The organism is Leisingera daeponensis (assembly GCF_019801465.1).
In the GTDB taxonomy this organism is placed as follows: Bacteria; Pseudomonadota; Alphaproteobacteria; order Rhodobacterales; family Rhodobacteraceae; genus Leisingera; species Leisingera daeponensis_A.
In genome coordinates this window covers 1-53,410 of record NZ_JAHVJA010000007.1, presented here as the reverse complement: position 1 = coordinate 53,410, position 53,410 = coordinate 1, and the positions used below count along the sequence as shown (strand labels likewise).

Genomic DNA, 53,410 nt, shown 5'->3' with positions numbered 1-53,410 from the left:
CATCTTGTATTGATGAGACTCAATTCTAACAGAAAAAGCCGCAAATCCGGAGCATCGGATCTGCGGCTTTTTAATGATCTTCCTATTGCCTGCCGAACAGGCAAGCCGGGACGGGAGCTTCCGGATCAGAAGCGGCTGTCCTCGTCGTCATCCTCGTCCTCACCGCCCGCAGGCAGGTTGAAGAAGCTGTCGGCGTCCAGGACGTCCTCTTCCTTCTTCTCGTCCTCGTCGTTCAGGCCGCCGCCCAGGGTGAAGGTCTCCAGGCCCTCGATGGCGGTCGGGATCTTCGGCTCGGCTTCCATCTCCAGCGACTGCTCGGTGGAGACCAGCTTGCGGCGCTCGTCGTCGCTCATCACGCCGCCTTCGGCTGCCTTCTTGGCCGCGGCCTTCTGCACCGCCGCGTCCAGCTCGGACTGTTTGCAAAGGCCCAGTGCCACCGGATCGATCGGCTGCATGTTGGCGATGTTCCAGTGGGTGCGCTCACGGATCGACTGGATGGTCGGCTTGGTGGTGCCCACCAGCTTGGCGATCTGGCCGTCGCTGAGTTCCGGGTGGAACTTGACCAGCCACAGGATCGAGTTGGGGCGGTCCTGGCGCTTGGACAGCGGGGTGTAGCGCGGGCCGCGGCGCTTTTCCTCGCCGGCCGCAGCCGGATTGAACTTGAGCTTCAGCTTGTGCAGCGGGTTGCTCTGCGCCTTGTCGATCTCGTCCTGGGTCAGCTGGTTGTTGGCCACCGGGTCAAAGCCCTTGACGCCTACCGCCACTTCGCCGTCCGCGATGCCCTGGATTTCCAGCTCGTGCATGCCCACGAAATCCGCGATCTGCTTGAAGCTGATCGTGGTATTGTCCACCAGCCACACGGCGGTTGCCTTGGCCATCAACGGTTTTGCCATGTGCTCATCTCCTTAAAACACCTTTGATCCCCGGATACATCTCTCCCGCCGCCTGAAATGGCGTCCCCGGCGATCCGGGGCAGGTTTCCGTTGTCGGGGAACTTCAGCCCTATATAGTCGGCTTGATTTCATAAGGAAAGAGGCCAATGCGCAAGTTATTGCTGGGCCTGGCGGCTGTTTTGACCGGATTTGCCACGCTTGCGGCTGCTGAGGGCGAGCCGGCCGGAGAGTTCGACTACTATGTTCTGGCGCTCAGCTGGTCGCCGAACTGGTGCGCGCTGGAGGGAGACGCCCGCAATGCAGACCAGTGCGATGCCCGGCATGACTACGGCTGGACCCTGCACGGGCTCTGGCCGCAATACCACCGCGGCTGGCCCAGCTACTGCCGCAGCGCCGAGGCGCCGCCAAGCCGGGCGATGAGCCGCCAGATGGCGGACATCATGGGCAGCGCAGGCCTCGCCTGGCACCAGTGGAAGAAACACGGCACCTGCTCCGGTCTCAGCGCCCGCCAGTACTACACCCTGATGCGCGAGGCCTTCACAGGCGTCACCCGCCCCGCCATCTTCCGCAAGCTGGACAAACCCGTCACCCTGCCCGCGTCGGTGGTGGAGGAGGCGTTTCTCAAGGAAAACCCGGCACTATCACGCGACAGCCTGACCATCACCTGCCGCGAAGGCGCCATCCAGGAGGCCCGCATCTGCCTGTCCAAGTCACTGAACCCGGTGCCCTGCGGACGCGATGTGATCAAGGACTGCACATTGAATGACGCCCGCTTCGCGCCGGTGCGCTGACCCTGCGCGGCGGCCGGACAGGGGCGCTGCCCCTCTTGGCCTCACGGCCAATTCACCCCGGAGTATTTCGGGAAAGATGACGCTACTGCCACACACTATCCAGGCGACGCGGCCGAAGCCGCCGCCTCTTCATCTTTCTGCAAGTACTCCCACCGGAGGCCGGCGCCGCCAGGCGCCGTTCTCTTCAAGCGGCAATAAACGGCCTGTGTAGCAGACTTTGCCCTGTTTCGTGCTACACTTACTTCTGTGCCGCGCCCGGCCCTGCCTGAACGGCACTTCCGTTTTGGTCAGCGAGAAGGAGGAAGCGCATGGCAAAAACAATCGGTAACCCGCTCAGCTGGCTTCTGCAGGGTGCAGAAACCACCGGGCACCATATCAGCGAAACCGTCGGCGAAATGGGCAGCGAGGGTGTCAAGGAGCTGCCCAAGGCGCGCACGCTCAGCATGGATGACATTATTCACTCCCTGGCCGCGGGGCTGGAGGATTTTGCTGCCTGCCGCAGCGACGCGATGTTCCTGGTGCTGTTCTATCCGCTGATCGGCATCGCGCTGATCGTGATGAGCCTGTCGATGAACCTGCTGCCGCTGATCGTGCCGATGATCATGGGCTTTGCGATCCTCGGGCCGGTCGCGGCAGTCGGACTGTATGAGATGTCCAAGCGCCGCGAAGCCGGCTTCGAGCCGCGCTGGGTGGATGCCTTCGGCGTCATCCGCTCGCCCGCCTTTGGCGCCATTCTGGTGCTGGGGCTGTATCTGGCGGCATTGTTCATTGTCTGGCTGGTGGCGGCCGACATGATCTACAGCCGCACCCTGGGGCCGGAGCCGCCGGAATCAATCGCCATCTTTGCCGCCGCCGTGGTCACCACCCGCGAAGGCTGGATCATGGCCATTACCGGCGGCATCGTGGGCGCGGGTTTTGCCTTTGCCGCGCTGGCGATGAGCCTGGTGTCCTTTCCGCTGCTGCTGGACCGCCACGTGGGCCTGCCGGTCGCGGTGGCCACCTCGATCAAGGTGCTGCGCAAGAACCCGGTCATCTGCATGACCTGGGGCGTGATCGTCGGCGTTGCTCTGGTGGTCGGTTCAATCCCCTTCCTGGCCGGGCTGATCATCGTGGTTCCGGTGCTGGGGCATGCGACCTGGCATCTGTACCGGCGCGCAGTGGCGTAACCCCGGGCCGCAACGGAAAAGGGCCGGCGCATCCGCCGGCCCTTTGATTTGAATGCCCCGGAGACGTCAGCCCACCTTCAAGACGATCTTGCCGATATGGCCGGAGCTTTCCATCCGGGCGTGCGCAGCTGCCGCATCCGCCAGCGCAAATTCGCTGTCCATCACCGGCGCCACCCTGCCCGCCTCCAACAGGGGCCAGACCGCCTCGCGCAGATCCCGGGCAATCTGCGCCTTGGCCAGATCGCTTTGCGGGCGCAGGGTCGAACCGGTCAGCGTCAGCCGCTTCACCATCATCAGGGCAAAATTCAGCTCCACCTTCGGGCCTTGCAGAAAGGCGATCTGCACCAGCCGCCCGTCCTCGGCCATCGCCTTGACGTTGCGGGGAATGTAGTCGCCGCCGACCATGTCCAGCACCAGGTCGGCGCCGCCTTCGTCCCGCATCACCTTGACGAAATCCTCGTCACGGTAGTTGATCGCCCGCTCCGCGCCCAGATCCAGACAGGCCTGGCATTTCTCCTTCGACCCGGCGGTCGCGAACACCCGCGCGCCGAACGCCTTGGCCAGCTGGATCGCAGTGGTGCCAATGCCGGATGAGCCGCCATGCACCAGGAACCGCTCCCCGGCCTTCAGGCCGCCGCGGGCGAAGACATTGGACCAGACGGTAAAGAAGGTCTCAGGCAGGCAGGCGGCCTGTTTCAGGTCCAGCCCTGCCGGCACGGGCAGGCAATGCGCCGCCGGGGTGGCGACAAACTCCGCATAGCCGCCGCCGGGCAGCAGCGCACAGACCTGGTCGCCCGCCGCGATGCCGCTGACCCCCGCGCCCACGGCCACCACCTCCCCCGAGGCTTCCAGCCCCGGCAGGTCGCTGGCACCTTTGGGCGGATCATAGGCACCGGCCCGCTGCAGCGCATCGGGGCGGTTCACGCCGGCATAGGCCACCTTGATCACCACCTCGCCATGGCCCGGCTGCGGCACCGGGCGCTGGCACAGCTGCAGCACCTCCGGCCCGCCGGGTTTGCTGATCTCCACGGCACGCATCATCTCTGTCATCGGAATATGTCCTCCTGATCCTTGCCACCTGCCTAGCATCCGGCAAGGGGGGCGCAAACAGCAAAGGCGCCGCAAGTGGGATGGTTTGCGGAGCGGGCGTTCAGCCCGCAAGGCGAAACCGCCCTCAGGGAAACGGACTGGCTGCATTGAACTGCTTTGCATGCTGGCCTACCCTCACCCGGGCAGCTCCTCGCAGTTGCCGGGCAAACGGAGAAAACACACAGCCATGATTGCGTATGTCACAGTCGGCGCGGATGACATCGCGCGTGCCAAACGCTTCTATTCCGCGCTTCTGCCGGCCCTCGGCTACAAACTGGAAGAGGGGCCCGCTGGACTAAGTTACACACTGGCCGCCAAGCCCGGTCAGCCTGCCGTCCTGCCTGATTTCTACGTTAAACCAGCCTTCGATGGGCACCCTGCCTCGGCCGGCAACGGCTCCATGGTGGCATTCGAGGCACGCAATCAGAAGCAGGTTCGCAACCTTCATGCCGCGGCGCTTGCCGCAGGCGGTTCCGACGAGGGCCAGCCGGGCTTTCGCGCCTCCTACGGCCCCGGTTTCTATGTTGGCTACCTGCGCGACCCGCAGGGCAATAAGATTGCCTTGTTTTCAAGCAATCCGAACGAACCGGGTCGCGACGGATAGCGCAGACCGCACGGGCGCCATCCGCCCTTCGCCTCTCCCTCAGGAGGGGGCACTGCCTGTTGCGCGGCCCTACCGCCGCGGGTTCAGCGACCCCGGCAGGTCATCGCGCGCCTTCGGCGGCTTGATCTGCTCGGCCAGCCAGTTCGGCCCCACCAGAAGCGGCTTCAAGAGCGGGTTCTTCTGCAGGCCGGCTTTGAGCTTCTCAAAATCCATCACATTATCAATGCGCCGCTCCAGGAAATCCCAGGTTGCCTGATGCCCCAGGCTGTCGTCGCCCAGCCAGTACAGAACGGTGGCGGAATAGACGCCGGCCAGCGACGCGCGCTTGGTGTACCAGTTCAGATCGTCCGAACCGTCACCCAAGGCGTCCCAGATCAGGTCGCAGGTGTTCCAGATCGCCTTGACGCCATCGCCGGCATACTGCGGCAGCGCCAGCAGCGTGGTGCCGCGGCGCACCGCCTCCTTGTCCTCGACCGCTTCCAGGCGGAACCGCACCGCTGCCGCCACCTTGTCGCGGAACCGCATCCCCGACAGGTCCTCCGCTTGCAGCCGCTCCAGCATCCGCGAATCGCCGCGGGCGTGAAAGGCCAGCGCCAGGTCGACGCCGCCGCGCGGGCAGACCGCATGCGCCAGCACCTCCGGCACCTCCGCGTCGTGGCAGGCGGCGCGGAAGGTGATCTCCGACCAGCCGTCAAACGGCACGTGCATCAGCGCCGCATCCAGCAGCCTGTCTTTGATGTCGTCCTGTGCGTGATCGTGGTCTTTGGTCATTTCACCCTCCCGCTTTCAGCGTTCTGACACCCTACTAGACAAAATATGCACGCTTTGCTATACGGCCACTTCCTGCAATTTCCTTGCAACTCAAAACTTAGAAAGGTGGTGAATACCACATGCAGGTTAGTGTTCGCGACAACAACGTCGATCAGGCGCTCCGCGCTCTGAAGAAAAAGCTGCAGCGTGAAGGCGTCTTCCGCGAAATGAAGCTCAAGCAACATTTCGAAAAGCCGTCCGAGAAGAAAGCGCGCGAGAAAGCTGAAGCGATCCGCCGTGCCCGTAAACTGGCACGCAAGAAAGCCCAGCGCGAAGGTCTGCTGTAAGCATACCTCGCTCTCCAGCTTTGGACAGCACTACGGCCGGTCTCCGGACCGCCGGAACAAACGATCAGACGACCCCCGCGGCCTCGCCCGGGGGTTTGTCATTTGGAGCACTCCGTTCGGCTGAGGCCAGCCCCGCCTGCGACCGGCAGGGCACACTCAAAGATCGCGAATTGATTAGAATTACATCTTTAGGGTGTATTTCCCTGCATTACTCTGCTATACAGTGTCTGCGGCAGGGCAAAACAGTTGCGTTTCCCTAACCATTGCCCCGCCGGCCGGGCTTGGAACACCCGGTTTCCTGAAACCCTGGGCAGGCGGCGCTCCCCCCCCTTTTACCGGCGCCGGTCTTGGTCCCTGCAAACAAGGCTTGCCAACGCGGGTTTCCTGCATTTCCGGACGCTGCCAGCTTCCCCCCGGCAGCGTCCGGACCCTTTTCCCCTGTACTTTCCCCTGTACCCTCACCGCGGTGCCCTTTCGGCGGGCAGCACCGAATCCAGCGGCCGGCACCAGGCGCAGCCGGGGCGGCGGAGATTTGCCGCCGCTGCTCCCGGCCGGGCGCAACCGCCCCAAATCGGCAGAACGCGCGAAAATCCGCGTACCACCCGGCACCCAACGGGCAGAGCTTCGCCGCAAAACCGCATTTTCGGGCTCCCCGCCTTCCGGCCCAACGGAATTCCTTTAACCGGATGGCGCACCGCCGGAGGTCCGGCACACTCATGGAGCAGTTAACGATGTCACAGGCAAGTGTACTCGAGCGGCAGATGCTCGAGCTGATCAACGCCGAGCGCACTTCGCGCGGTCTCAATCCGGTACAGCTGGAATTGCGGCTCAACGATTCTTCTGAAAACCACAGCGAATGGATGCTGCAGCAGGATGTGTTCTCGCACACCGGCGTCGGCGGCTCCAGCGCCGGCGACCGGATGGCGGATGCGGGCTTTGTCTTTTCCGGCAGCTGGACTTGGGCGGAAAACATTGCCTGGCAGAGCGAGCGCGGCGCCCCCGGCCTCGCCGATGACGTGATCGATCTGCACAATTCGCTGATGAACAGCCCCGGCCACCGCGCCAACATCCTGAGCCCCAATGTCGAAGTGATCGGCATCGGCATCGAGCAGGGCAACTTCAAAGGCTGGGATGCCGTGATGGTCACTCAGAACTTCGCCAAGACCGGCGCGGCGCTGCAGCTGGACACTGGGTCCGGGGGCGGCGGATCGGGCGGTTCCGGCGGCGGAACGAGCCAGCCTACCATGGGTGACGATGTCCTGACCCTCGGCAGCGCCGGCACCCTGAACGGCCTGGATGGCGACGATTCGCTGACCGGCAGCAGTGGCACCGACAACCTGATGGGCAACGCTGGCCATGACACCATTTACGGCCAGGGCGGCAACGACAATCTGCGCGGCGGCATCCATGGCGACCGGTTGCACGGCGGCAGTGGCCAGGATTCTATGTACGGCGATGCTGGCTATGACAGGCTCTGGGGTGGCTCCAGCAGCGACCTTCTGGGCGGCGGCGCTGGCAACGACACTCTTTGGGGCGGCGACGGAAACGACGCCCTGCGCGGCGGCGACGGAAACGACAGGCTGTGGGGCGGCTCCGGCGCTGACGATATGTGGGGCGGCCGCGGCAACGATACTCTGGGCGGAGGCGGCGGCGACGACATGCTGACCGGGCGCAACGGCGGCGATCTCTTCGTATTCAGTGACGGAAACGACACAGTTTCCGATTTCAACCCGAACGCTATCGGCGAACGTATCGGCCTGGGTAATGCCACTGGCATCACCAGCTACAGCGATCTGATGAGCAACCACGTCAGTCAGACCGCAAACGGCCTGCTGATCACCGACACCGACGGCGACAGCATGCTGCTGGCCGGCATTACAGAACAGCAGCTGAACTCCGGCGACTTCCTGTTCTGATACTCCCACCGGGCAAACAAGAAAGGGGTGTGCCGCGGCACGCCCCTTTCTGCATTTCCGTCAGCCCTCAATAGATCTTCGGCACATACAGCTCATCCGGAAGCACCTGGCGCTCGTAGTCCGGATTGTACTTGCGGTCCGGCAGCTCGACCTTCTCGTGCTGCACCTCTTCATAAGGGATCTTGGTCAGCAGGTGCTCGATGCAGTTCAGCCGCTCGCGCTTCTTGTCGTTGCCCTCGACGATGTACCAGGGCGCCTCGGGGATGTTGGTGCGCTTGAACATCGCCTCCTTGGCCTTAGTGTACTGCTCCCAGCGGATCCGGCTCTCCAGGTCCATCGGCGACAGTTTCCACTGCTTCATCGGATCATGAATGCGCATCAGGAATCGCAGCTGCTGCTCCTCGTCGGTGATCGAGAACCAGTATTTCAGCAGGATGATGCCTGAACGCACCAGCATCCGTTCGAATTCGGGAACGTCCTGAAAGAACTGTTCGACCTGATCCTCGGTGGCAAAACCCATCACCCGCTCCACTCCGGCCCGGTTGTACCAGGACCGGTCGAACAGCACGATTTCCCCGCCCGCAGGCAGATGCGGCACATAGCGCTGGAAATACCATTGGCTCTGCTCGCGGCGGTTCGGCGCCGGCAGCGCCACCACCCGCGCCACCCGCGGGTCAAGCCGCTGGGTGATCCGCTTGATCACCCCGCCCTTGCCGGCGCTGTCGCGGCCTTCCATCAGGATACACACCTTGGCCCCGGTGTGCTGCACCCAGTCCTGCACCTTGATAAGCTCTGCCTGCAGCCGCAGGAGATTGCGGAAATAGACCTGACGGTCGAGCATCTCCGGGTGCTGCTCGCGGTAGACCTTGCGGATCTCCTGACTCAGCATCGGCTCGGAAAACTCGATCTCGATATCTTCGTCCAGCGTGTCCTGCAGCTCCGCTTCCAGCCAGTCGAGGGAGGCGGTCTCAAATTCGCGGGTCACGGGCGGGTTCCTTCCTTGTCAGGTGGCGCAAAGGCTGGCTTGTAAGGGCGGCATGTAACGGCTTGATGTCACCCGCCCGCTTGCAGCTTCCTTTAAGGCAAACGGAAATCCCGGGCAGGTTCAAGCGCAAAAGCCGCAAAGCCCCTGCGCAACCGGCTGGAAAAGAGGCGGATGAGCGGATTATGTGCAAGCCATGAGCTTTGTTCTGTCCACTCTGCCCCAGACCTGGCCCTGGCTGATCCTGATGGCCGCGCTTGCTGCCGGCTGGAGCGCGCAGCGCGGACTGGCCTTCGCCTTGCTTGCTGCCTTCGGCGGCGTTGCTTTGGCGCTCGGGTTTCTGAAGCCGCTGGCCTTGGCGGCGCTGACCGCCGGCCTGCTGTTTGCCGCTGTCCTCCCCCGCACCCGCGGCTCCGCCCGGCTGCCCGGCCACGCGGCTCTGATCCTGTGGGCGCTGGCGCTTGGCGCGCATCTGCTGCCGGGGGTGCACAATCTGCTGATCCTAGATCAGGTGCAGGCCGGGCCCGCCAGCGCGCCCTATTCGCTGCACCTGAACCTCGACAAGCCGCTGGTGTTCTTCACCCTGCTGCTCGCCTGGCCCGCGCTGCTGCAGCGCAATGCCCCGGCGGGACGCCCTGCCTGGCTGGCAGGCCTGCTGCTCCTCGCTGCCCTGCTGCCCCTGGCCCTGCTGACCGGCGCGCTGCGGCTGGAACCCGGCTTGCCGGACTGGACCCTCCTGTGGATGGCCTCGAACCTGCTGCTCACCTGCTTGGCGGAAGAGGCCTTCTTCCGCGGATACCTGCAGCAGGGCCTCAGCCGCCGCTACGGGCCTGCCGCCGGCCTCGCCGCAGCCAGCCTGCTGTTCGGCCTGGCCCACATCGGCGCCGGTCCTGCGGTGGCGGGTTTCGCAGCCCTCCTCGGGCTGGCCTGCGGGCTGGGGTATTGGGGAACAGGCCGGTTCCAAGTGCCGGTGCTGATGCACTTTGCCTTCAACCTGACCCACCTGCTGCTGTTCACCTATCCGGGTCCGGCCTGATTATCCGCCGCGCCGCTGCTAGGGGGCGTGTGCATGCACCCCCTGGAGAACCGCCTCAGACCGGCAGCGCCGTGGTCTTGAACACGGTGCGCAAGGCAAAGCTCGACTGCATCTGCGCCACCCCCGGCAGCCGCGCCAGATGCTGGCGGTGAATGCGCGCGAAATCTTCTGTGTTCTCGGCCACCACCTTGAGGATGTAATCCGCCGTCCCCGCCATCAGGTGGCATTCCAGCACATCCGGAATCCGCGACACCGCCTTCTCAAACGCGTCCAGAACCTCATCTGCCTGGCCCGACAGGGTGATCTCCACAAACACCGTCGACGGCACGTTCATCTTGCGTGCGTCCAGCAGCGCGACATAATCCCTGATATACCCCTCTGCCTCCAGCCGCTGCACGCGGCGGTGGCAGGCCGAGGCGGACAGGTTCACCCGCTCCGACAGATCGGCGTTGGAGATGCGTCCCTGCTTTTGCAGCACCGAAAGAATGCGACGATCTGTTTCGTCCAGCGACATTTTGCGAAGATCCTTGCTTTATTTACCTATTATACGCGAAGATTCTTCGAAAGGCATGTTTTTATTATGCTCAAATAAGCAGCACATTTTACGCCGCCTGCGGCAAAATGCCTCCAGAGAATTTGGAGGAGATACTCACATGAAAATCGGCTGCCCCACCGAAATCAAACCGCAGGAATTCCGCGTCGGCATGACCCCGGACGCCGCCCGCGAGGCCGTCCTGCGCGGCCACGAGGTTGTCATTCAGCAAGGCGCCGGCATGGGCGCCGGCTTCACCGACGAGGATTATGCCGCCGCCGGGGCCGTTATCCTGGACACCGCCGAGGAAATCTTTGCCACCGCCGACATGATCGTCAAAGTGAAGGAGCCGCAGGCGGTTGAGCGCAAGATGCTGCGCGAAAACCAGCTGCTGTTCACCTACCTGCACCTGGCACCCGATCCGGAGCAGACCAAGGACCTGCTGGACAGCGGCTGCACCGCGATTGCTTACGAGACCGTCACCGATGACCGCGGCGGCCTGCCGCTGCTGGCGCCGATGTCGGAAGTGGCCGGCCGCCTGGCGCCGCAGGTTGGCGCTTACACCCTGCAGAAGGCCAACGGCGGCCGCGGCGTGCTGATGGGCGGCGTCCCCGGCGTGGCCCCGGCCAAGGTGGTGGTGATCGGCGGCGGCGTCGTCGGCACCCACGCCGCCAAGGTTGCGGCCGGCATGGGCGCTGATGTCACCATCCTCGACCGCTCGCTGACCCGCCTGAAATACCTGGACGACGTCTTCGGCCGCTCGTTCAAAAACCAGTACTCCACCGCCGGCGCCACCGCCGAGCTGGTGCGCGAGGCCGACATGGTGATCGGCGCGGTGCTGGTCCCCGGTGCAGCAGCGCCGAAACTGGTGTCCCGCGCACAGCTCTCCGAGATGAAGCCGGGCGCGGTGCTGGTGGACGTGGCCATCGACCAGGGCGGCTGCTTCGAGACCTCCAAGGCGACCACCCACGCCGACCCGATCTATGAAGTCGACGGTATCATGCACTACTGCGTGGCCAACATGCCGGGCGCCGTGGCGCGCACCTCGACCCAGGCCCTGGGCAACGCCACCCTGCCCTTCATGCTGAACCTGGCCAACAAGGGCTGGCGCCAGGCCTGCGAGGACGACCCGCACCTGCTGAACGGCCTGAACGTGCACGCAGGCCAGCTGACCTACTATGCGGTCGGCGAAGCCCTGGGCATCGACGTGCTGTCGCCGAAGCTGGCGCTGAAGCAGTAACTCCGGCAACCGCGGACAGTGAACAAACAACAAAGCCCCGCCTGCCCGGCGGGGCTTTTTCCTTTGCTGCCGGATCCAGCGCGCTGCCGGCGGCCGGCTTCGCCGGACCGTCAGGCGTTCCCTGATCGGCAACAATCCGCACCTACTGTTCCCGCGCAGGTGGTTTTTAGCTCTCTGCAATTTTGTTAAAAATAAGGCGATTTTGTGAAATGCGGATTGCCTGACTGCGCTGGCCGGCGGGGCAAACCCGCGCAACCCTTTCCGGTCACGAGTGAAAGCGAACCCAATGCCTGAGAGTTCCAAGATCTTTACTTACGCGGTGGACGGCCTCGCCTATACCGTCACCGTCTACGAGGAAAACGGCGCATTCTTCGCCGATATCACTGTCGATGAAGGCGCCATGGACGTGAATGCCGTCTACTTCGGAGATGATGACTTCTCCGGCTCCAGCGAGTCCCTGAGAGGCCCACTGAACATGAACGGCGCCAGCCTGGACGGCGAAAAGGTGCAGTGGGACGCAGCCACCGAGCTGAGCCGCCCCGGCCTGGGACCCGAGGGCGAGGACAAGGAAACCTACCTGCAGACCGGCGACACGATGACGGTCTCTCTGGATATCGAAAGCCTCGATGAAATCGATATTTTCGGCATCCGCGCCACCTCCACCACCAATGACGCCGGCTCGATCAAAGGCGTGAGCGGCGACCCTGAAGAACCCGAAGAGCCTGAGGACCCGGAGGAGCCCACCTACGAAAAGGTATTCTTCGGAGAGGTGTTCTCGGACTCCGGCGATCCGTTGGGCGGCACATTTATTCTGGATGAGGCGCCGGACCCGAACCCCTACAGCATCCCGGCGCTTCCTGAAGGCACCGAGCCGACATTTGGAAATTACCTGTCGCACTTCCTCTCCGAGGAAATCGGCGGTGATCTTTCGGCTGTTGAATCCGTCGTGTTCTATGGCAGCGGCGAGGACGGTTCCCAGGCGGAACTGTTCCGCATCGAGGCGCCGGAGGGCGGGTTTGAGACGCCGGAAGACCTTCTGGCGGCCTATGATGAAGCCATCGAAGGCACAGAAGACTTGGCCGGACAAGACCTGATGGCGGCACTGAGCCTGGATGATTACGCGGCAGCGGCGCCGGAAACCGGTGAGGAAATCGGGTTGGAGATGGAAGACTTCGACCTGATCTGAAGCCCCGCGGGGCGGCCTGATGGCCGCCCCTCCACCCTGCGGCCCCGCCGGCATGCCGTTACAGACCGCATATTCCCCGTTTACAGGTTGAAACGCCGCTCCTAGCCTGCTGCGCATAACAATGCGACAGGGATGGAAAGGAAACGGATATGCTGGACGAGTTCAAGGCCTTCATTGCCAAGGGCAATGTGATGGACATGGCGGTGGGGATCATCATCGGCGCCGCCTTTACGGCCATTGTGAAATCCATGGTCGATGACCTGATCAACCCGATCATCGGCCTGTTCACCGGCGGAGTGGATTTCACCAACAACTTTGTTGTTCTGGGCGGCGACGGCACCAGCTACAGCTCACTGGAAGCTGCACGCGAGGCCGGGGCCTCCGTCTTTGCCTACGGCTCCTTCCTGATGGCCGTGATCAATTTCCTGATCATTGCCTGGGTGGTGTTCCTGCTGGTGAAATCCGTGAACCGCGCCCGCGACGCGATGCAGCGCAAGGAGGACACCCCGGCAGAAGAAGCGCCCGCGGGCCCGACCGAGCTTGACGTGCTGCTTGAAATCCGCGACTCGCTGAAAAAATAACGCCGGACCTGCGGCGTCACATGATTGCAGAGGGGCGGGCTTCCGCTCCTTTGCGCATTTTGAAGGGACAGAATGTTTATGGAACACCTGATTGAACAGGCCGGTGCGCTGTGGCCGCTGCTGGTTGCGGGCGTGAAAGCGCTTGTGGTTCTGATCCTCGGCTGGATCGCCACCGGCTGGATCAGCACCGCGGTGCGCAACCGCATCAACAAGACCCCGCAGATCGACCCGACGCTCGGCAATTTCGCCGCCAGCATGATCCGCTGGGCGCTGCTGGCTGTGGTGCTGGTCGCGGTCCTCAATATCTTCGGAATCGAAGCCACAAGCCTGGTCGCCATGCTGGGCGCGGCCACCCTGGCCATCGGCCTGGCGCTGCAGGGCACCCTCAGCGATCTGGCGGCCGGCTTCATGCTGATCCTTTTCCGGCCCTACAAGATCGGCCAGTACGTGGACATCGGCGGCACCAAGGGCACGGTGAAGGACGTGAACCTGTTCGTAACGGAACTGGCCACGGCCGACAACGTGCAGATCATCGTGCCCAACGGCCAGGCCTGGGGCTCTGTCATCACCAACTTCTCGCACCATGCCACCCGCCGCGTCGACATGGTGTTCGGGATCGACTACGGCGACAGCGCCGAAACCGCCAAGGCGATCATCATTGCGCAGGCCAATGCCGACCCGCGGGTTCTGCAGGACCCCGAACCCTGGGTGCGTGTTACCAATCTGGGCGCCAGTTCGGTCGATCTGACCACGCGCGTCTGGTGCAAGGCGGAGGATTACTGGGAGCTGAAATTCGCCCTGACCCAAAGCGTGAAGGAGGCCTTTGACGCCAATGGCATCTCCATCCCTTATCCGCATTCCGTGGAAATCCAGAAAGCGGGCTGACCACCGCCTGCCCGGTCCCGCGCTCTTCCTGCAGCGCATCCCGCCGGGCCTGGCGCCCCGCCTCAGGCGGGGCGGTTTTCATGCATCCGGGGACTGGCGGGCTGCCTGTGCCGCCTTGGCGGCCACCTGCCGGGCCCGCGCTTCGCGGGCGCGGTCCTGCACCCGGTCTTCCGGTTCGACCGGCGGCCAGCCAGCCAGCACGGTATACCCCTCAAGGTCGGTAAAGGCCCATTGCGCCGCGATCAGCTGATAGCTCTTGACCTCCCAGCCGGAGGCATCGGGCTCGAACCGCAGGCGCCAGGCACCGCGCACCTGCACCGGCAATCGCAGCTGGCGGATCTGCATCATCGCCTCATGGCCGTTCAGGGCCGCACGCGCGCCCTGCGCCCGCAGGTTCTTCATGCGCTCGACCAGGCCCGCAGCCTCCCGCAGGCGGCGGCCGGCAAACACCACTTCGATCTCGGCGCCAGGGCTGACGATGCCCTTCACCACCAGATCGCCGCGGTTGTTGCGGCTGAATACCGGCACCAGTTCCACCGGCACATCCCGCACCTCGCGTTTGAACAGCCCCTCATCCTCGATCAGCGGGGTCACTTGCACTGAAGGCCGGCGGCGGTTCTTCATAAGGTAGTTCCAAACACCGCCCTCGCTGGAGAGCGGTGCCCATATTGTTTTCCTGTATCACGGTAGTGTTACACTGCCCCCGTTAAGGAACCGTTGAACGGCGCCAGCAGCGGCGCGGGCTCCGCCCGCAGGCGCCTGACCCCAAGCCGTTGAACCTGCGGGGAATTTCAGATTGCCCTGTCTAGCGGCCCGGCTTCATCGCCGGGCTATGGGCCGTTTCATCACCAGCGTCGGATTTTCCTTGTAAAGCGCCTCGACGGCGGGCGCATAGCCAAGCTTGCGCGCCACATGGTGCGAGGCCGTATGGGCCGGGTCGAAAATGCAGGCGGTTTCCGCCCAGTCCGTCGCTTCTTCCGCCCATTGATGGATGCGCCCAACAGCTTCGGTGGCAATCCCCTGCCCGTGCACCTCCGGTGCCAGCACCCAGCCCGCTTCCGGCACGCCCGCCAGCGGCGGCTCCATGCCGCGCTGGTAGTCGGCGAAGCCCACCTCGCCGATGAAACGGCCGCTTTCGCGCAGTGTCACCGCCCAATAGCCATAGCCCAGCGCCTGCCAGTGGCCGATATAGCGCAGCAGCCGGGTCCAGCTTTCTTCCGGCGAAGCCGGCGCACCGGAGATGAACCGCACCACCTCCGGCTCCGCCCAGAGCGCCGCCACGGCCTGGCAATCCTGCACCCCATGCGGGCGCAGGATCAGCCGCCCGGTCGCGAGCGTTGGGGGTGTCATGCAGGCAGCTTGCCGGTCAGCACGTAGGTGAGGATCTCGACCACCTGGCGCGGCTCCTCTGCCACGGCGAGGGCGGCGGCATGCACCTCTTTCAGCGCATGCTGATGTTCCGGCGGGCTGAGCACGATGATCGACTTGCCCAATGCCGCGGCATAACCCGCGTCAAACGCCGCGTTCCACTGCTTGTATTTATCGCCGAAGCGCACCACCACCACATCGGCATCCGCAATCCCCTTGCGCGTGCGGATCGCGTTGACCATCGCGCCCTTGTGGTCGTGCCAGTACTTGTTTTCCTCGGCGCCCAGCACCGCCACGCCGCAATCGTCGCTGGCGTCATGGTCGGTGACCGGAGCGCTGAAGCTCACTTCCAGCCCCTTTGCGCCCTCAACGATCTGCTCCCGCCAGTCGGTATGGATCTCGCCCGAGAGATAAACATTCAATGCCACGTCTTGTCCTTTCCTGCGCCAGCTTCCGGGGCCGCGGCCAGCGCGGCCATGACCTCGTCATCGCTGGTTTGCATAAAATCCCTGTAATGCGCGCCGACCGCCCAGAATTCCCTGGGGCTCAGCAGGCAGACCACAGTATCTACCAAGGGGCGCAATTCGTCCACCGCTTCCGGCGGCGCAACCGGCACCGCCAGGATCACCTGGGCTGGCTTGCGTTCCTTGAGCCAGAAATGCGCTGCCATGAAGGTGGCGCCAGTGGCAATTCCGTCATCCACAACGATGGCAGTGCGCCCATTCAGACCGGCCTGAGGACGCCCTTTCAAATACCGGGCGCGGCGGGCGGCATTCTCCTCCCGCGCCTGGGCGACCTGAGGGGCAAAATCCTCCGGCTTCATGCCGGCGGCCTGCAGCAGTGCGCCGTTGAAAATGGGATTGCTGCCTTCGGCCAAGGCACCTGCGGCCAGCTCCGGGTTGGAGGGCATGCCGATCTTGCGGATCAGGATCAGGTCCAGCGGGGCCTGCAATTTCTGCGCGACGGGCAGAGCCACAGGCACTCCGCCCCGCGGCAGCGCCAGCACCACGGGATCCGTCATCGGCAGTTCAGCCAGTTTCTCGGCCAGCTGAAGCCCGGCGGAAATCCGGTCCTCAAACATGTCAGCCTCCACCCCGTAACCTAGCGCCAGCGGGGAAAAGGCAAAGCTCAGCGCCGCCGCGCCACCAGGTAACGCCCGGGCGTGTCCGCCGGGTAATTGCCGGTCTCGATGATCTCGAACCCCGCCTTCTGCACTGCCGCCTCCAGCCTGCGGATGTCGATGAAGTCCACATAGCTGGGCGCCTTGCCTGCCAGCCGCATCAGCGGAATGGCGGCCGAAAACACCCAGTATTTCCAGCTGCCCCGAATCTCACCCAAACAAGGGGTCTTGGAGATGAACAGCCCGCCGGGCTTCAACCGTGCCGCGACGCCGTCCAGAACCTCCTCCAGATCCGGCAGCAGATGCAACAGGTTATGCGCCAGGACCGCATCAAACGGCCCCTCCGGCGCCTGCCCGGCACTGCAGCAATGAAACTCGACGTTACCGGCGCCAGCATCCCAGGCCCGCTCGCGGCCGACCTCCAGCATGGCCTTCGACAGATCCGTTGCGACGATTTTGGAAACACCGCGCGCCAGCTCAATGGCGGTGGAGCCGGTGCCGCAGCCCAGTTCCAGCACGTTATCCTCCGCGTTGAGATAGGACCGGGTCCGCCCCAGCGCATAGCGGTAGGCGTCTTCGTCGCGGATCTTGGACTTGGCGTATTTCGGGGCGATCTTGTTCCAAAAGCGGGCGTCGGCGGTCATCGCAGGTCTCCTTGGCTGGCCAAACCTTACCTATGCAAGAACCAAGGATAAATTGCCGAAATCCGCAGGGCTGATATACATAATTGCATGCTCAGCCCCGACTGGAACCATATCCGCGCCTTTCTCGCCACCGCTGAAACCGGCTCCCTGTCAGCAGCGGCACGCAAGCTTGGCCTCACCCAGCCAACGCTCTCGCGCCAGGTTGCAGCGCTGGAGGCGGAGCTGGGTGTGCTGCTGTTCGAACGGCTGGGCCGGTCGCTGGCCCTGACCGAAGCGGGGCGGGAGCTGCTGGCCCACAGCCGCAGGATGGGCGAGGCGGCCGACGGGCTGGCGCTTGCCGCGACAGGCCAGGCGCAGACCATCGAGGGGCTGGTGCGCATCACCGCCAGCGACGGCATCTCAGCCCATATCCTGCCCGGGGTTCTGGAGCGGCTGCGCCAGCAGGCACCGCGGCTGCGGATTGAGATTGTTGCGGCGGACGACATCCGCGATCTGCAGCGGCGCGAGGCAGATATTGCGGTCCGCCACGTCCGCCCGGAACAGCCGGAACTGATTGCCCGCAAGATGCAGGACACCACTGCCCGCTTCTATGCCGCCCGCAGCTATTTGGAGCGCCGCGGCACCCCTCGCAGCCGCGCCGACCTCAGTGCCCATGATTTCGTGTCCTTCGGCGATATTCCCCAGTTCCTGGGCTACATGAAACCGCTTGGCATCCGTCTGAGCGATGAGAATTTCCCCGTCGGCTCCACCAGCGGCCTGGCGGCCTGGGAACTGGTGCGGCAGGGGTTCGGCATCGTGCCGATGCTGGACGCCATCGCCCGCAAAAGCCCGGATGTGGAGCCGCTGGATCTCGACGACCTGCCCCCGCTGGAGTTTCCGCTGTGGCTGGCTACGCACCGCGAACTGCACACCAGTCGCCGCATCCGCCTGGTGTTCGACGTTCTGGCCGACTACCTGACCGGGCTGAAAATGCGGTTCTGATCTGCCGCCGCAAGGAAAAGGGCGGCCCCGGAACCGGGGGCCGCCCAAAAGTTTTCCTCAAAACTTTTGCCAAGGCTTTTCAGTAAAGCCTTGGACCAAACTCTACCCGCGCAGGGTGCCGCCAGTCGCCTTGGTCACCTTGGCGATGATCTTCTCGCTCACCGCCTCGATGTCCTTTTCCTTCAGCGTCTTGTCGCTGGGCTGCAGCCGCACGGTGATCGCCAGCGACTTCTTGCCCTCCCCCAGGGAGCCGCCGATGAACTCATCAAAGACGCGCACATCCTCGATCAGTGCCTTGTCGGCACCGGCCGCCGCGTTGACCAAAGTCAGCGCCTCAACGCTGTCGTCGACGACAAAGGCAAAGTCCCGCTCCACCGCCTGCAGATCGCTGATCGCCAGCGCCGGGCGAGTGGCGCCGGATTTGCGCGGCAGCGGCACCTCATCCGGGAAAATGGTGAAGGCCACGGCAGCCCCCTTGATGCCCATCGCTTTCAGCACCTTCGGGTGCAGCTCGCCGAAGACGCCCAAGGTCTTCTTCGGGCCCAAGCAGATGCGGCCATGACGGCCCGGGTGCCACCAGGCGGCGCCTTCGCGCAGGATCTGCACCTTGGCGGGCGCGCCGATGGCCGCCAGCACCGCCTCAACGTCGGCCTTGGCATCATAAAGGTCCACCACGCGCGCGGCGCCATGCACGTCTTTCGGCCCGGTGCGGCCCACCAAGAGGCCCGCGATCTGATTGACCTGCTCGCCCGGCTCGCCGCCGGTGAAGGCCGGGCCGGCCTCGAACAGCGCCAGATCCATGTAGCCGCGCGCCTGGTTGCGGGCGGCAGCCTGCAGCAGACCCGCCAGCAGATCGGGGCGCATGTGAGACATTTCCGACGAGATCGGGTTGGCCAGCATGGTGGCATCGTCACCGCCGCCGAACAGCGCCGCAGAGGCCTTGTCGATGAAGCTGTAGCTGACGACCTCATTATAGCCGAGGCTGGCGCAGGTGCGGCGCGCCATCTGCTGGCGGCGCTGCTGAGGGGTCATCACCGGCTTCGGGATGCCGTCGGTCAGCCGCGGCAGCGGCTTGCCCACCAGCTTGGTCAGCGAGGCAATCCGCGCGACTTCTTCCACCAGGTCGGCCTCGCCCTGCACATCCGGGCGCCAGCTGGGGACATGCGCCATATTGCCTTCCAGGCGGAAGCCCAGCCGGGTCAGGGTCTGGCGCTGGTCGCTTTCCGGGATCTCCATCCCGACCAGCGACTGCACCCGGTCGGCGTCCAGCTTGTAGGCACGGGAATGATCCGGCACATCGCCCGCGATCACCACCTCCGACGGCTCGCCGCCACAGAGATCCAGGATCATCTGGGTCGCGCGGTGCAGGCCCTCGATGGTGTATTCCGGGTCGACGCCGCGCTCGAACCGGTAGCGTGCGTCCGAGTTGATCTTCAGCGCGCGGCCCGCCGTGGCGATCTGCACGTGATCCCAGAACGCGCTCTCCAGGAACACATCCACGGTTTCCTCAGTGCAGCCGGTCGCCTCGCCGCCCATGATGCCGCCGATGCTCTCGGGGCCGTTGGCGTCGGAAATCACCATCTGGCCCGCGCCGAAGGTGTATTCCTTCTCGTCGAGCGCCTTCAGCACCTCGCCGCCAGCCGCGCGGTGAACGCGCAGATCGCCGGACACCTTGGCCGCGTCAAACACATGCAGCGGGCGGTTCTGGTCGAAGGTGAAGAAGTTGGTGATGTCCACCAGCGCCGAGATCGGACGCAGGCCGATCGCCTTCAGCCGGTCCTGCAGCCACTGCGGCGAGGGGCCGTTCTTCACGCCCTTAATCACCCGGCCCGCAAACAGCGGGCAGCCATCCAGCGTGTCCTCGTCGATGGAGACCTTGATGGGGCTGGCGAAATCGCCGGGGATCGCCTCAAACGCGCGGGTTTTCAGGGTGCCGAGACCGCGTGCCGCCAGGTCGCGGGCAATGCCGTAGACACCCAGCGCATCGGGGCGGTTCGGGGTGATCGCGATCTCGATGACCGGGTCGACCTTGGCCGGATCGTTCTCCGCCAGCCAGTCCACGAACTTGTCGCCGACCGCGCCCGAGGGCAGCTCGATGATGCCGTCATGCTCTTCCGACAGCTCCAGCTCGCGCTCGGAGGCCATCATGCCGAAGCTTTCGATACCGCGGATCTTGCCGACGCCGATTGTGATGTCGAGGCCGGGGATATACATGCCCGGCTTGCAGACCACCACGGTGATGCCTTCGCGCGCGTTCGGGGCGCCGCAGATGATCTGCATTTCGCCCTCGTCGGTGTCCACCTTGCAGACCCGCAGCTTGTCGGCGTCGGGGTGCTTCTCGGCGTGTTTCACATAGCCGAGGGTAAAGTCCTTCAGCGCATCGGCCGGATTGACGACCCCTTCAACCTCAAGGCCCAGATCGGTCAGGGCTTCGGTGATCTCCTCCACCGAAGCATCGGTGTCGAGGTGGTCTTTCAGCCAGGAAAGCGTGAATTTCATTGGTCGGGGACCCCTTGGCAGACATGCGTGTTGGCCACAGGCAATGGCAAAGATTGCGCCAAGGTTCAAGGGTCCGGGCGCCCTGCCCTCAAGGATAGCTGGGAGTGAGGTTCAAAAGCTCATCCAATTGCCGCCCGATCCAGCCGTGCGGGATGAAATGGCCGCCGGGAAGGGTGTCCAGCACCACCTGTCCGCCGGTACAGCCCGGCCAGACCGTGCGCTCAAGCTTCAGGAAGTCCACAACCTGCCACTGCCCCAATGCGCGCGCCGCGCCGCAGCCCAGCCGCGCCCGCCACAGCGCCACCGGATAGGTCCGCTCGCCGCCGGGGCCATAGGGGAAGTCCATCACCGTGTCCTTCAGCCCATGCACATGGCGCACCTCGCGCGGGGCTTCGGGGCAATTCTCACTCTGCTGGAGGGTGCCGGCCACCGCCAAGAGCGCCGCCACGTCATTGCCGCTGTGGCAGACATAGCGCCACGCCATGGCCGATCCATAGGAATAGCCCGAGACGTAAATCCGTTCTGCATCAACGGGATAGTGTTTGGCGACGTCCCTCAGCACCGCGTCGGCGAAGGCCACGTCCTGCGTCTCCGCCGACCAGAAATCCCAGGTCTTGCGGCGTCCGTTCGGCGTCAACAGCAGCACGCCCCGGCGCTTGACCGAGGCCCCGACCCGATCGCTTCTCTGCGCATGGCGCCCGGTGCGGGACCAGCCGTGGAAATGCAGCAGCACCGGCAGGGGCGAAACCCCGTCCCAGCCCTCCGGCTCCATCACATGATAGGAGCGGTCCCCCAGCACACAGGGCGTCTCGCCATGGCAACCAGCGGGTTTCGAAGGCCCCACGGCGGCAGCGGCAGAGGCCCACATAAGGGCGGCGGAGAGGGAAAGGACTGCTCGGATCATTCACCCTAGGGTAGCCGCAACGTAGCAGCTGTCACGTCACAAGTTTGTGGGGCTGGGTACCAGGCCGCGCCATCGCCTGACCGCGGGCTGGCGATCCAACGAGGGTGTTAGGCAGTTTTTGCCGGCCGAGTCCGTACGACGTCCAGCCGGTGCGCTTGCGGCACCAGATCGTCCGCCCTTGCGGGCGGTCAGGCGATGACGCGGCGGCCTCTCGGCCTTGTTCCGCGCTAAGTCATTTCAAAAACTGAACCGCACCTTGGCGCAGTCGTTTCCGCAAAGCACAGAGCATTGCCCCCTTCACCTGGGCGGCGGCAGCCACGCACTGTTTTTTCCTCTCCGATGGCAGCGCACGTCCCGGCGGGGTGGGAAGCGAAGCGCCCGCCCCGTGGGGGACGGGCCGGGCGCTGCCCGGCCTGCCGGCCGGGCGGAAGGTCTTCAAGTTGAGGCGTTTACCTGCTCAAACCGCCATGCAGCGCCGGCATGTCCAGGCTCTGGAAGCCATAGTGGCGCAGCCAGCGAAGGTCGCTGTCGAAGAAGGCGCGCAGGTCCGGGATGCCGTATTTCAGCATCGCAATCCGGTCGATCCCCATGCCGAAGGCAAAGCCCTGGTAGACCTCGGGGTCGATGCCGCCGGCCGCGATCACCTTGGGGTGCACCATGCCGGAGCCGAGGATCTCCATCCAGTCGTCGCCCTCGCCGATCTTCAGCGTGCCGTCCTGCCAGGAGCAGCGGATGTCGACCTCGGCCGACGGCTCGGTGAAGGGGAAGTGCGAGGCGCGGAAGCGCAGCTCGACATCGTCCACCTCGAAGAAGGATTTGACGAATTCCTCCAGCACCCACTTGAGGTTCGCCATCGAGATGTCCTTGTCGAGCGCGAGGCCCTCGACCTGGTGGAACATCGGCGTGTGGGTCTGGTCGTAATCGGCGCGGTAGACGCCGCCCGGGCAGATGATGCGCAGGGGCGCGCCCATCTTCTCCATCGCGCGGATCTGCACCGGCGAGGTGTGGGTGCGCAGCACATGCGGCGGGCGGTTGTCGCCCTCGGCGCGGTGCATGTAGAACGTGTCCATCTCGGCCCGCGCGGGGTGGTGGCCGGGAATGTTCAGCGCGTCGAAGTTGTACCAGTCTGTGTCGATCCGCGGCCCTTCGGCAACGGAAAAGCCCATTTCGGCAAAGATCGCGGTGATCTCTTCCTGCACCTGGCTGATCGGATGCAGGCTGCCCTGACGGGTAGGGCGCGACGGCAGCGTCACGTCCAGCCATTCGGTGCGCAGCCGCTCATCCAGAGCGGCATCTTCCAGACCGGCCTTCTTGGCCGCCAGGGCCGAGTTGATCTCATCCTTCAGCGCGTTCAGCGCCGGGCCCGCCACCTGGCGCTCCTCCGGAGTCATCTTGCCCAGCTCGCGCATCTTCAGCGCCACTTCGCCCTTCTTGCCGACGGCGGCAAGGCGGATCGCCTCCAGCGCCGACTCGTCGGCGGCCTCTGCAATCTGACCCAGGTATTTGGCTTTAAGATCGTCCATCACGGCCCCTCGAATTCTGCTTGTGCCCTGCTACCACAAGGGCCGCTGAAAGCAAGAGGGCCGGGGCCAATGCCCCGCCTGTGTGTCACCACGGCGCCCCGCGGCGGGCGGGAGCCGGCAGCGCTCAGCACCGCCACGCCTCCTGCGGCAGCTTCAAGAGATGCTGCTGCAGCCATTGCCCCGCCTGCCCCAGCACCCGCTGCGACGTCCAGACCACGTCCACCCCCGCCAGCGCGTCGCTCTGCTGGAAGCCGTAACGCAGCCGCACCAGCGCACCGCTGTCCAGATGCGGCTGCACCGCGGGCAGCGGCAGCTCGGCCCAGCCCAGCCCCTGGCGCAGCAGATCGACGATCACGCCCGGGTTCTCCGCATACCAGACCGCGGCGCTGTGCGACTCGCCGATCCGCCACTCCGCATCCTGCATCCGGCTGCGCAGCACCAGTTGCCGGTGCGCCCGCAGGTCGCGGTGGGCCAGCGGGCCAAGCGCGGCCAGCGGGTGATCCCGACCGCAAACCGCCGCCAGCACCGTGTGGCCGACGCCGCGGAACTGAAAGCCCTCGGGATAATACTCCTGCTCGGTCATCAGCCCCAAATCGGCGCGGCCCTCCTTCAGCAGCGCCGCAGTATCATTGGGGCCGGCCGACAGGATTTCCAGCGCCACATGCGGATAGATCTCCGCAAAGCCGCGCAAGGCGTCCAGCAGCGGCGCCTTGTTCAGCCCCTGCTCGACCGCCAGGCACAGGCTGTCCTCCACCCCTTCCGCCATCGACGCCGCCTTGGCGGCAAACTCCCGCTGGCCCAGGAGGATGCCGCGCGCATGCGGCAGCATCTGCTGCCCTGCCCTTGTCAGCACCGGCGAGCGGCCGCTGCGGTCGAACAGCTGCAGCCCGCAGTCGATCTCCAGGTTGGCGATCGCGGTGGAGACCGCCGACTGCGCCTTGCCCATCCTGCGCGCCGCAGCCGAGAACGACCCTAGGTCAGCCGCCAGAACAAAGGCCTGCAGGGTTTCAGGGGACATCATCGCACATCCATCAGAAAAGCAGATATATACTGACTGGATCTAACAGGAATTCACGATAGAAAAAAGCGAAACGCCCGGATTCGCATGAATGGAGGACCAAAATGGCAGGCAAAGTTGCAATGCGCTCGGCTAAGGACCGGCTGCGCTACACCATCAGTTTCGAGATCCTGCTGATGGCGGTGCTGGTACCGGTCGGCGCCGCCTTCTTTGACAAGCCGCTGAGCGACATCGGCCTGCTGGGCGCCTTTCTGGCTGTCAAGGCGATGCTGCTGAACCTCCTGTACAACTGGATCTTCGACAGGGCCGACGCCAGGGCGGGCCGCGTCTCCAGCGACCGCTCGCCGCTGGGCCGCCTGCTGCACGCCGGCGGGTTCGAGGCGACGCTGCTGATCACCTCGCTGCCGGTCTACATCTGGTGGCTGAACCTCGGCCTCCTGCAGGCTCTGGCCACCGACCTTTCGGTGACCTCTTTCGTGGTGGTCTACACCTACGGCTTCACCCTCGCCTATGACCGCCTGTTCCCTGTCGCCGCGGCAGAACCCGGCAGACCCTGACCCGCGCCGTCCGCACATGCTCCGGTTTTCTGCTATACTTGCGGGGCGCGGCACAGCGCATCCCATTCAGCAGAGAACCGGAGGACAGCCATGGCACATGTGGATTGGTATATCGAAGGCCCCAGCTTCGGGAACTGCAACTGCAATTACGGCTGCCCCTGCCAGTTCGAGGATCTGCCCACCCACGGCAACTGCACCGGCTTCGAAGTGATCCAAGTCAGCAAGGGCCATTTCGGCAAAACCGACCTGACCGGCACCCGGGCCGCGCTGCTCTACGCCTGGCCCGGCCCGATTTTCGAGGGCAAGGGCGCCTTGCAGGCGATCATCGACGACCGCGCCACCGGCGCTCAGCGCGAAGCGCTTGAAACCGTTCTCCTGGGCGGCGAGACCGATGAGGAGGCCACCCATTGGTGGGTGTTCCGTGCCATGTGCGACACCGTGCATGAGACGCTTTTCAAGCGGATCGACTACGAGGCCGACATCGAGAACCGCACAGCCAGCCTGGATATCGACGGGCTGGTAACCTCCTCCGGCCGCCCGATCCAGGCGCCGCATGGCGGCGGCGAGCACCGGGTCCGCATCGACATCCCCGGCGGCATCGAGTTCACCCTGGCCGAGATCGGCAGCGCCTCCACCAAATCCGATGCGGCGATCAAACTGGACCTGGATGACAGCTACGGCCAATGGGCCATCATCCGCCACGGGCCGCACGGGATTGCCGCCTGAACCGGGCCGCACCGGGCCGCCCCCCGGAGTGAGCCGTACCGCCCCTCCCTCACCGCCCGCCCCGCTGTCCGCGCTGGTGCTGCAGGGCGGCGGCGCGCGCGGCGCCTACCAGACGGGCGCCATCCGGGCGATTGCGGAGATCACCGGCAGCCGCCGCTCCCCGTTCGGTATCGTCTGCGGCGCGTCTGTCGGTGCCATAAACGCCGCTTCGCTGGCCGCCGCGTCGCAGGATTTCCAGGCCGGCGCGCGGCATCTGGAATCGCTGTGGCAGTCGCTGCGCAGCAGTTCGGTCTATGACACCCGCACCCTGCCGCTGCTGGCGACCGGTCTCCGATGGGCGCTGAGCCCGGTGCTTCGCTACCTCGGCGTTCCGGCACCGGGCGGCTTCCTGGACCACGCGCCCCTCGGCCGGCTGCTGGAACGCGAATACAAGCCCGCCCACCTCAGGCGCGCCATCCGCAGCGGCGCGCTGCACGCCTTCTGCATCACCGCCTCCAGCTACAGCGAAGGCACTTCGGTCACCTATTTCGAAGGCAGCCGGAGCATCCGCAACTGGCAGCGCGTGCGCCGCCGTGGCGAACGGGCGCTGATCGGGCCGCAGCATCTGCTGGCCTCCGCCGCGCTGCCGCTGGCCTTTGCGCCGGTGGCGCTGAGCAACGGATACTTCGGTGACGGCTCGCTGCGGCTGGGCTCGCCGCTGTCCCCTGCCATCCACTGCGGCGCGCGCCGCATCCTGGTGATCTCCACCCGCGACCGCACCCCCGACGCCCCCGGCCGCAGCCGCCCCGGCCACGGCCCCGGCATCGGCGAAGTGGCGGGCCACGTGCTGGACATCCTGTTCAACGACAACCTGGAGGCCGACTACGAACGGCTGACCCGCATCAACCGCACCGTGTCGCTGCTCGGCTCCGAGGCCCGGAAACAGACGCCGCTGCGGGAAATCGAGGCGCTGCTGCTGCAGCCCTCGCAGGATCTGCGCACCGTGGCCCGCGCGCATGCCGCGCGGCTGCCGCGGGCAGTAGGGATGCTGATGCGCGGCTTCGGCGCGCTGGAAGCTGACGGCCGGATCGAAAGCTACCTGATGTTCGAGCCGGATTACATCGGCGCCCTGATCAGCGCGGGCTATACCGACACGATGGCGCGGGCCGCCGAGATCAGGGCTTTCTTCGGCAGGGGCTGAGCGCCGCTGCGGCCCGGGTCAGGCCGGGAACAGCAGCGCCGCGCTGACGCCGGGCCCTTCCGCAAAGACTTCCAGCTCGCCTTCCAGCTCCATCCGCACCACCTCGGCGATCTTCACGCCCAGCCCGGCCACGATCTTGTCCGCGCCCGCGGCATAGCCGACGCCGTCGTCCCGGCAGGTCAGCCGCAGGGCGCTGCCGTTGACCTGCTCCAGGCGGACAGTGACGCTGCCCGGGCGCTCGTCCGGAAACGCGTGCTTGAAAGAATTTGCGATGAATTCATTGACGAAGGAGCCTATTGCCACCGCCTTGTTGACACTGACCTCCCGGGCGCAGGCCTCGACCTGCAGCGCGACACCCGGCGGCGCCAGATGTGCCGTGTGGCCGCAGATCAGCTCCAGAAAGGACTTGAGGCAGATCATCCGGCCGTCCGGCTGCTGATACAGCAGCTCATGCACCCGGGACATCGCATCGATGCGTGCCATCACTCTGGACAGCGCGGTGCGGGTGTCGGCCGAATCGTAGTGGCGCTGCTGCAGCCGGGTGAAGGCGGACAGCGACATCAGCGAGTTCTTGACCCGGTGGTCGGCCTCCTTGCGCAGGATCTCTTCCGCCCGCAGCGACTTGCGCAGCTCCAGCTGGGCCATCACCTGGCGCGCCAGCACCCGCAGCGTCCGGCGCTGAATTCCGGTCAGCTTCCGGGGCTGGTAATCCAGCACGCAGAGAGTGCCCAGCGGCAGGCCGCTGCTGGTTTTCAGCAGCGCCCCGGCATAGAACCGCAGGCCCGGCTCCGCCAGGCACAGCGGATTGTCGCACATCCGGGAGTCCTGCAGGGTGTCATTGATCTCGACGAAATCCTCCTCGAGGATCACATGCGAGCAGATCGAGGTCTCCAGCGGCGTTTCGCGCACCCCCAGCCCGGTTTCCGCCTTGAACCACTGGCGCTCGGCATCGATCAGGTTGACGACGGAAATCGCGGTGCCGCACAGCTCGGCGGCCAGCGCAACGATATCGTCGAAATCCTTCTCCCGGTCAGTGTCCAGAATATCGAAGGAATACAAAGCCCGAAGCCGGTCTTCCTGTTTCGGGTGCGCGTTCGCCTTCATGTATGGCCTCCAGCCGGATAACCCGGCCGACTATCAGGCGGCGTGCCGCAAATAGCAAGGTAATAACCGCATAACGCCGCGGACACGAAAAAGGCCGCCCCGATGGGCGGCCTTCTCTGAATTCGGAATGCGTCCGGAGCCTTAGGCTGCCAGCGCGTCCTGTGCCTGGCGCACGATGGCACCGAAGGCTTCGGGCTCGTGCACGGCCAGGTCGGCCAGAACCTTGCGGTCCACTTCGATGCCGGCCAGGGTCAGGCCGTTGATGAAGCGGGAGTAGGTCAGCGCTTCGTCGTGCGAACGCACAGCCGCGTTGATCCGCTGGATCCACAGCGCGCGGAAGTTGCGCTTGCGGTTCTTGCGGTCGCGGGTTGCGTATTGGTTGGCCTTGTCGACGGCCTGACGGGCAACCTTGAAGGTGTTCTTGCGGCGGCCGTAGTAACCTTTGGCTGCCTTGATGACCTTCTTGTGACGGGCGTGAGTCGTGGTACCACCTTTAACGCGGGACATATCTCAATCTCCTCTTAGCGGTCGTAGGGCATGAAGCCCTTGACGATCTTGGCGTCCGGTGCGGACAGCGTGGTGGTGCCGCGGGCGTCGCGGATGAACTTGGTGGTGCGCTTGATCATGCCGTGGCGTTTGCCGGCCTGACCTGCCTTCACCTTACCGCTTGCGGTAATCTTGAAGCGCTTCTTGGCGCTCGACTTCGTCTTCATCTTGGGCATTTCCGTCTCCTTCAATGCAGGTTCGCTAGACGCGCGACTCGGCATGCCTCGACGGCCGGCCGCGCGGAACAGAGCTGCCCTTTAAGCAATGGCGGCGGGATGGGCAAGCGGATTCTCTAAAGGAAACGCCCGACCACCCGGAAAAACACGTCCGGGATCTCCTCGACGCTGTAGCCGCCGGGCTTCAGCATCACCGCATAGGTGACCAGCCCGATCGCGATCAGAATGGTCAGCACCGACGCCCGCGGCGGCCGCCGCTCGCTGATCGCGGACATGACCGACGGCACCGTGAAGGCCGCAATGATCAGCCCCAGGATCAGCGCCAGATCCGTATCCATGAAACACGTCCCCCGTCAACACAGCCACACGGGAGATGGTAGGCGCGGGCAGCGGCTTTTCAAATGCAAGCCTGCTGCCCTGTCGCGGCCGTCCGGTTACTCCGGGTCGGTGCTGTAGATCAGCCGCTCGTCGCAGGGGGCGATGCGCAGGATGTTGGTGGTGCCCGGCACGTTGAAGGGCACGCCTGCGGTCACCACGATCTGGTCGCCCTCGCTGGCATACCCGCCCGCCCGCGCGGCCCGCGCCGCACTGACAACCGCGCCCTTGAAGCGGTCCAGCTCAGGCGTCATCACGCATTTGCAGCCCCAGCTGAGGCACAGGCGGCGGGCGGTGGCGCTGACCGGGGTCATCGCGATGATCGGCACGCCGGGGCGTTCCCGCGCGGTCAGCAGCGCAGTGGTTCCGGACTGCGTAAAGCAGCAGATCGCCTTGATCTCGGTCTTCTCCGCAATCTCCCGTGCCGCCGCGACAATGCCGTCGGCCACCGTGGTGCCCTTGGCGGAGCGCGAGGCGGCGATGATCTGGGTATAGGTCGGGTCCGCCTCGACCTCGATTGCCACCTTGTCCATGGTCTGCACCGCCTGCACCGGATACTGGCCCGCCGCGCTCTCGGCGCTCAGCATCACCGCATCGGCGCCCTCGTAGATGGCGGTGGCCACGTCCGAGACCTCGGCGCGGGTCGGCATCGGGCTTTCGATCATGCTTTCCAGCATCTGGGTTGCCACGATCACCGGCTTGGCGGCCGCCCGGCATTTGCGCACCAGCCGTTTCTGGATCGGCGGCACCGCCGCCACCGGCAGCTCGACGCCCAGATCGCCGCGCGCCACCATGATGCCGTCGGAAGCATCCAGAATGGCCTCGAAATCCTCCACCGCCTGCGGCTTCTCGATCTTGGACAGCACTGCCGCGCGGCCATCGGCCAGCGCGCGCGCCTCATAGACATCCTTGGCACGCTGCACGAACGACAGCGCCAGCCAGTCGACCCCAAGCGAACAGACAAATTCCAGATCCGCCCGGTCCTTCTTCGACAGCGCTGCCAGCGGCAGCACCACGTCGGGCACGTTCACCCCCTTGCGGTTGGAAATCGTGCCGCCGGTCTCCACCGTGCAATCGGCAAAATCCGGGCCGCAGTCATCCACCACCAGGCGGATCTTGCCGTCATTCACCAGCAGATGCGCCCCCGGCTCCAGCGCTTGGAAAATCTCCGGATGCGGCAGGCACACGCGCGCGGCGTCCCCCTCCGCTTCATCCAGGTCGAGGCGGAACTTGGCGCCTTCCTCCAGCTCCTCGGCACCGTTGGCAAAGACGCCGACGCGCAGCTTCGGCCCTTGCAGGTCCGCCAGAATGGCAATCGGGCTGTCCAGATCCTGCTCCACCTGGCGGATGATCCTGTGCTTCTCGGCGATCTCCGGGTGGCTCCCGTGCGACATGTTCAGGCGGAACACATCGGCGCCCGCCTCATGCAGGGCGCGGATGGTGTCATAGGTTTCCGAGGCCGGCCCCAGGGTGGCGACAATCTTCACATTGCGCGAACGTTTCATTGGGGTCTTCTCCTCCGGACCTGAATAATGTTACCGCAAACAGCTTGGGGTGCTTATCCCCCAATTCCCATTTCCGCGCAACTCCCGTAAAGAGAATGCGGCAAAACATATCAGGCTCATGACATACACACCGTTTTTTGTTCACGGCGCAGACCGCCCCGCCCGCTGGCTGATCACCTGCGACCACGCCACCAACCATGTGCCGCCTTTTGCCGGCGGCGGCGACCTCGGCCTCCCGCGCGAGGATATGGAACGCCACATCGCTTATGACGTCGGCGCCTACGAGGTGTCCAGGCTGCTGGGCGAAATGCTGGACGCGCCGGTGGTCGCCTCCAACTTCTCGCGGCTGGTGATCGACCCCAACCGCGGCGAGGACGATCCGACCCTTTTGATGAAGCTTTATGACGGCACCATCATCCCGGCCAACCGCCACGCGGGTGAGGCCGAGCTGAAACAGCGGCTCGAAGGCTGCTACCGTCCCTACCACCGGGCGCTGGCGCGGCTGGCGGAACGGCCGCGGACAGTGATTGTCTCTGTGCACAGCTTCACCCGCCAGCTGCGCGGCCGCCCGCCGCGGCCCTGGGAGATCGGCATCCTGTTCCCCAAAGGCGAGCGCTTCTCCCCCTTCGTGATCGACGCGCTGAACCGCGAAGACGGCCTCTGCGTCGGCGTCAACGAGCCCTACACCGGCTACCTGCCCGGCGACGCGATCGAAACCCACGCCACCAAGCCGGGGCGCCCCAACACGCTGATCGAACTGAGGAACGACCTGATCGCCGAGCACAAGGGCCAGCACGAATGGGCAGAGCGCCTCGCCCGCATCCTGCCCCAGGCGCTGACCGCCTCCGGCCTCTGACCCGGCGCCGGGCTGCGCTGGGACCGGCCCCCGCGTTGCAGAACCGGCATCGCGCCCCCATATCTGTAACGGAAACGCGGAACAGCTTTGGGAAAGGAGCCATGATGGCCCAGGAAACCCTATCTGCCTTTTTCGGCTGGCTGACCGTGCTGCACATCGGCCTGTTCACCCTCTCCGCCGTCCTGCTGATGCTGATGCAGAACTGGGTGGCCCGCCTGCACGCCCGGACGTTCGGGCTGGCGCCCGCCGATGTCAGCCTCACGGTCTACCGCTGGCTCGGCACCTACAAGATCGTGATCCTCGCCACCGCGCTGGGGCCGTGGCTGGCCTTGCAGCTGGTCTGAGCCGCCGCCCGCGCCCATTGCTCGCCCCCGCTCCGGCTGCTAGGCCTGCGGGGACGCGAGACAACACCGGAGCCACCGCCATGGACAAGCAAACCGAGATCGAAATCCAGGCCGCCGCCTTCCGCCGCCTGCAGAAACACCTGATGGAAGACCGCACCGACGTGCAGAACATCGACCTGATGAACATGGCCGGCTTCTGCCGCAACTGCCTGGCCCGCTGGTACCAGGAAGCCGCCAACGAGCGCGGCATCGAGATGGGCAAGAACGAGGCCCGCGAGATCTATTACGGCATGACCATGGAAGAATGGAAAGCCACCTACCAGACCGAGGCCAATGCCGAAAAGCAGGCGGCCTTCGACGTCGCGTTCAAGGAAAACGTCACCGACAAGCAGTAGGCGCCCCGCGCCGCCGCGCAGGCCGCTGCGACCACAGCACCGCCGCCAGGATCACTACCCCGCCCGCCATTGTCTGCGGGCCGGGCCGCTCTGCCAGGATCAGAAAGGCCAGCAGCGGCGCCAGCGGCGTTTCCAGCGCCGACAAGAGCGCGGTTTCCGCCGCAGGCAGCCGCCGGGCGCCCTCGCACAGGGTGACAGAGGCCACCGCAAACGCCAGCCCGAACAACACCAGCACCGGCAGCTCCTCCGCCGGCACCTCCGCCACCGGCACGCAGAGTACCGCCACCGGCAGCAGCAGCGAGGAGACCGCATTGGGAAACGCCGCAGTGACCTCCGGCCACTTGCGGTAGGCGGTCATGATCCCGGCCATCATCAGCGTCATGAACAGCGCCAGGCCGTCGCCTGCCAGGCTGCCCTTCCCGAGGGAGCCGGAGACGATAACAGCCACGCCGCCCAGCGCCGCGGCACTGGCCAGCATCACCCGGGCAGGCGGCCGCTCGCGCAGCGCAAGCCAGGCCAGCGCGGCTGCGGCAAAGGGCGCCGCTGCATAGATCAGCGCCACATTGGCAACGCTGCTCAGCTTGAAGGCAGGAATGAAGGCAGCACTGCCCGCGGCCCCCATCACCGCAATCAGCCAGCCTCGGCGGTCCAGGGCGCGCACCTCCGCGGCCAGCGCCCCGCGCACTGCCAGCCAGGCCAGGGTGAACCCCGCCGCCGCCAGCCCGCGCCAGAAGATGATCACCCAGGCTGCGGCGGCGGTGCCCCGGGTGAAGATGCCCGCGGTGCTGAAGAACGCCGCCGATGCTGCCACCAGGCAGATGCCGGCCGCGCGCGGCGGGATCGTGATGGATGCCAAGGCCGGACCCTCCGTTTTTTCTGAAGGCCTGCCTATCGCTTTGCTGCTGCCATCCCCCGTCAGCAGCACCGGCGGTACTGACAGCACCCGCGCCCGCGCGCAGCGCGGCGCCGGGCCCAACGGCCGGGGATGCATTTTTAATGCGGATCTGGCAGGCGGGAGCCCCCTGGCCTGCTGGGGCCTGGCCCGGTGCTCAGGCGACCACGCCGCGGGAATTCAGCGCCTCGAATTCCTCCGGCGGTATCCCCAGCTCTTGCAGCACCGCGGCAGAGTCGGCGCCATGCGCCCGCGGGCCGTGGTCCAGCGCCGGGCCGCCGTGGCCAAAGGCAAAGCTTGCCGCCGTCCGCCGCTGCCTCTGCACCTCCTGCGGCACGCCGCAGGCGGCGTAATGCGGCTCCTGCAGGCTGTCCTCCAGATAGCGCACCCTCGCCGCAGGCACGTGATGGGCATTCAGCAAGGCTCCCATTCCGCCGCACCGGGGATCTTCAGCACCTCCGTCAGCACCCCGGCATCCCAGGCCCGGCGCGCGGCGATATCCGCCCGCGGCGTCGCCTCGACCGCCGCAGCCTCCGCCGGATGGCCTGCCGCGCGCATCAGCACCGCCATCTGCCGGTTGGTGCAGGCGCCGATCATCAGCGTGCCGTCGGTGGTTTGATAGCCGACATAGCCCGCCAGGCCGGGGTCCTGGTTGCCATGCGGCCGCGGCCCCTTGCCGGTCGCGAACGCCTGGGCCGTGCCGGAGTTCTGCAGCATCAGCGCCGCATCCGCCATTGCCGCGTCGGTCCGCCGTCCCTGCCCGCTCACCGCCAGCTGAAAGGCGGCAAACCGTCCGGCGTAGACATGCGTCAGGTCCAGCACCCGCGCTCCTTCGAATGGCCGCATAGGTCTGCTCCCTGTTGCACTCAGGCTAAGGCCATCGGGTGCAGGCCGGCAGGCCGGTTCCCGCTCTCCTGCGCGTCGTTTTCCTGCCCCGCGGAATTGTCCGGACAAGGGGCGCTGCCCCTCTTGGCCTCACGGCCAATTCACCCCAGTGTATTGCCGCAAAGGTGAAAGAGCCGGGCCTGTCTCCGTCTCAGCCCGTCAGCCGCAAGGCCGCGCGCGCAGGGTCGGCCGGTTTGCCGTCCGCGTCCGTCAGCCCCACCCGCAGCGGCGCGCCGGTTAGCCGGTCCGCCACCGCAACCGGCGCCTCTCCCCCCAGAACATGCGCTTCCCCCCATTGGGTCAGCGCCAGAAACGCCAGCGCCAGCCCGCGCCCGGCCCCGGTCAGCACATAGGCCTGGCGCACCCGCCGCCCGCCTCCTGACAGGGCTGTTTTTCCAGTACCCCGCGCGCCACCAGCATGTTCAGCCCGTCGGTCAGGATGGAGCCCCCCGCCTTCAGGTCCTCGCGCATATCGTCGTAGCGGCAGACCCCGTAAAAAGCCTCTCTCAGGATCGAGAGCGTCCAGCGGTCGCCCAGAATATCCGCGGCCAGCGCCATCGGGCATTGCTCCTTGGGCACCAGAGCACGGCGGCGGCCGGCGCGGTGGTGTTCCGCCGCGCCTGCGTCAGCGCTGAGTTCCGTGCCTTTGCGGGCAACGGGCCCAGCCCGGTCACCCAATGGCTGCGGGCACTGGCGCGGCAGGCGCATCAGGAATGCGGCGGCCCCGGCACCGGCGCTATCGGCATGTGCTTCACCGGTAATTTCGCGATGTCGATGATGCTGGAGGCCTCAGTTCTGGCCCCGGTCCTGGCCCAGCCCTCGCTGCCGCTGGACTCGCCCGCCGGACTGGAAAGCCCCCGGAGGAGCTTGCGGCGGTGCGCGACCGGATGGAGCGCGAAGATCTGACCGTTCTTGCTTACCGGTTCGAGGGCGACGCCTTTTGCCAGGCCCAGCGCTTTGCCGCCTATGCCGGGGCTTTGGGAGACCGGCTTGAAGCCCGCACCCTCCCGGACAGCGCCGCCGCCACGGACGTGCCGCCGTTTTTCGCCAAACACGTCCCCGCGCCGCACAGCGTTGAGACCGCGCATCTGGTGGATGAGGCCGGCAGCCCGACCCTGGCGGCGCGGGACGAAATCCTGGGGTTCTTCAGGCAGCGGCTCAAGGAAGGCGGCTGAACACTCGGGAACACCAGCCAGATGTCAGAGCCTCATCTAAAAAGGCACTGGCGAAATGCCACACCCGCAAATGGCGAAAGCCGCCTTGCCCCGCCCGCTCAACAAGAGAATACAACCGCATCACATCCCAAGCGAAGCCCCCAATGATGCCCCTGAAAACCATCCTGTGCATTGCCGCCATGCTAGGCTCTGGACTCATTGAGTTTCAAAGCCAGTAGATAACGAGGGCTGCAAGCGCGATTGCTGAGAGGAAGACTTTTGGGCATCTGTCGTATCGTGTCGCGACCCTCCGCCAGTCTTTCAGCCTGCCGAACATAATCTCAATGCGGTTGCGCCGCTTATATCGGCGTTTGTCGTATCTGATGGCTTTCTTGCGCTGCTTTCCGCCGGGGATGCAGGCGCGTATCCATTTGTCCTTCAACGCTTCTATAACCCAATCGGCATCATTTCTGCGATCTCCGAGAAGCCACTGGACGTCAGGCAGCCCACTCAGAAGCGCCTTTGCACCGGTGTAATCACTCACCTGCCCGGCGGTCACGAACAGGTTCAGTGGACGCCCCTAGCTGTCACAGATTGCGTGCAGCTTAGTGTTCATGCCGCCCTTAGTGCGCCCGATCAGGCCCACCCCCCTTTTTAACCCCAAGACTGGAAGCCGTACGGTGCGCTTTCAGGTAAGTTGCGTCGATCATCACAGTCTTTTCCTCGCCATGATCAGCAGCCAAGCCTGCCATGATCCGCACAAAGACCCCTTTTTCGCTCCACCGCTTCCAGCGATTGTACAGGGTCTTGTGCGGGCCGTACTCTTTGGGCGCATCCCGCCACCGCAAGCCATTGCGATTGAAAAAGATAATTCCACTCAGGACACGCCGGTCATCAACTCGCGGCTTGCCGTGGGACTTTGGGAAAAAGGGTTCCAGACGGGCCATCTGCGCGTCGGTCAGCCAGAAGAGATCAGACATATCACCGCTCGATTTTCGACTGGTGAATCATGCTGAAAGCCTGAAATCAATGGGTCCTGAGCCTAGCCGCGGCTGCCGTTTTTGCGGCCCCGTCAGCGGCGCAGGCACCTGCCGTTCAACAAGACACCGTCATGCACGGCGGCGGCTGCCGTAAAAGCTCGCCTCCGGGCCAGTGCTGCCATATGGAAACGGCAACCGGCCGCGTCCACTGCCACTAACCGCATGCAGGCAAAAAGGTCACGGGCAGCGGGGCAGCTATGACTTCCCGGCCCCGCTGCCTCAGCGCCCCAGGCTTTCAAACCAGTCCAGAGCCATCGCGCTCCAGCCCATGGGCAGGCTGTGGCCTCCTTTGTGCAAGATCAGTTCCAGCCCTCCCGCTTGGCATTTCCAGCGTTTGCGCCAGATGCCATTTTCGGCCTGATGCTCTGCGGCGTTGCTGGGGCAGCCGTTTTCCCGCCGCCACAGTTGCAGCCCCTCCCAGATGTCAGCCTGCACGATTTCTGCCGCTGCCCCCTGGATCAACCGCCCCTCCAGCGGCACGACCTTGTCGGTAAACCCGTGTATGTGCAGCAGACGCACCGGCCCCTTGCAGTCCTGCGTCATCGGCAGCCAGAAGCCGCCGGCAGCCGGCGCATAGGCGGCGGCAAACTCCGGCGCCAGGCAGGCCACTTCCCACACCATCGAGCCGCCGCGGGAAAAGCCGCTCAGCAGCAGCTGGTCCGGTGCCACCCCGGCGCGGGCGGCGGCGTCCGCCAGCACATCGCGCAGGAACGCCAGGTCATTGCGGGGATAGGTGTTCCAGCCGTCGCGCACCGACCAATCGGCGGGTTTGCCCTCCTGCCAGGGCAGCCCGCTGGGGGCAAGCACCGCATAGCCGCGCCGGATAAAACCCGCCACCAGACCGGAATTGGCAATCACCTTGGCACCACTGCTTCCATAGCCATGCAGGAACATCACCGCCGGCCCGCCCTGCCAGCCGTCCGGCAAAGCCATATAGTACTCACCGCCGTCAATCCGGCAGGGTGTCCCGCCGCCGCATTCCGCAGTTCCATCCGCCGGTTCAGCAAGTGTTGCCATCAGCGCCGCTGCCAGCAGCATCCAAACCCGGTTCAGCATCTGCAGCCCTCGTCTGATTTCACACCAAGGCTAGCACAAAAGGCCGGCGCTGCTGCTGCAAAGAAAAAGGCCGCCCGTTCCGGGCGGCCATTGCAACAAATGTCTTCAACAATTTTCCGGACCGCCGGTCCGCAGCAGGGCGCGCACCCCCGGACGGCGCGCCTAGCCGCGGAAGCAGCCCAGAAGCCGGGAAGCCAGCGCGCCCGGTGCCGGACGCTCCCGCGCCAGGAGCTTGCCGGCCAGCCACCCCTGGCTGGCAGGCGCCTGGGCATATTCGGGATGCTCCACCACATCCGCGGTCAGCACCCGGCGGACAGCAGCCAGGATCTCCGCTTCGCTCGGCTCTGCGGCACGGCTGCGCGCGGCTTCCCCGATCTCCGGCTGATAACACTGTTCCATCTGGCACCTCCACGGTCTGCGGCTCTGGCTGGCGGCCCCTTGGCCGGTTCCCATCACCTGCAGCCAGAGTACTGCAAACCGGCACCGGCGGGCGCATTTTGTGTAAAATTAGTTAAAATCCTGAGCTGAAGGAGCCCCCTTCCGGAACAGTCCCCCAGCCCGGCGCTCATTGTTGCCAATGGCTGGAAAATAGCTCTGTCCGGGCAGTCCTCAAGCAGGGTTTTCAGCCCGGCCGTCTGTCCCGCCTCGGCGGAATTGATTCTCTTTTGAACAAAAAAGACCGCCCCAAGGGGCGGCCTTTCCGTCCGGTCCGGCAATCGGCCTCAGACCGCTTTCCTGCGGCTTTCTTCCAGGTAGATCTCGCGCAGGCGCTTGGCGATCGGGCCCGGGGCGCCGTCGCCCAGCTGCACGCCGTCAATCTCCACCACCGGCATCACAAAGGCGCTGGCGGAGGTGGTAAAGGCCTCATCCGCCTGCTTTGCCTCCTCGATGGTGAACAGGCGCTCCTCGATCTCCATCTGCGCTTCGGCCGCCAGCCGCAGCACCGCGGCGCGGGTGATACCGTGCAGGATGTCGTTGCTGAGCGGCCGGGTCACGATCTTGCCGTTCTTCACATAATAGGCGTTGTTCGAGGTGCCCTCGGTCACATAGCCGTCCTCGACCAGCCAGGCATCATCGGCGCCAGCCTTCTTGGCCATCATCTTGCCCATCGACGGATAAAGCAGCTGCACCGTCTTGATGTCGCGGCGGCCCCAGCGGATGTCCTCAATCGAGATCACCTTAGCGCCCTTCGCGGCGGCGGGGCTGTCAGCCAGGCCCGGCTTGTTCTGGGTGAACAGCACCAGGCTCGGCGGGGTGTCCTCGGTCGGGAACACGAAATCCCGGTCGCCGTCGGAACCGCGGGTGACCTGCAGATAGACCAGGCCTTCCTCGATGCCGTTCAGCTCGACCAGCTTGCGGTGGATCTCCAGCAGCTCCTCCTTGGAGCAGGGCGACGCCATGTCCAGCTCTTTCAGCGAGCGGTCCAGGCGCACGGCGTGGCCTTCGAAGTCGATCAGCTTGCCGTCCAGAACCGAGGTCACCTCATAGACCGCATCGGCGAACAGGAAGCCGCGGTCGAAGATCGATACCTTGGCTTCGCCCTCGGGCAGATATTCGCCATTCACATATACGGTACGGGTCATCTTTTTCTCCTCAACCCCACAGGGCAGCTTTCGGGGGGTGGACCCCTTCTGCATCAAACAACAATGGTTCCTCGCGGTCTTCGGCCAGAAGCAGCGGCCCGTCAAGATCCGTAACCGCCGCACCCTGCGCCACAAGCGTCGCGGGCGCCATCGCCAGCGAGGAGCCGACCATGCAGCCGACCATCACCTGGTAGCCCTCGGCCAGCGCCTGCTCGCGCAGCTTCAGGGCCTCGGTCAGGCCGCCGGTCTTGTCCAGCTTGATGTTGACCACGTCGTATTTGCCCTTGAGCCCCGGCAGGCTTTCGCGGTCATGGCAGCTCTCGTCGGCACAGACCGGCACCGGGCGTTCCATTCCGATCAGGGCCTCATCCTCGCCCGCGGGCAGCGGCTGCTCCACCAGTTCCACGCCCAGGCGCACCAGATGCGGCGCGAGTTTGGCGTAGACCTCAGCCGACCAGCCCTCGTTGGCGTCGATGATGATCTTGGCATCGGGCGCACCGGCCCGCACCGCCTCAAGCCGCGGCATGTCGTCGGGGGTGCCGAGCTTGATCTTCAGGAGCGGCCGATGGGCGTTCTCCGCCGCCTGTTTCTGCATGTTCTCAGGAGTGTCGAGCGACAGGGTATAGGCAGTTATCTCCGGTTTCGGCTCCGGCAGGCCTGCCAGTTCCCAAACCCGCTTGCCGGCCTGTTTTGCTTCCAGATCCCACAGCGCGCAGTCGACAGCATTGCGGGCGGCACCGGCGGGCAGCAGCGATTGCAGCTCTTCGCGGGTGAAATCGGCGGGCAGGCCTTCGATTTCGGCAGTCACGCTGTCCAGCGTCTCGTTGTAGCGGGCATAGGGCACGCATTCGCCCCAGCCGGTGACGCCGTCCTTCTCCACCCGCACAGTCAGCACCTTGGCCTCGGTGCGCGAGCCGCGCGAGATGGTGAAGGCCTGCGCCAGTTTGAAGACGTCCGGGGTGACGGTGATGTTCATGAAACTGCCCTTTCCTGCGGCCCTCCGCAGGCGGCGGGGCCCTGGCACAGTGCCCGGCAACCGGGGCGCCTGCCTTTTCATCTTTCCAATAATACTCCCGCCGGAGGCACCTGCCCTGTCGGCACGCGCCTCCGGCGGGGCTGTTAGATCAGACTGCGGCCAGCGCGTCCACCAGGCGGCCGGCGCCGTGGCGGTACGGATCGACGGCAGGCAGGCCCATGCGCTCTTCCACCTCGGCCAGGTATTTCACCGCCTTATCTTCGCTCAGATGCTGGGTGTTCACCGAGATGCCGACGATCTGGCAGGCCGGGTTGGAGCGCTGCGCCAGCGGCAGGGCTACCTCGCGCAGCTCTTCCAGGGTCGGCACATCGTATTCCGGCAGGCCGCGCATATGGGTGCGGGTCGGCTCGTGGCAAAGGATCAGCGCGTCCGGCTGGCCGCCGTGCACCAGCGCCAGGGTGACTCCGGAATAGGAGATGTGGAACAGCGAACCCTGGCCCTCGATCAGGTCCCAGTGGTCGTCGTCGTTGTCCGGGGTCAGGTACTCGATGGAGCCTGCCATGAAGTCGGCCACAACAGCGTCCAGCGGCACGCCGTGGCCGGTGATCAGGATGCCGGTCTGGCCGGTGGCGCGGAAGGTCGACTTCATTCCGCGCTTCTGCATCTCGGCGTCCATCGCCATCGCGGTGTACATCTTGCCGACCGAGCAGTCGGTGCCGACCGCCAGGCAGCGCTTGCCGGTGCGTTTCTTGCCGTTGGCAATCGGGTAGCCGACGGTGGGGACGCGCACGTCATGCAGGGTGCCGCCGTGCGTCTGGGCCGCGGCCACCAGGTCGCCTTCGTCGCGCAGCAGGTTGTGCAGGCCGGAGGCCAGGTCATAGCCCATCTCCAGCGCTTCGATCAGCACCTCTTTCCATGCGGGCGAGATCACGCCGCCGCGGTTGGCCACGCCGATCACCAGGGTCTTGGCACCGGCTTCCTTGGCCTCGGCCAGAGACAGCTCCTTCAGGCCCAGGTCAGCGCCGCAGCCCGGCAGGGAGATCTGGCCGACAGCGTGCTCGGGGCGCCAGTCGCGAATGCCGATGGCAACCTTGGCAGCCAGCATGTCAGGCGCGTCGCCCAGAAACAGCAGATAAGGGGTCTCGATCATCGCGCTCATCCTTCAAGTATAACAGGTCGCGTCAATTTCGGGTGAATTTCGCGCAAAGTCCTCTCGAAATCGCGCAAGAAAGTTACTCTTGCGAGACTTTCTTCGTCAGAATGATCAAACTGCCGAAGATTCTCCCTCCACTGAGGGACTTGTTCGCGATTCCTCCTCCTCCAACCAGGTTTCCGCCTGCAGCGCACCGGGCTGCGCGACACCGATCACGCCCATGGCCTGGAATTCGCCTGTGTCTTCCGGCGCATGGGTACTGGCCCGGCGGGCAATGGCGATCAGCGCAACGACGATGCCGACCCCGATCAGCAGGTACTGCAGGCCCCGCCCGTCCGCGAGGGCGATCATGTTCGGGCCGATCAGAATGCCGAAGAACTGGCCCAGCTGCAGCAGGAAGGCCATGGTGCCGCTGGCGGGCACAACCTGGCCCGGCTGCAGCTGGTCGTTGGCGTGGGCGGCAAGGATTGAATAGATCGGCAGCGTCGTTGCCGCGATCACCGAGAACCCGATCACGATCCGCGAAGGCGCCGTGTCCACCGCCATCCACAAGGCCACCAGCGCGGAAATCCCGGACAGCGCGATCACCACATAGCGCCGGTCGGTTTGGTCCGACAGCCAGCCAACCGGGTATTGCACCAGCGCCGAGACGATCAGCGCGATCACCAGCGCGCCTGAGGCCTGCGCCTCGCTGAAGCCGTTCTGCAGCGCATAGAGCGGCAGGCTGATGTACCAGGCCACCACCCCGGCGCCCATGATGACGATGCCCAGCACCGTCATCGGCGACACCTTGTACAGCCGGGTCACCGGCATCCGGTCCGGCGCCGAATACTCCGGCGCCCGGTTGTTGGACAGAAGCAATGGCACGATCGCCACCGACAGAAGGATCGAGGTGACCCCGAAAAGCAGGTTGCCGCTGGGATCCGGCAGGCCGACCATGGCGGTGCCCAGCGCCGGCCCCGCCGTCTGGATGATGAAGTAAACCGACAGAACCTGGGCGCGGATGCGGTTTTCCGACTTGGCATTGAGCCAGCTTTCGGTGATCACGTAGAGCCCCGGGAAACAGAACCCCGCCAGAAGCCGCATCAGCGCCCAGCTGACGGGGTCCGCGGTCAGCAGATGGGCGATCGCCGCCACCGAGACCATCGACGCCAGCGCAGAGAACACCCGGATATGGCCCACTTTCTCGATCAGCCGCGGCGTCAGCATGGTGCCGGCCAGCGCCCCCAGCGGGTAGCAGGACTGCATGATCGATATTTCCAGTTCGGAAAACCCCAGCGTGGCCCCGCGGATTGTCAGCAGCGTGACCAGCAGCCCGTTGCCGACCATCAGCATCATCATGCCCAGAAACAAGGCCCAGTTCTCGATCAACGCGCGTCTCATGAAACTCCTTTCCCGCACCGGGCTTGCGGCCTGCGCCCTGCCCCACCCCTAAGGCGGCCGCGGCGGCACATTCGCGCATGTTTGCGACGGAAACGGCGCAAACGGGATTGCCGCAACGCGGCGTCTCTTGCCGCAGGTGCAAAATCCGCTTGCAAGGAGGTGCGCAATTTAATAACTCAAAGATCGAAAATTCTGCAATTTCCTTACCCCGGGAGGTCTCCGCATGTCATTCCGCATCCAGCCCGCAGCCCCTGCGCGCCCCAACCGCTGCCAGCTGTTCGGCCCCGGCTCGAAGGTGAAACTGTTCGAGAAGATGGCGGCCTCGGCGGCGGATGTGATCAACCTGGACCTTGAGGATTCGGTGGCGCCGGATGACAAGGACCAGGCCCGCGCCAACGTGATCGAGGCGATCAACAGCGTGGACTGGGGCAGCAAATACCTGTCGGTGCGGATCAACGGGCTCGACACCCCCTACTGGTACCGCGATGTGGTGGATATTCTGGAGCAGGCGGGCGACCGGCTCGACCAGATCATGATCCCCAAGGTTGGCTGTGCCGAGGATGTCTACGCGGTGGACGCGCTGGTCACCGCCATCGAGCGCGCCAAGGGCCGCAGCAAACCGGTGTCCTTCGAGGTCATCATTGAATCCGCGGCGGGCATCGCGCATGCGGAAGACATCGCGAAATCCTCCCCCCGGTTGCAGGCTATGAGCCTGGGGGCTGCGGATTTCGCCGCCTCGATGGGGATGCAGACCACCGGCATCGGCGGCACGCAGGAGAACTATTACATGATCCGCGAGGGCCAGAAGCACTGGTCCGACCCCTGGCACTGGGCGCAGGCCGCGATCGTTGCCGCCTGCCGCACCCACGGCATCCTGCCGGTGGACGGGCCGTTCGGGGATTTCTCTGACGAGGAGGGCTATATCGCGCAGGCCAAGCGTTCGGCAACGCTGGGCATGGTCGGCAAATGGGCGATCCACCCAAGCCAGATCGCGCTGGCCAACCAGGTGTTCACCCCGTCGGAAGAGGCGGTGCAGGAAGCCCGCGAGATCCTGGCAGCGATGGAAGAGGCCAAGGCCTCGGGCGCCGGCGCCACCGTCTACAAGGGCCGTCTGGTCGATATCGCCTCGATTAAGCAGGCGGAAGTGATTGTGGCGCAGGCCGAGCTGATCGCGGGCAGCTGACACCGGTTCGTGACGAGAGGGTTCCAGGGCGTCCCGCCGGGGCGCCCTTTTTGATTGGAGAGAAGAATGCCGGATTTGACCTTGCTGCACACGGCTGAGGCGCATGTACAGACCTTTCAGGCACTGGCGCCGGAGAAGGTTCTGGACCAGCAGGTGCGCGCCGGATGGCTGGCGCGGGCGCAGGGCGGGATTGACGCCAGCCTGCGGGCGGAGGTTGCCGGCGCCATTGCCGCTGCAGACGGTCCGGTCCTGTGCACCTGCACCACCCTTGGCCCGGTGGCGGAGGAAGCCGGCGCCATCCGTATCGACTGGCCGATGATGCAGGCCGCGGCACGCATCGGCGGGCCGGTGCTGATGGCCTATTGCCTGGAGAGCACCGCGGCGCCTTCGGAGGCGCTGCTGCGGCGGGCCTTCGGGGGGCGCGATCCCGGGCTTACCTGCCTGGAACTCGGCGGGCTTTGGCCCTTGTTTGAGTCCGGGGACAGATCCGGCTTTGCCGCGGCCGTCGCCGCGGATGTCTCCGAGGCGCTGGGGGCAATGGATTTTGCCTGCGTGGTGCTGGCGCAGGCCTCGATGGCGGGGGCGGCTGAACCGTTGCGGGCGCAGACCAGGGTGCCGGTTTTGGCCTCGCCGGAGATTGCGATGGAGGCGTTGCTGCAGGACCGGTGATGGCCTGCGGAACCGCCGGCCTGCAGGCCAGCGCGGCGGGCCGGCCAAGGCCCCTGCCCTGCCGGTCGGTTTGTTCCGTATCTGCCTGTGTGCCGTTTGCAGGTCCAGCGCAGGCGGTTAAGGATTGGCGGCGCCGCCAAAATGGCGGAGATGGACGGGCGTATCCGCCCGCATGCTGAACGTTGTCTCTGCATGACCCCGCTGCCAGGCGGGAGTCCGGTTCCAAGAGCGCCGGGAAGCCAAGCCCCGGCGGGTGATCGCGATCGGAGCCAAAACTGCCAAATGCAACCTAAGATCCCGTGAGACCAGCGTACGCAGGGTGCGCAACACCTGCAGCCGCGCGTCTGAAGCCAACGCAGCCCAGTGAGTATTTGGGGAAAGATGAAGCGCATCAGTCTTTCATCTTTCCGAAAATACTCAAAATCCAGCCTCAGCCAGAGTTCACGCCCGCAGATCCTTGGGCGACCCCATCACCACATAGGTGGTGATCGCGGTGACGTAGGGAGACGTGCCGAGAATGTCAGTGTGGAACTTCTTGTAGCTGGGCAGATCGGCGCATTCGACGCGCAGCAGGTATTCTATGGTGCCGGTGATGTTGTGGCACTCGACCACTTCGGGCGCTGCCTGCATGGCGCGTTCGAAGGCTTGCTGCGCCTCCTTGGTGTGCTCGCCCAGGCCGACGCCGATATAAGTAGCAAAACCCACCCCCAGCTTCTGCCGGTCCAGCACCGCCCGGTAGCCGGTGATGACGCCTGCGCGCTCCAGCTCCTGCACCCGGCGCAGGCAGGCGGAGGGTGACAGGCCCACCCGCTCCGCCAGCTCCAGGTTGCTGATGCGGCCGTCGCGGCTGAGCTCCTGCAATATATGCTGGTTTATCTTGTCATTTTTCGCCATTTATTGCGAAATTACATGCAAGTCGAAGCGAAACGCAATTTCATTTGGCCGGTTTGGCGCAATGATTTTGCGCATGACATACGAACTCCTTACCGCGCTGGCGCTTTTCGCCTTTGTCTCCTCGATCACGCCGGGGCCGAACAACCTGATGCTGATGGCCTCGGGCGCCAATTTCGGCTTCCGCCGCACCATCCCGCATATGCTGGGGGTGGCGTTGGGGTTTGTGTTCATGGTGCTGCTGGTCGGCGCCGGGCTGGTGCAGGTGTTTGATGCACTTCCGGTCAGCTACACGGTGCTGAAGGCGGTTTCGGTGGTCTATCTGCTGTGGCTTGCGTGGAAGATCGCCCATGCGGCGCCGGTGCAGGCCAAGGGGGCGGAAGGCCGCCCGATGACGTTTCTGCAGGCGGCGGCGTTTCAATGGGTGAACCCCAAGGCCTGGGCGATGGCGCTGACGGCCATCAGCGCCTACACGCCGGACCAGACCCTGACGGCAATTCTGCTGGTTGGGGTGATCTTCGGCGCCATCAACCTGCCCTCGGTCGGCTCCTGGACGGTGCTGGGCCAGCAGATGGCGCGGCTCCTGACCAGCCCGCGCCGCCTGGTGCTGTTCAACTGGACCATGGCGATGCTGCTGGTGGCCTCGCTCTATCCGGTGATCTGGCCGCAGTAGCGCCAGCGGCACTGCCAGACCTACGAAGCCCTGCAGGTGATTGCGCCGCGCCAGGGATAGCTTCCAGCTTTGACAATAGCGCCGGGCCGCCGCGGCAGGCTGTCATAGGCGCGTCTCCTGCGTGCGTCTCCGGCCCCTGGCGGCCGCACAGGCGCAGATCGCGGATCTTGCTGAGTTGCATCTTGGCGCTGCTAGGGCCATATAGCTGCAAACCTGCAGAGCAGAGGCGACATGACCCAGTATCTGGAATTCGAAAAACCGCTGGCCGAAATCGAGGGCAAGGCGGAGGAGCTGCGGGCGCTGGCGCGCGCGAATGAGGAAATGGATGTGGCGGATGAGGCCAAGGCGCTGGACGCCAAGGCGGAACAGCTGCTGAAGGACCTGTACAAGAATCTGACGCCCTGGCGCAAATGCCAGGTGGCGCGCCACCCGGAGCGCCCGCATTGCAAGGACTACATCGAGGCACTGTTCACCGAATACACGCCGCTGGCCGGCGACCGGAACTTTGCCGATGACCTGGCAGTGATGGGCGGCCTGGCGCGCTTCAACGACCAGCCGGTGGTGGTGATCGGCCACGAGAAGGGCAGCGACACCAAATCGCGCATCGAGCGCAATTTCGGCATGGCGCGCCCCGAGGGCTACCGCAAGGCGATCCGGCTGATGGAGATGGCCAGCCGTTTCAAGCTGCCGGTGATCACCCTGGTGGACACCGCCGGCGCCTACCCCGGCAAGGGCGCCGAGGAGCGCGGCCAGTCCGAGGCGATTGCCCGTTCGACCGAGATGTGCCTGAAGATCGGCGTGCCGCTGATCTCGGTGATCATCGGCGAAGGCGGCTCAGGAGGCGCGGTGGCCTTTGCCACGGCGAACCGGGTGGCGATGCTTGAGCATTCGATCTATTCGGTGATTTCGCCCGAGGGCTGCGCCTCGATCCTGTGGAAGGACGCCGAGAAGATGCGCGAAGCGGCGGAAGCGCTGCGCCTGACCGCGCAGGACCTGAACAAGCTGGGCGTCAACGACCGGATCATCCCGGAACCGCTGGGCGGCGCCCACCGCGACCCGAAGGCGGCGATAAAATCCGTCAGCGGCGCCATCCAGGAAATGCTGGACGAGCTGAAGGACATGGACGCTGCCGCGCTGGTGAAGGACCGGCGCCAGAAATTCCTGGCGATCGGCTCCAAGGGGCTGGCGGCGTAAACCCGCAGCGCACCGCAAAACGCAGAAAACCCGGCCCAGGAGCCGGGTTTTTTCATTTGGCCCAGCGTCCAGTTTTCGATGCGGAGCGCGCGAGGCAGGCGAATTAAAAGGCCGGCGGGGCTGGCCCCCGCCGGCAAGGGGCCTCACTGAAGCATCAGAGCCTGACCTGACTTTTGGCGAACATGTGATAGATCGCCCCGCCAAGGCTTGCGCCAATGACCCAGTTGTAGCCCGACAGGAACCCGAACCACGGCACCCAGACGGTCGCCACGGAGAAAACTGCCGCCAGTCCGAAAGCCTTGACCGCCGCGCTGTTCCAGCCGTTGTCATAATGGTAGATGCCGGCCTCCATGTTGTAGAGGTCGTCTTCGCTGAGCTGCTCCCTGCGGTGCAGGTAGTAGTCGACGATCATAATCCCGAAGATCGGCGCCAGTGTCGCCCCCAGTGTGTTGACGAAGCCGCTGATGCCGAACTGACTGATGAAGCTGTTCCAGAAGCCGCCGATCACCAGCGCGAACAGGGAGGTGATGAGCCCCGCTTTGCGGAAGCTGATCTTCTCTGGAGCCAGGTTCGCAATGCCGTTCACGGCCGGGATGAAGTTGGCCACCAGGTTAATGCCGACGGTAGCGGCAAAGAAGGTGATCGCAGCCACAATGCCCAGCAGAACGCTGTCGGTGCGCTCGACGATTTCGGTCGGGTTGATGATCTCCTCGCCGAAGACCACCGCGGCGCCGCCGGTGGTCAGCAGGGCCAGGGCCGAGAACAGGATCATGTTGAAGGGCAGTCCGGCCAGGTTGCCCATGACCATGGCCTGCTTGTCCCTGGCATAGCGCGAGAAGTCGCTGAAATTGATCATCACCGCTGCGAAATAGGCGACCATGGTGCCGACAATGGCAATGAAGCCCTTGAACTCGCTCCAAAAGGTGCCCTCGGGGTTGGCAAAAATGGTTGCCGTCGCGGTCAGCAGCTGGCCGTCCGAGCGCTGCCACAGCACGATCACGAGGCCGATCATCACCACGTAGACAAAGGGCCCGGCGATGTTGAGGAAGGTTTCCACCCAGCTCATGCCGCGCCAGAAGATGACGATGTGGAAGCCCCAGACGATCACGAAGGACAGCCAGTCGATGCCGGTGAGGCCGAGGATCTCGGCGCCGCCGGAGGCGCCGGTGAGCGAGCGGATCAGCAGCGCCAGCGCGGTCGAGGCGAAATATACCTGCACCCCGTACCAGAACACCGCCACGGTGGCGCGCAGGATGGCGGGCAGCTTGGCGCCCTGGGTGCCGAGACTGGCGCGCGCCAGCACCGGATAGGGGATGCCGTATTTCTCGCCCGGCGCGCCGGAGAGGTTCACCATCCACATCACGAACAGGCCGGCGGCGATCAGGGCCGCAAAGGCGGTCCAGCCGCCGACACCGTAGGAAATGAACAGCGAGGCCACCAGCGAGTAGCCGAACAGCGACTGCACGTCGTTGGCCCAGATATTGAAGATGGCGAACCATCCCCAGGTTTTCTCGCCGCTGCCGACGGGGTTGAGTGCGTTGCCTTCGGGGTCGAGCGTCCCCCCGTGGACAACATGCAGGTCTTCGGTTGCGGTCATCTTATCCTCCCAGATCTGATCCGCGGCCGGCTGTTGTCCCGGTTTCTTTCCGCGGCGGCCGGCTTGCCGGTCCCGCAGGAAAGCGGCAAGCTGAACTTGCAACTAACATGTTAGCATTCGTTTCAGCGTGCAGTCTGTATGCATTTCCAGAAAGCACCTTATTGAATCTGCGGGAAATGACCGCTAAGTGCGGCACACCCTCTTGAGGACAGCCGGATGACCCAGTCACGCGATGCACAGCTTCTGACCGAGAAGGCGCAGGAAGCCTTGTCAGCCGCGCTGCGCAGCGGCCGGCTGCGCGACGGGCAATTCCTGTCGATGTCCCAGCTGGTGACCATGCTGGGCCTGCCGCTGGCGGCGGTCCGGGAAGCGGTCAAGCACGCCAGTTCGCAGGGGCTGCTGGTCACCCTGCCGAAGCGCGGCATCCGAGTGATGGAGGCGCGCCCCGAAACCATCCGCGACTGCCTCGACTTCCGGATGGCGCTGGACCAGGAAGGCGCGCGGCGCCGGATCGCCGGCGCCGATCTGGCGGGTCTCGATACGCTGCGCAGGCGGCATCAGGACTTCCGCGAAACCGCGCTGCGAAGCGCCGCCGGCGGGACCCCGGACGCGGCCATCGAGGTGGATCTGTCGCTGCACGACTTCCTGGCGGCCGGTCTTGGCAACCCGCAGCTGGCCTCGGCGTATGCCGCCAACCGGATGCGCATTGCCATCATCCAGAACGCCCGCCCCTTCCTGCAGGACCGGATCGTCTCGGCGATGGAGGAGCATCTGGCCATTATCGACGCGCTGGACAACCGCGATACCGGTGCTGCCACGAAGGCAATCCGGCACCACTTTGAGCAGACGCTGCGCTGGTGGGGCGTGACCTGAACCCGCTGCGGCGGCGCCCTTGCCCTGAACCGCCCGTTGTCAGCCTGCCAGCAGCCGCAGGCCCTGGGTCACATCCGACCGCACCGCCAGGCGCAGGCCCGGCTCATCCCCGGCCTTGAGCGCGGCGATGATCAGGCGGTGGTTCTGCGGCGGGTCGGTGCGGCGCAAGCGGCCGTAGAGCGCCCGCATGGTCGGCCCCAGCTGCAGCCAGACGGTTTCCGCCATCGCCAGCATGGCCGGCGCCTGGGCGCGCAGGTATAGGGCGCGGTGAAACTCCAGATTGGTGCGGATATAGCCGACCGCATCGCGCTTGGAGACCATTTCAGCAACGTTGGAGTTGATCGTCTGCAGCCGGTCGATGAGCGCCATGTGGGCGCGCGGCAGCGCGCGGCTGGCCAGTTCCACTTCCAACAGCGCGCGCAGGGCGGCCAGTTCCTCGATCCGCTCGTTGGTGAGTTCCGGCGTGGTCACCCGGCCCGAGGAGGACAGGAACAGCGCGCCCTCGGCGGCCAGACGGCGCACCGCCTCGCGCGCGGGCGTCATCGAAACGCCGAATTCGCCGCCGATGCCGCGCAGGGTCAGGGCAGCGCCGGGGGTGACTTCGCCATGCATGATGCGGGTGCGCAAGGCGCGGTAGACCCGGTCATGGGCGGGGGCGGAGGCAGCTTCCTGGGCGGGGCGGGCATTCGGGTTCATCCGCTCATGTGATCACAAATCACGCCGCGGTCAACCGCGCAATTGCGCGCGTTCTCAGGGACGGCCTGACAGCCCTGCTAGGCTGAGGCCGGTGCGCAGCGCCCTTTGCGGGGCGGGGGCCGAATAGGGGAAAGCCGCCGCCGCCTGATCGACCGTCAGCGGCGCGCCTTTGAGGCGGGCGCAGGCCGCAGCGGCCTCGTCGAAATTGCCCAGTGCGGCCAGGCTGGCGCAGTGCAGCAGCCCGGCCAGCTGCGCCTCGGGCTCCGATGCCAGCGCTTCGGCCGCAACAGCGGCGGCCTCCCCCTCATGGCCGGCCGCGAGGTTAAGTGCTGCCTGCAGGGTCAGGGCCATCGGCTGCGGCAGCGGGTCAAGCCGGCGGACCTGGTCGAGCACATTTTGCGCGCCGCCCCCCTGCCCTGCCAGGTGCAGCAGCCAGGCGCGCAGGAGCTGGCCCTCGGCATCGTTGGGGTACGTCTCAGCCAATTGTTCAGCCAGTTGCAGCGCCTCATCGGACCTACCCGCAAACTGCGCCGCCAGCGCCTGCACCTGCAGGACGCCGGCCTGCGGCGGCAGACCTGCCGCGATCTGCGCGGCCTCCGCCGCGCGCTGCGGCAGGCCAGCGGCAGGGCCGGTGAGCATATCCAGATGCCAAAGCGCCGCCTGCGCCTGCGCTTCCGGCCAGTCCGGCGCCATTTGGATCGCCTGCCCCAGCGCCAGGTCCGCGCGGTCCCGGTTGCCCTGCAGCCTCAGGCTGCGGGCCGTGAGCAGCCGCAGCACGGCCTCATCCGGCACGTCCGGGCGGGCAAGTTCCGGCAGCGGCTTGCCGAAATAGCGGATGATGCTGTCCGCCAGTTGCGGCGCAAGCGTGACCGCCGCCGCCTGCTGCTGCGGCGGCAGAATGCTGAGCGGCTCCGCCCTGACCTGCTCTCCGCTCCCCGCATCGGCCTGAAGGATCTCCAGCTTCACCCCTTCCCGCAAAGACCCGGGAAGATGGCCGGTCACCACGAATTCCGCCCCCAGAAGCGCCGCCGCCTCGCCCGGCAGCAATCCGGCAGCGGCGCGGGCACTGGACGGGGCAATGATGCGGACATCGCCGGCCGCAGCAAGGCTGCGGATCACATCCTGCGCCAGCATCCGCGCCATGTCCGGCTGGAGCGTGCCGGCGGTGAACGGCAGCACCGCGATCACCGGGCTGCCCTCGAAGGAAGCCGCAGCGGGCTGGCCGGGCACCGGCGCCGCAACGCCGGAATGACGGGCCGCCTGCTGCCAGCCCCAGATCCCGGCCACCGCCGTGGCGGCCCCCAGGCAGCCCGCCAGAAGCAGCATCGCGGGCCGCATCCCGTTGCGGCGGGCAGGCTCCGGCGGTTTTGGCGGCAGGGTGCTGCGGCGCAGGGAGGGCAGCGAGGTCAGCTCCCCGCCCAGGAAGTAGACCTGCACCGGGTCCGGGATGTTCTTGACCTCATGCAGGCCGAAGTCCTCGAAGTCATAGGGGATGCGGTTGCGAACTTGGTCATAAGCGGCGGCCGACAGCGCCACGCCGCCGGGACGCGCCAGGCTTTCGAGCCGGGCGGCGATGTTCACCTCGTCGCCGAAGACATCGCCCTGGGCAATCATCACCTCGCCCAGATTGATGCCGATGCGCAGCTGCAGATGCCGGGTGCGCGCTGCATCCGCCTGGATCTGCGCCGCAGCCTCCACCGCCGCGATCACGCTGGGGAACAGGGCTAGCACTCCGTCGCCCATCAGCTTGATGATGCGGCCGCCGTGGCTGCGGATGGCAGGGGCAATCAGGGTCTGCTGCTGGGCCAGCACCTGGTTGAGGGTGCCGGCCTCGTCCCCGGCCATCATGCGGCTGAAGCCGAAGACATCCAGCATGAAGATGGCGGCAAGGCGTCGTTGCGGCTTGTCTGACACGGGGGCAGGCCTCTGGACCGGGAACTGGCAACTGAAAACTGCCGCCAGTTTAGCCCGCACACCTGCCGGCTCAAAGGCCTGATTTCATTCGCCGAACCGGTAGCGGTGCAGGCTGGCGCCGTTTTCGCGCAGCCAGGCGCGCTGCTCCTGCCAGCGGCCGTGGATGCACTCAACCGTGTCCCAGAACGCCTGCGAGTGGTTCATTTCCTGAAGATGCGCCACTTCATGGGCGGCGACGTAGCGCAGCACCGCAGGCGGCGCCAGGATCAGACGCCAGGAATACATCAGCCCGCCGTCCGCGGTGCAGGAGCCCCAGCGCGAGCGGGTATCGCGCAGCGTCAGGCGGCTGTAGCCCCTCCCCAGCCGGGCGGCATAGAAGTCGGAAGCCTCCGCCAGCCGGTTGCGCGCCAGTTCTTTGAGATACCGCTGCAGCGGCCGGCCCGGATTGGGCCCCGGCACCGCAATTCGGCCGGCATCCATCTGAATGCGCCGCCCCGGTGCGGGCGCGATCACCCGGTCCTGGCCGTCGACGGGAATTGCTGCGCCAAAGACCGCGTCCACTGCCTCGGGGTGTTTTTCCAGGTTGGCGCGGATCCAGTCCGCCTTTTCCTCGGCAAAGGCCAGCGCGGTCTCCTCCGGCAGCCCGCTGGGCAGGGTCAGTGTCACCCGCCCGTCCAGCGAGGAGATCCGCAGGCTGATCCGCCGCGCCCGCGCCGAGCGGCGCAGCGTCAGCGGCACCGGCGGGTTCCCGGACAGTTGATAATCGGCCATGCATGCGCCCTTTCCGGCAAAGGCTTTGACAGTGCCCCCCTCATATGGCAAGGCACCGGAATCGTCGATACGACTCACCAGTAAATCAAGGGGATCCACATGCCCAAGGAAGAATGGGGTGTAAAGCGCGTCTGCCCCACCACTGGCAAGCGCTTTTATGACCTGAACAAGGACCCGATCGTCAGCCCCTACACGGGCGAGGTCGTCGAGCTGGATACCGGCAAGACCCGGATGATCGAAGCGGATGCCGAAGACGCGGCCACCCTGAAAGCCAAAGAGAACATGGACGCGGACGACGTCGTCCTGGACGATGACGACGACGTTGATGTCGACCTGGGCGATGATGTCCTGGACGATGACGATGATGATGACAACGTCTCGCTGGACGACATCGCCGACATGTCGTCGCCGGACGACGATTCCTGAGGCCGTTCAAGCGGTTCGGGGGCATTTTCTGCTGCCCCCGGACTGTCCGTCCTGAGGGGCGGCAAAAAATTTGGGACCCGGCGCATTTTCCTCTTGCAGCCTGCGCCGCCGTCCCGTAAACGACGCTCACACCGCAAGACGGGCCGCACCGAAAACGGAACGGACACTGAAAAGCGGACAGGTTTGGGGCCTTAGCTCAGCTGGGAGAGCGCCTGCATGGCATGCAGGAGGTCAGCGGTTCGATCCCGCTAGGCTCCACCAAATCCTTACTTCCCAGCACCGTGGCTATGGAACCTTGAAAATCAAGGCGGTTCCGGCGTTCAAACTCCGCGTTTCTGCCAACGGCTTGGCGGCCTTGCAGAACAGGTCGCAGCACAGCCTGTCTGACAGGGGCTTCAACGGCCTCAGCCGCGATCGTGCTTTCTGCACCTGCCCCGCCGGATCATCCAGATATCGTAATCCAGCCAACCTTCAGCGCTCATGGAACGCGCGCTGGATCGGGTCAGCAATGGGCGACACGATATAGTCCAGCACGGACCGGACATCCGTGCGTATGGAAGCATCAACTTCCATTCCCGCAGT

Annotated in this window: 60 protein-coding genes, 1 tRNA gene and 1 pseudogene; 26 read left to right on the top strand and 36 right to left on the bottom strand. The window is 65.4% G+C overall.

What is annotated here, in order from left to right; all coding sequences use genetic code 11:
• Positions 1-125 precede the first annotated feature (125 nt).
• Positions 126-893 (bottom strand): DUF1013 domain-containing protein, encoded by a 768-nt coding sequence (locus KUV26_RS15200; protein ID WP_222505574.1) that lies wholly within the window; start codon positions 891-893, stop codon positions 126-128.
• Positions 894-1,039: 146 nt separating this feature from the next.
• On the opposite strand from KUV26_RS15200, the gene KUV26_RS15195 reads away from it, so the two are divergent.
• Both KUV26_RS15195 and KUV26_RS15190 read left to right on the top strand, forming a co-directional pair.
• Positions 1,040-1,684 (top strand): ribonuclease T2, encoded by a 645-nt coding sequence (locus KUV26_RS15195; protein WP_222508945.1) that lies wholly within the window; start codon positions 1,040-1,042, stop codon positions 1,682-1,684.
• Positions 1,685-1,992: 308 nt separating this feature from the next.
• Positions 1,993-2,850, top strand: a complete 858-nt coding sequence (locus KUV26_RS15190) for a DUF2189 domain-containing protein (protein WP_222505572.1) — start codon at positions 1,993-1,995, stop codon at positions 2,848-2,850.
• A 66-nt stretch (positions 2,851-2,916) separates the two neighbouring features.
• Here the strand turns inward: KUV26_RS15190 and KUV26_RS15185 are convergent, their stop codons facing one another.
• On the bottom strand, positions 2,917-3,900 hold the full coding sequence (locus KUV26_RS15185) for an NAD(P)H-quinone oxidoreductase (protein WP_222508944.1): 984 nt from the start codon (positions 3,898-3,900) through the stop codon (positions 2,917-2,919).
• Between the two features lie 226 nt (positions 3,901-4,126).
• On the opposite strand from KUV26_RS15185, the gene KUV26_RS15180 reads away from it, so the two are divergent.
• Positions 4,127-4,543: a VOC family protein gene (locus tag KUV26_RS15180; protein WP_222509060.1), complete on the top strand. Its 417-nt coding sequence runs from the start codon at positions 4,127-4,129 to the stop codon at positions 4,541-4,543.
• Between the two features lie 69 nt (positions 4,544-4,612).
• On the opposite strand, the gene KUV26_RS15175 is transcribed toward KUV26_RS15180, so the two are convergent.
• Positions 4,613-5,314 carry a COQ9 family protein gene (locus tag KUV26_RS15175; RefSeq protein WP_222508943.1) on the bottom strand — a complete coding sequence of 234 codons (702 nt, stop codon included), beginning with the start codon at positions 5,312-5,314 and terminating at the stop codon, positions 4,613-4,615.
• Between the two features lie 119 nt (positions 5,315-5,433).
• Here KUV26_RS15175 and rpsU point away from each other — a divergent pair, with 119 nt between their 5' ends.
• Both rpsU and KUV26_RS15165 read left to right on the top strand, forming a co-directional pair.
• Entirely contained in the window at positions 5,434-5,640 is a 207-nt protein-coding gene (gene rpsU / locus KUV26_RS15170; RefSeq protein WP_005614280.1) for a 30S ribosomal protein S21, read from the top strand.
• A 731-nt stretch (positions 5,641-6,371) separates the two neighbouring features.
• Positions 6,372-7,556, top strand: coding sequence for a CAP domain-containing protein (locus KUV26_RS15165; protein ID WP_222508942.1), 1,185 nt, complete (start codon positions 6,372-6,374; stop codon positions 7,554-7,556).
• A 67-nt stretch (positions 7,557-7,623) separates the two neighbouring features.
• Here the strand turns inward: KUV26_RS15165 and ppk2 are convergent, their stop codons facing one another.
• A complete protein-coding gene (gene ppk2, locus KUV26_RS15160) occupies positions 7,624-8,541 on the bottom strand; it encodes a polyphosphate kinase 2 (protein ID WP_222505568.1) in 918 nt (305 codons plus the stop codon).
• Positions 8,542-8,734: 193 nt separating this feature from the next.
• Here ppk2 and KUV26_RS15155 point away from each other — a divergent pair, with 193 nt between their 5' ends.
• On the top strand, positions 8,735-9,574 hold the full coding sequence (locus KUV26_RS15155) for a CPBP family intramembrane glutamic endopeptidase (protein ID WP_222508941.1): 840 nt from the start codon (positions 8,735-8,737) through the stop codon (positions 9,572-9,574).
• Between the two features lie 55 nt (positions 9,575-9,629).
• Here the strand turns inward: KUV26_RS15155 and KUV26_RS15150 are convergent, their stop codons facing one another.
• Complete coding sequence (locus tag KUV26_RS15150; protein WP_008556791.1) at positions 9,630-10,088, bottom strand: Lrp/AsnC family transcriptional regulator; 459 nt, start codon at positions 10,086-10,088, stop codon at positions 9,630-9,632.
• Between the two features lie 139 nt (positions 10,089-10,227).
• On the opposite strand from KUV26_RS15150, the gene ald reads away from it, so the two are divergent.
• The 4 genes from ald (at position 10,228) to KUV26_RS15130 (ending at position 13,998) form a co-directional block, all read left to right on the top strand.
• Positions 10,228-11,346, top strand: coding sequence for an alanine dehydrogenase (gene ald, locus KUV26_RS15145; protein ID WP_222505566.1), 1,119 nt, complete (start codon positions 10,228-10,230; stop codon positions 11,344-11,346).
• Between the two features lie 286 nt (positions 11,347-11,632).
• Entirely contained in the window at positions 11,633-12,532 is a 900-nt protein-coding gene (locus KUV26_RS15140; protein WP_222508940.1) for a hypothetical protein, read from the top strand.
• A 149-nt stretch (positions 12,533-12,681) separates the two neighbouring features.
• Complete coding sequence (gene mscL, locus KUV26_RS15135; RefSeq protein ID WP_222505564.1) at positions 12,682-13,113, top strand: large conductance mechanosensitive channel protein MscL; 432 nt, start codon at positions 12,682-12,684, stop codon at positions 13,111-13,113.
• A 78-nt stretch (positions 13,114-13,191) separates the two neighbouring features.
• Positions 13,192-13,998: a mechanosensitive ion channel family protein gene (locus KUV26_RS15130; protein WP_222508939.1), complete on the top strand. Its 807-nt coding sequence runs from the start codon at positions 13,192-13,194 to the stop codon at positions 13,996-13,998.
• A 78-nt stretch (positions 13,999-14,076) separates the two neighbouring features.
• On the opposite strand, the gene KUV26_RS15125 is transcribed toward KUV26_RS15130, so the two are convergent.
• The 5 genes from KUV26_RS15125 to KUV26_RS15105 form a co-directional block, all read right to left on the bottom strand.
• The gene (locus KUV26_RS15125) at positions 14,077-14,592 is read right to left on the bottom strand and encodes a hypothetical protein (RefSeq protein ID WP_315900120.1); all 516 of its coding nucleotides are present in this window, start codon (positions 14,590-14,592) and stop codon (positions 14,077-14,079) included.
• A gap of 225 nt (positions 14,593-14,817) precedes the next feature.
• Entirely contained in the window at positions 14,818-15,348 is a 531-nt protein-coding gene (locus KUV26_RS15120) for a GNAT family N-acetyltransferase (RefSeq protein ID WP_222508938.1), read from the bottom strand.
• Entirely contained in the window at positions 15,345-15,794 is a 450-nt protein-coding gene (locus tag KUV26_RS15115; RefSeq protein WP_029205037.1) for a YtoQ family protein, read from the bottom strand. Before KUV26_RS15115 ends, KUV26_RS15120 begins: the two co-directional genes overlap by 4 nt.
• Entirely contained in the window at positions 15,785-16,447 is a 663-nt protein-coding gene (locus KUV26_RS15110; protein ID WP_222505560.1) for a phosphoribosyltransferase, read from the bottom strand. The genes KUV26_RS15115 and KUV26_RS15110 overlap by 10 nt, the downstream gene beginning before the upstream one ends.
• A gap of 47 nt (positions 16,448-16,494) precedes the next feature.
• On the bottom strand, positions 16,495-17,130 hold the full coding sequence (locus tag KUV26_RS15105) for a class I SAM-dependent methyltransferase (protein ID WP_222508937.1): 636 nt from the start codon (positions 17,128-17,130) through the stop codon (positions 16,495-16,497).
• Positions 17,131-17,217: 87 nt separating this feature from the next.
• On the opposite strand from KUV26_RS15105, the gene KUV26_RS15100 reads away from it, so the two are divergent.
• Complete coding sequence (locus KUV26_RS15100; protein ID WP_222508936.1) at positions 17,218-18,111, top strand: LysR family transcriptional regulator; 894 nt, start codon at positions 17,218-17,220, stop codon at positions 18,109-18,111.
• Between the two features lie 102 nt (positions 18,112-18,213).
• Here the strand turns inward: KUV26_RS15100 and pheT are convergent, their stop codons facing one another.
• The 4 genes from pheT to KUV26_RS15080 all read right to left on the bottom strand — a co-directional run bounded on the left by pheT (position 18,214) and on the right by KUV26_RS15080 (position 24,055).
• Positions 18,214-20,610: a phenylalanine--tRNA ligase subunit beta gene (gene pheT / locus KUV26_RS15095; RefSeq protein WP_222508935.1), complete on the bottom strand. Its 2,397-nt coding sequence runs from the start codon at positions 20,608-20,610 to the stop codon at positions 18,214-18,216.
• An 88-nt stretch (positions 20,611-20,698) separates the two neighbouring features.
• A complete protein-coding gene (locus tag KUV26_RS15090) occupies positions 20,699-21,514 on the bottom strand; it encodes an alpha/beta hydrolase family esterase (RefSeq protein WP_222508934.1) in 816 nt (271 codons plus the stop codon).
• Positions 21,515-21,963: 449 nt separating this feature from the next.
• Positions 21,964-23,037, bottom strand: a complete 1,074-nt coding sequence (gene pheS / locus KUV26_RS15085; RefSeq protein WP_222508933.1) for a phenylalanine--tRNA ligase subunit alpha — start codon at positions 23,035-23,037, stop codon at positions 21,964-21,966.
• 124 nt (positions 23,038-23,161) lie between these two features.
• On the bottom strand, positions 23,162-24,055 hold the full coding sequence (locus KUV26_RS15080) for a LysR family transcriptional regulator (RefSeq protein ID WP_222508932.1): 894 nt from the start codon (positions 24,053-24,055) through the stop codon (positions 23,162-23,164).
• 104 nt (positions 24,056-24,159) lie between these two features.
• On the opposite strand from KUV26_RS15080, the gene KUV26_RS15075 reads away from it, so the two are divergent.
• From KUV26_RS15075 to KUV26_RS15065, 3 genes are all read left to right on the top strand, one after another.
• Positions 24,160-24,612, top strand: a complete 453-nt coding sequence (locus KUV26_RS15075) for a PACE efflux transporter (protein WP_222505553.1) — start codon at positions 24,160-24,162, stop codon at positions 24,610-24,612.
• Positions 24,613-24,702: 90 nt separating this feature from the next.
• Positions 24,703-25,338, top strand: a complete 636-nt coding sequence (locus tag KUV26_RS15070) for a DUF1326 domain-containing protein (RefSeq protein WP_222508931.1) — start codon at positions 24,703-24,705, stop codon at positions 25,336-25,338.
• 28 nt (positions 25,339-25,366) lie between these two features.
• On the top strand, positions 25,367-26,518 hold the full coding sequence (locus KUV26_RS15065) for a patatin-like phospholipase family protein (protein WP_222508930.1): 1,152 nt from the start codon (positions 25,367-25,369) through the stop codon (positions 26,516-26,518).
• 18 nt (positions 26,519-26,536) lie between these two features.
• Here the strand turns inward: KUV26_RS15065 and KUV26_RS15060 are convergent, their stop codons facing one another.
• From KUV26_RS15060 to pyk, 5 genes are all read right to left on the bottom strand, one after another.
• The gene (locus KUV26_RS15060; RefSeq protein ID WP_222508929.1) at positions 26,537-27,622 is read right to left on the bottom strand and encodes a histidine kinase dimerization/phosphoacceptor domain -containing protein; all 1,086 of its coding nucleotides are present in this window, start codon (positions 27,620-27,622) and stop codon (positions 26,537-26,539) included.
• Between the two features lie 141 nt (positions 27,623-27,763).
• Complete coding sequence (gene rplT, locus KUV26_RS15055; protein WP_008557989.1) at positions 27,764-28,129, bottom strand: 50S ribosomal protein L20; 366 nt, start codon at positions 28,127-28,129, stop codon at positions 27,764-27,766.
• Positions 28,130-28,143: 14 nt separating this feature from the next.
• Entirely contained in the window at positions 28,144-28,344 is a 201-nt protein-coding gene (rpmI, locus tag KUV26_RS15050) for a 50S ribosomal protein L35 (RefSeq protein ID WP_222454721.1), read from the bottom strand.
• A 116-nt stretch (positions 28,345-28,460) separates the two neighbouring features.
• Entirely contained in the window at positions 28,461-28,682 is a 222-nt protein-coding gene (locus KUV26_RS15045; protein ID WP_222505549.1) for a hypothetical protein, read from the bottom strand.
• 96 nt (positions 28,683-28,778) lie between these two features.
• Complete coding sequence (gene pyk / locus KUV26_RS15040; RefSeq protein WP_222508928.1) at positions 28,779-30,224, bottom strand: pyruvate kinase; 1,446 nt, start codon at positions 30,222-30,224, stop codon at positions 28,779-28,781.
• Between the two features lie 118 nt (positions 30,225-30,342).
• Here pyk and KUV26_RS15035 point away from each other — a divergent pair, with 118 nt between their 5' ends.
• The 3 genes from KUV26_RS15035 (at position 30,343) to KUV26_RS15025 (ending at position 31,819) form a co-directional block, all read left to right on the top strand.
• On the top strand, positions 30,343-31,080 hold the full coding sequence (locus tag KUV26_RS15035; protein ID WP_222508927.1) for an N-formylglutamate amidohydrolase: 738 nt from the start codon (positions 30,343-30,345) through the stop codon (positions 31,078-31,080).
• 104 nt (positions 31,081-31,184) lie between these two features.
• Positions 31,185-31,424, top strand: a complete 240-nt coding sequence (locus KUV26_RS15030) for a DUF6868 family protein (protein ID WP_222508926.1) — start codon at positions 31,185-31,187, stop codon at positions 31,422-31,424.
• A gap of 80 nt (positions 31,425-31,504) precedes the next feature.
• Positions 31,505-31,819, top strand: coding sequence for a DUF1244 domain-containing protein (locus tag KUV26_RS15025; protein WP_222508925.1), 315 nt, complete (start codon positions 31,505-31,507; stop codon positions 31,817-31,819).
• On the opposite strand, the gene KUV26_RS15020 is transcribed toward KUV26_RS15025, so the two are convergent.
• The 5 genes from KUV26_RS15020 to KUV26_RS23685 form a co-directional block, all read right to left on the bottom strand.
• Positions 31,803-32,675: a DMT family transporter gene (locus tag KUV26_RS15020; protein WP_222508924.1), complete on the bottom strand. Its 873-nt coding sequence runs from the start codon at positions 32,673-32,675 to the stop codon at positions 31,803-31,805. The genes KUV26_RS15025 and KUV26_RS15020 overlap by 17 nt on opposite strands.
• A 193-nt stretch (positions 32,676-32,868) precedes the next feature.
• Entirely contained in the window at positions 32,869-33,141 is a 273-nt protein-coding gene (locus KUV26_RS15015) for a hypothetical protein (protein WP_222508923.1), read from the bottom strand.
• Entirely contained in the window at positions 33,126-33,557 is a 432-nt protein-coding gene (locus KUV26_RS15010; protein ID WP_222508922.1) for a CoA transferase, read from the bottom strand. Before KUV26_RS15010 ends, KUV26_RS15015 begins: the two co-directional genes overlap by 16 nt.
• A 190-nt stretch (positions 33,558-33,747) precedes the next feature.
• Entirely contained in the window at positions 33,748-33,960 is a 213-nt protein-coding gene (locus tag KUV26_RS23690; RefSeq protein ID WP_261399914.1) for a hypothetical protein, read from the bottom strand.
• On the bottom strand, positions 33,939-34,175 hold the full coding sequence (locus KUV26_RS23685; RefSeq protein WP_315900119.1) for a winged helix-turn-helix transcriptional regulator: 237 nt from the start codon (positions 34,173-34,175) through the stop codon (positions 33,939-33,941). The genes KUV26_RS23690 and KUV26_RS23685 overlap by 22 nt, the downstream gene beginning before the upstream one ends.
• On the opposite strand from KUV26_RS23685, the gene KUV26_RS23680 reads away from it, so the two are divergent.
• Together KUV26_RS23680 and KUV26_RS23675 are read left to right on the top strand one after the other, a co-directional pair.
• Positions 34,161-34,502: a hypothetical protein gene (locus KUV26_RS23680; protein WP_261399913.1), complete on the top strand. Its 342-nt coding sequence runs from the start codon at positions 34,161-34,163 to the stop codon at positions 34,500-34,502. The genes KUV26_RS23685 and KUV26_RS23680 overlap by 15 nt on opposite strands.
• On the top strand, positions 34,472-34,771 hold the full coding sequence (locus tag KUV26_RS23675; RefSeq protein ID WP_261399912.1) for a hypothetical protein: 300 nt from the start codon (positions 34,472-34,474) through the stop codon (positions 34,769-34,771). The genes KUV26_RS23680 and KUV26_RS23675 overlap by 31 nt, the downstream gene beginning before the upstream one ends.
• A 205-nt stretch (positions 34,772-34,976) precedes the next feature.
• Here KUV26_RS23675 and KUV26_RS14995 read toward each other — a convergent pair.
• The 7 genes and pseudogenes from KUV26_RS14995 to KUV26_RS14965 all read right to left on the bottom strand — a co-directional run bounded on the left by KUV26_RS14995 (position 34,977) and on the right by KUV26_RS14965 (position 41,941).
• Positions 34,977-35,730, bottom strand: a pseudogene (locus KUV26_RS14995) (IS5 family transposase).
• A 279-nt stretch (positions 35,731-36,009) separates the two neighbouring features.
• Entirely contained in the window at positions 36,010-36,846 is an 837-nt protein-coding gene (locus tag KUV26_RS14990; protein WP_222508921.1) for an alpha/beta hydrolase family esterase, read from the bottom strand.
• Between the two features lie 162 nt (positions 36,847-37,008).
• Entirely contained in the window at positions 37,009-37,245 is a 237-nt protein-coding gene (locus tag KUV26_RS14985) for a hypothetical protein (protein WP_222508920.1), read from the bottom strand.
• 323 nt (positions 37,246-37,568) lie between these two features.
• Complete coding sequence (locus tag KUV26_RS14980) at positions 37,569-38,429, bottom strand: D-amino-acid transaminase (protein WP_222508919.1); 861 nt, start codon at positions 38,427-38,429, stop codon at positions 37,569-37,571.
• 10 nt (positions 38,430-38,439) lie between these two features.
• Complete coding sequence (gene dgcA, locus KUV26_RS14975; RefSeq protein WP_222508918.1) at positions 38,440-39,405, bottom strand: N-acetyl-D-Glu racemase DgcA; 966 nt, start codon at positions 39,403-39,405, stop codon at positions 38,440-38,442.
• Positions 39,406-39,553: 148 nt separating this feature from the next.
• Entirely contained in the window at positions 39,554-40,555 is a 1,002-nt protein-coding gene (gene dgcN, locus KUV26_RS14970; protein ID WP_222508917.1) for an N-acetyltransferase DgcN, read from the bottom strand.
• Between the two features lie 114 nt (positions 40,556-40,669).
• Entirely contained in the window at positions 40,670-41,941 is a 1,272-nt protein-coding gene (locus tag KUV26_RS14965; RefSeq protein WP_222508916.1) for an MFS transporter, read from the bottom strand.
• Positions 41,942-42,164: 223 nt separating this feature from the next.
• Between KUV26_RS14965 and KUV26_RS14960 the strand changes: the two genes are divergently transcribed.
• Together KUV26_RS14960 and KUV26_RS14955 are read left to right on the top strand one after the other, a co-directional pair.
• Complete coding sequence (locus KUV26_RS14960) at positions 42,165-43,124, top strand: L-malyl-CoA/beta-methylmalyl-CoA lyase (protein ID WP_222508915.1); 960 nt, start codon at positions 42,165-42,167, stop codon at positions 43,122-43,124.
• Between the two features lie 66 nt (positions 43,125-43,190).
• Positions 43,191-43,793 (top strand): aspartate/glutamate racemase family protein, encoded by a 603-nt coding sequence (locus KUV26_RS14955; RefSeq protein WP_222508914.1) that lies wholly within the window; start codon positions 43,191-43,193, stop codon positions 43,791-43,793.
• A 441-nt stretch (positions 43,794-44,234) separates the two neighbouring features.
• Here the strand turns inward: KUV26_RS14955 and KUV26_RS14950 are convergent, their stop codons facing one another.
• The gene (locus tag KUV26_RS14950) at positions 44,235-44,687 is read right to left on the bottom strand and encodes an Lrp/AsnC family transcriptional regulator (RefSeq protein WP_222508913.1); all 453 of its coding nucleotides are present in this window, start codon (positions 44,685-44,687) and stop codon (positions 44,235-44,237) included.
• A gap of 73 nt (positions 44,688-44,760) precedes the next feature.
• On the opposite strand from KUV26_RS14950, the gene KUV26_RS14945 reads away from it, so the two are divergent.
• On the top strand, positions 44,761-45,357 hold the full coding sequence (locus tag KUV26_RS14945) for a LysE family translocator (RefSeq protein WP_222508912.1): 597 nt from the start codon (positions 44,761-44,763) through the stop codon (positions 45,355-45,357).
• 231 nt (positions 45,358-45,588) lie between these two features.
• The gene (locus KUV26_RS14940) at positions 45,589-46,551 is read left to right on the top strand and encodes an acetyl-CoA carboxylase carboxyltransferase subunit alpha (RefSeq protein WP_222505529.1); all 963 of its coding nucleotides are present in this window, start codon (positions 45,589-45,591) and stop codon (positions 46,549-46,551) included.
• Between the two features lie 154 nt (positions 46,552-46,705).
• On the opposite strand, the gene KUV26_RS14935 is transcribed toward KUV26_RS14940, so the two are convergent.
• Positions 46,706-48,148 (bottom strand): NCS1 family nucleobase:cation symporter-1, encoded by a 1,443-nt coding sequence (locus KUV26_RS14935; protein ID WP_222508911.1) that lies wholly within the window; start codon positions 48,146-48,148, stop codon positions 46,706-46,708.
• 216 nt (positions 48,149-48,364) lie between these two features.
• Here KUV26_RS14935 and KUV26_RS14930 point away from each other — a divergent pair, with 216 nt between their 5' ends.
• Positions 48,365-49,021, top strand: a complete 657-nt coding sequence (locus tag KUV26_RS14930; RefSeq protein WP_222508910.1) for a GntR family transcriptional regulator — start codon at positions 48,365-48,367, stop codon at positions 49,019-49,021.
• Between the two features lie 39 nt (positions 49,022-49,060).
• Here KUV26_RS14930 and KUV26_RS14925 read toward each other — a convergent pair whose 3' ends face one another.
• From KUV26_RS14925 to KUV26_RS14915, 3 genes are all read right to left on the bottom strand, one after another.
• Complete coding sequence (locus tag KUV26_RS14925) at positions 49,061-49,717, bottom strand: GntR family transcriptional regulator (RefSeq protein ID WP_222505526.1); 657 nt, start codon at positions 49,715-49,717, stop codon at positions 49,061-49,063.
• A 54-nt stretch (positions 49,718-49,771) separates the two neighbouring features.
• Entirely contained in the window at positions 49,772-51,592 is a 1,821-nt protein-coding gene (locus KUV26_RS14920; RefSeq protein ID WP_261399911.1) for an adenylate/guanylate cyclase domain-containing protein, read from the bottom strand.
• Between the two features lie 123 nt (positions 51,593-51,715).
• Positions 51,716-52,402 carry a M48 family metallopeptidase gene (locus KUV26_RS14915; RefSeq protein WP_222508908.1) on the bottom strand — a complete coding sequence of 229 codons (687 nt, stop codon included), beginning with the start codon at positions 52,400-52,402 and terminating at the stop codon, positions 51,716-51,718.
• Between the two features lie 99 nt (positions 52,403-52,501).
• On the opposite strand from KUV26_RS14915, the gene KUV26_RS14910 reads away from it, so the two are divergent.
• The gene (locus tag KUV26_RS14910; RefSeq protein WP_065265710.1) at positions 52,502-52,828 is read left to right on the top strand and encodes a TIGR02300 family protein; all 327 of its coding nucleotides are present in this window, start codon (positions 52,502-52,504) and stop codon (positions 52,826-52,828) included.
• 185 nt (positions 52,829-53,013) lie between these two features.
• A tRNA-Ala gene (locus tag KUV26_RS14905) sits at positions 53,014-53,089 on the top strand.
• Positions 53,090-53,410: the final 321 nt, after the last annotated feature.

Excerpts from the sequence above, each read along its gene's own strand:
- KUV26_RS14920 (WP_261399911.1), bottom strand. The coding sequence starts at position 51,592 with ATGCTGGATGTCTTCGGCTTCAGCCGCATGATGGCCGGGGACGAGGCC.
- pyk (WP_222508928.1), bottom strand. The coding sequence starts at position 30,224 with ATGAAACGTTCGCGCAATGTGAAGATTGTCGCCACCCTGGGGCCGGCC.
- KUV26_RS15025 (WP_222508925.1), top strand. The coding sequence starts at position 31,505 with ATGGACAAGCAAACCGAGATCGAAATCCAGGCCGCCGCCTTCCGCCGC.
- KUV26_RS15100 (WP_222508936.1), top strand. The coding sequence starts at position 17,218 with ATGCTCAGCCCCGACTGGAACCATATCCGCGCCTTTCTCGCCACCGCT.
- KUV26_RS14980 (WP_222508919.1), bottom strand. The coding sequence starts at position 38,429 with ATGACCCGTACCGTATATGTGAATGGCGAATATCTGCCCGAGGGCGAA.
- pheS (WP_222508933.1), bottom strand. The coding sequence starts at position 23,037 with ATGGACGATCTTAAAGCCAAATACCTGGGTCAGATTGCAGAGGCCGCC.
- KUV26_RS14915 (WP_222508908.1), bottom strand. The coding sequence starts at position 52,402 with ATGGCCGATTATCAACTGTCCGGGAACCCGCCGGTGCCGCTGACGCTG.
- rpmI (WP_222454721.1), bottom strand. The coding sequence starts at position 28,344 with ATGCCCAAGATGAAGACGAAGTCGAGCGCCAAGAAGCGCTTCAAGATT.
- KUV26_RS15155 (WP_222508941.1), top strand. The coding sequence starts at position 8,735 with ATGAGCTTTGTTCTGTCCACTCTGCCCCAGACCTGGCCCTGGCTGATC.
- KUV26_RS15140 (WP_222508940.1), top strand. The coding sequence starts at position 11,633 with ATGCCTGAGAGTTCCAAGATCTTTACTTACGCGGTGGACGGCCTCGCC.
- KUV26_RS15090 (WP_222508934.1), bottom strand. The coding sequence starts at position 21,514 with ATGATCCGAGCAGTCCTTTCCCTCTCCGCCGCCCTTATGTGGGCCTCT.
- KUV26_RS15105 (WP_222508937.1), bottom strand. The coding sequence starts at position 17,130 with ATGACCGCCGACGCCCGCTTTTGGAACAAGATCGCCCCGAAATACGCC.
- KUV26_RS15035 (WP_222508927.1), top strand. The coding sequence starts at position 30,343 with ATGACATACACACCGTTTTTTGTTCACGGCGCAGACCGCCCCGCCCGC.
- KUV26_RS15080 (WP_222508932.1), bottom strand. The coding sequence starts at position 24,055 with ATGTCCCCTGAAACCCTGCAGGCCTTTGTTCTGGCGGCTGACCTAGGG.
- KUV26_RS14945 (WP_222508912.1), top strand. The coding sequence starts at position 44,761 with ATGACATACGAACTCCTTACCGCGCTGGCGCTTTTCGCCTTTGTCTCC.
- KUV26_RS15190 (WP_222505572.1), top strand. The coding sequence starts at position 1,993 with ATGGCAAAAACAATCGGTAACCCGCTCAGCTGGCTTCTGCAGGGTGCA.
- KUV26_RS15130 (WP_222508939.1), top strand. The coding sequence starts at position 13,192 with ATGGAACACCTGATTGAACAGGCCGGTGCGCTGTGGCCGCTGCTGGTT.
- KUV26_RS14955 (WP_222508914.1), top strand. The coding sequence starts at position 43,191 with ATGCCGGATTTGACCTTGCTGCACACGGCTGAGGCGCATGTACAGACC.
- KUV26_RS14930 (WP_222508910.1), top strand. The coding sequence starts at position 48,365 with ATGACCCAGTCACGCGATGCACAGCTTCTGACCGAGAAGGCGCAGGAA.
- KUV26_RS14925 (WP_222505526.1), bottom strand. The coding sequence starts at position 49,717 with ATGAACCCGAATGCCCGCCCCGCCCAGGAAGCTGCCTCCGCCCCCGCC.
- KUV26_RS15195 (WP_222508945.1), top strand. The coding sequence starts at position 1,040 with ATGCGCAAGTTATTGCTGGGCCTGGCGGCTGTTTTGACCGGATTTGCC.
- KUV26_RS14940 (WP_222505529.1), top strand. The coding sequence starts at position 45,589 with ATGACCCAGTATCTGGAATTCGAAAAACCGCTGGCCGAAATCGAGGGC.
- KUV26_RS14935 (WP_222508911.1), bottom strand. The coding sequence starts at position 48,148 with ATGACCGCAACCGAAGACCTGCATGTTGTCCACGGGGGGACGCTCGAC.
- KUV26_RS15075 (WP_222505553.1), top strand. The coding sequence starts at position 24,160 with ATGGCAGGCAAAGTTGCAATGCGCTCGGCTAAGGACCGGCTGCGCTAC.
- KUV26_RS15120 (WP_222508938.1), bottom strand. The coding sequence starts at position 15,348 with ATGACACCCCCAACGCTCGCGACCGGGCGGCTGATCCTGCGCCCGCAT.
- KUV26_RS14985 (WP_222508920.1), bottom strand. The coding sequence starts at position 37,245 with ATGGAACAGTGTTATCAGCCGGAGATCGGGGAAGCCGCGCGCAGCCGT.
- dgcA (WP_222508918.1), bottom strand. The coding sequence starts at position 39,405 with ATGAACATCACCGTCACCCCGGACGTCTTCAAACTGGCGCAGGCCTTC.
- KUV26_RS14950 (WP_222508913.1), bottom strand. The coding sequence starts at position 44,687 with ATGGCGAAAAATGACAAGATAAACCAGCATATATTGCAGGAGCTCAGC.
- KUV26_RS15015 (WP_222508923.1), bottom strand. The coding sequence starts at position 33,141 with ATGGGAGCCTTGCTGAATGCCCATCACGTGCCTGCGGCGAGGGTGCGC.
- ald (WP_222505566.1), top strand. The coding sequence starts at position 10,228 with ATGAAAATCGGCTGCCCCACCGAAATCAAACCGCAGGAATTCCGCGTC.
- mscL (WP_222505564.1), top strand. The coding sequence starts at position 12,682 with ATGCTGGACGAGTTCAAGGCCTTCATTGCCAAGGGCAATGTGATGGAC.
- rpsU (WP_005614280.1), top strand. The coding sequence starts at position 5,434 with ATGCAGGTTAGTGTTCGCGACAACAACGTCGATCAGGCGCTCCGCGCT.
- KUV26_RS15180 (WP_222509060.1), top strand. The coding sequence starts at position 4,127 with ATGATTGCGTATGTCACAGTCGGCGCGGATGACATCGCGCGTGCCAAA.
- KUV26_RS15175 (WP_222508943.1), bottom strand. The coding sequence starts at position 5,314 with ATGACCAAAGACCACGATCACGCACAGGACGACATCAAAGACAGGCTG.
- KUV26_RS15185 (WP_222508944.1), bottom strand. The coding sequence starts at position 3,900 with ATGACAGAGATGATGCGTGCCGTGGAGATCAGCAAACCCGGCGGGCCG.
- KUV26_RS14965 (WP_222508916.1), bottom strand. The coding sequence starts at position 41,941 with ATGAGACGCGCGTTGATCGAGAACTGGGCCTTGTTTCTGGGCATGATG.
- KUV26_RS15045 (WP_222505549.1), bottom strand. The coding sequence starts at position 28,682 with ATGGATACGGATCTGGCGCTGATCCTGGGGCTGATCATTGCGGCCTTC.
- KUV26_RS15010 (WP_222508922.1), bottom strand. The coding sequence starts at position 33,557 with ATGCGGCCATTCGAAGGAGCGCGGGTGCTGGACCTGACGCATGTCTAC.
- KUV26_RS15030 (WP_222508926.1), top strand. The coding sequence starts at position 31,185 with ATGGCCCAGGAAACCCTATCTGCCTTTTTCGGCTGGCTGACCGTGCTG.
- KUV26_RS15060 (WP_222508929.1), bottom strand. The coding sequence starts at position 27,622 with ATGAAGGCGAACGCGCACCCGAAACAGGAAGACCGGCTTCGGGCTTTG.
- KUV26_RS15150 (WP_008556791.1), bottom strand. The coding sequence starts at position 10,088 with ATGTCGCTGGACGAAACAGATCGTCGCATTCTTTCGGTGCTGCAAAAG.
- dgcN (WP_222508917.1), bottom strand. The coding sequence starts at position 40,555 with ATGATCGAGACCCCTTATCTGCTGTTTCTGGGCGACGCGCCTGACATG.
- pheT (WP_222508935.1), bottom strand. The coding sequence starts at position 20,610 with ATGAAATTCACGCTTTCCTGGCTGAAAGACCACCTCGACACCGATGCT.
- KUV26_RS15070 (WP_222508931.1), top strand. The coding sequence starts at position 24,703 with ATGGCACATGTGGATTGGTATATCGAAGGCCCCAGCTTCGGGAACTGC.
- KUV26_RS15165 (WP_222508942.1), top strand. The coding sequence starts at position 6,372 with ATGTCACAGGCAAGTGTACTCGAGCGGCAGATGCTCGAGCTGATCAAC.
- KUV26_RS15110 (WP_222505560.1), bottom strand. The coding sequence starts at position 16,447 with ATGTTTGAGGACCGGATTTCCGCCGGGCTTCAGCTGGCCGAGAAACTG.
- KUV26_RS14990 (WP_222508921.1), bottom strand. The coding sequence starts at position 36,846 with ATGCTGAACCGGGTTTGGATGCTGCTGGCAGCGGCGCTGATGGCAACA.
- KUV26_RS15200 (WP_222505574.1), bottom strand. The coding sequence starts at position 893 with ATGGCAAAACCGTTGATGGCCAAGGCAACCGCCGTGTGGCTGGTGGAC.
- KUV26_RS14910 (WP_065265710.1), top strand. The coding sequence starts at position 52,502 with ATGCCCAAGGAAGAATGGGGTGTAAAGCGCGTCTGCCCCACCACTGGC.
- rplT (WP_008557989.1), bottom strand. The coding sequence starts at position 28,129 with ATGTCCCGCGTTAAAGGTGGTACCACGACTCACGCCCGTCACAAGAAG.
- KUV26_RS14960 (WP_222508915.1), top strand. The coding sequence starts at position 42,165 with ATGTCATTCCGCATCCAGCCCGCAGCCCCTGCGCGCCCCAACCGCTGC.